The organism is Arachnia propionica (assembly GCF_003932785.1).
Classification (GTDB): Bacteria; Actinomycetota; Actinomycetes; order Propionibacteriales; family Propionibacteriaceae; genus Arachnia; species Arachnia propionica_B.
Genome location: NZ_RQYT01000017.1, coordinates 1 through 52,249, shown reverse-complemented (window position 1 = coordinate 52,249; position 52,249 = coordinate 1). Strand labels below are relative to the sequence as shown.

Sequence of the window (52,249 nt, the reverse complement as noted above, 5' to 3'; positions counted from 1 at the left end):
GGGATCTTGCCTTCCACACGGGCAAGCTTCGCGCTCAAACTAGCTGAGGCACCGACCCCACCCACGCGCTCAAACTAGCTGAGGCACGTCGGGGTCTTGACGCGAGGTCGGCCCTGGCGGCTACCATGGGGGCATAAACACCGGCCCCTCTCTCGGCAACCGGCCTTGCGCCACCTGTCGTGCATGGGTCGGTTTTCCTTTGGCACCATAGTGTGATGCGCTACACCAAGCCCCACCGGCCTTACGACCAGCAGGTTCGTCTCCTGGCCTCTCGGGGGCTGGACGTTGGTCGTGAAGGCGATGCGGTACGGGCGCTGAAGCGGATCGGCTACTACCGCCTCTCGGCCTACACCTACCCGATGAGGGCCTTCACCACCGACGATGCTGGCAACGTGCACCGCTCGGACGACTTCGTGGCGGGCGCGTGCCTGTCGGATGCCGTGGCGCTCCACGATTTCGACCACCGGCTTCGACGCACCTTGTTGCCTGCCATTCAGTCACTGGAGGTCGCCCTTCGCACAAAGGTGGGCTACCACTTGGGGAAGCACGGACCCCTTGCCCACCTGGACTGCAGCGGCCTTGACCCCCAGCGATGCAATGCAGTGTGGCACGGACTCGACCACGCACGGTCGAAGTACGACACCTGGCGCAGCGAGTACGACTCCTTGCAGCGTAAAGCAGACCGCGAGGATTACGTGGTCCACTTCGTCACCAAGTACGACGGTGATGTGCCGGTGTGGGCCGCAACCGAGTTCATGACGATGGGCTGCCTGATAGGGCTCTACCGGATGATGCAACCCAAGGATGCGCGGCGCATCGCGGAGGAGGTTGGGGTCAAGAATCAGCAGGTGTTGTTCGGCTGGCTGAAGGCCCTGAACGTACTCCGCAACCACTGCGCTCACAACGCGCGCATCTGGAACAGGAGCACCGTTTACCCACCGGACAAGATCAACAGGCGCATGGTGGGACAGGAACTGCACCACCTCGTGTCTGCCGACACCAACAAGGTCTACTTCCTGACGGCAGTCTTGGCCTACTTGCTGCGGCATGTCCATCCCGACTCGCGCTTCGCCAGTGATCTGCGGACGACCATGGGCAAGTTCCCCTCGGTGCTCGGATGGACACCTGAGAGCACCATGGGCTTCGTAGAGGGTTGGTTGACCGAGGAGTTGTGGAGCATCCACTGACCCCCTCCACAACTCCACTTGCGCTCGACCGTCGTCCATACGCCGTCTTCGCTCTGTCCAAGACCGGTGCAGACGGGCGGCATCAGCACACACCGTCGACCCCGACGCCGTGACGGCTACCGGGCAGGAAGAACCGAAACGCAAGGGCGTCTTCTGCGGGTGGGACCTGCACCTCTCGGTGAATGTTCCCGAGATCGGCGGGCAGGCCCGACCGGGACTGATCCGGGGCACATCCCTCTTCCCTGCTGGCACCTTCACAGCAGAGGGTGGGCTGGCACTCATCGCTGCATCGCTGCCGACCGCGGGCCCACCACGGTCCTGGTCGACCGTGATACGCCTACCTCGACACCGAAACCATCGACGATGGCAAGGGTTTGGTTGTGGAGCATAGGGGACTCGAACCCCTAACTTCCACCTTGCAAAGGTGGCACTCTACCAATTGAGTTAATGCCCCGAGTACCTCGACAGCATAGCCGCTGTCGAGCGGGAGCGCGAAGTTGGGGACATCCGTCCGGGCCCACCCCGTCCCGCTGCGCCCGCGCCCTGGTCCGGTCACGAATCGCCGGTTCACTTTGCTTGAAACGTTTCAATCTTGGTCTCGCGGAAGCAGAACGGCGGTTCGTGCCTGCCGGGGGGCGAGGACGACGGGGGAGCGAGGTCGACGGGAGGGCGGGGTCTCAGGACGGGTGGTTCAGGACGGGTGGGTCAGCAGTTTCGCGATCTGCTTGGCCGCGCGGATCGCCTTCGACGACGAGCTGCGCTCGGCCAGGGCCGTGATCGCCGGCAGGGGCGGCATCCGGGGAACCTCCGGGAGGTAACGGAGCACGGCCTCCAGCGTCGTGTGGGCCTCCTTCGGCAGTGGATCCATCGCGGCGATCTCCTCCGCCACCTCGGTCAGCAGCGGCCAGGCCAGCTGCAGCCCGCCCAGCTCGGCCGCCTTGACGAGCACCCGTGCTGTTGGCAACGGGTTCCGTTGACCGCGCCACCACCACTCCTGCCACCAGGGTGAGTGCCATGCCTGGACGAGATCGTCGGCCGTGACCCGGCCCTCGTCCCAGAGGGTGACCAGGGCCGTCGCCATCTCCTCTTCCTGCTCCCGCTGTCCGGTCGCCGTCAGGACCATCGCTGCGAAGGAGCCCAGTGCTCCGAGCCGGGGCACCGATCCGCCGATCGCCATCAACCAGGACGCGGCGGACCACTGCCTTCGGGACCGCAACAGATGTCCCCACGCCTGGCCGGGATGGCGGGGCAGCAGCCGGACACCCCACCCGAAGTCGGTCAGCCCTGGTCTCCACCACGGCGAACGATTCCACGGCACTCCCAGATCCAGAACATCCAGCAGAGGCGACTCATCGCCCACCACCTTGAATCCGTGACGCTGCCCCTTCAGCATGCGCTTGAGCAATGACTGTTCCGCCACCATCAGGCTCGGCTCTCCGGGTGGGGAGGCCCGCCACGCTGAGATCGTCTCCTCGGCGACGGGGACGGGCGAGCCGTCGTCGTCGAAGACCCGGCCCAACGCGACGTGGAGGTCCGAGGCGACTGGCTCCACCCCGGCCTCCCGGTACCGTTCGAGCCGCGCCACCAGCACCGGCCAGGCGAGATGGCCATCCGTGTGTGTCGGAGTGGACAGCAGGCACGGGATGTCGCCGACCGCGCGCAGAGCGTCACGGAACCTGGCCGCGGCCCAACGGTCCAGGCCGTCCCGCCATCCGGGCAGAGGGAACCTGCCGTTGCCGTGCTCCGCCTCGACCCAGATGTTCAGCAGGGTCCTCGGTAGCGACTGATTCACGTTGGCCGTCAGAGCGTCCTCCACCAGGACAGTGGTGGCCGCCCGGCCGTGCTCATGCCCATGAGCCACGAGTGCGGCCAACACCTGCTCCATCCAGAGGAGCTCCTCTCCACCCACCGCGAGGTCATCCTGCTCCACGGCTCGGCCCAACAGCCCGGACAGATCCGAGGCCCTCACCTCGTCGAGCTCCACCACCTCCGGCAGCGACGGCTCCTGCCACAGCCCGAGCCCCACCGTCGCGGTGCCGCCCCAGGCCTCGGTGAGTCCCGCCGCCAGCCTCACGATCTCCGCGTCCGGGTCCGCGGTCGCCGTCGCGACGAGCTCCACCAGCTCCGGCGACGGCGCGTCGATCCGCTTCAGCGCCCGCAGGACCTGCCGCCGCATCAGCTTCTCCTTGCGGCTCAGCACCTCCGGGGCGAGGGCCGCCAGCCGCTCGGGTGTGGCGTCGGGCAGCAGCTGCGCCAGCAGCTCCTTCACGACGGTGGAGTCGAGGAGGGAGATGAGGGTGACCAGCAAGTCGGCCTTCTCGTGGAGGCGGGGCAGCAGCCCCAGGTCCTCCAGCCACATCATGAGGTGACGCTGGTTCGCGGGCCGCTCCAGGCGGGCGACGGCGCGCACCAGGGCGTCGAGGAGGGCGTCGTCGTCGATGGGTTCGACGGTGCGCAGCTCGTCGATCCTCACCCGCCGCCGGTGCTCGTCGCGGGTGAGGAAGGAGCCCTGGAACGCCTCCGGGGCGGCGCAGGCGGCGAGGAAGTACTCCTGCCAGCGCACGCCCGGGCGGGGGAACGGGTCACCCGCCACCCAGCCCCGCCAGTAGCGGGGATCGGCGGGCAGCGGCAGGTCGAACAGGACCGGGAACCGGTGCGCCAGTGTGCTGGAACGAACGGCGTTGTCAGCGGAGGAGTACGAGCGTTCGCAGTACTCCGTCAGCCACTGCTCGCCGCGTCGCGCGAAGAGTTCCAGCACCGCGTCGCGGGTGGCGGGATCGTCGAGGAGCGGCAGCAGATCCCGCTTGTCCGAGTGCTTGAGGAACTGCAGCGGGGTCAACGGCAGGGCGGCCGCGACGACGTGGAGGCGCGACTGGGACCGGTCCCTGGCGCCATGCGACGGCGCCCGCTGGCCGGGCTCGGTCTCCTGCCAGATCCGCTTGCCCAGGTCGCTGAGCCGCTTCGCGGCCGAACCGGACGGCGCCGGGAGGTCCCGGAGCAGCGGGACGATCTCCTGCATCGAACGTTCGGTCAGGACGAGGTCCTCGATTCGGTCCCACGCTGTGTCCATGGCCGAATCCTAGGGCCCGCCCCCGTCAGGGGATCTCGGAGTCGTCCCCGCACCCTTGCGGCCCCGCGGGGCAACGCTTAGGCTGCTGTCAACGACAAGGGATCAACGTCGATACCCGATGGGAGGTGGGGGTCGTGAGAATCCACGCACTGGTCGCCCTAGGGGCCGTGCTCGCCCTGAGCGCCTGTCAGAGCGACGCCGCCGCCCTGCTCGACGTGCTGCGTCGCGAGTCCATCTCCAAGACCGACTGGGAGGGACTCGCAGTCGTCTCCACCGAGGAATCCCGGCCCGACAAGGACAAACCCGGCCAGCCCCATGTCACGAGGTGCTTCTCCCTGGAGGTCGACGGGGACACCGCCGTCTCCCAGGTGCTGGCGACCGCCCGTTCCGAGGGATGGACGGAGCAGGCCGACCTCAGCACCCCGAACACCGTCGTCGCCCACAAGTCGCACGGCTCCGACACGCTCGTGCTCCTCGTCGACGCCCACGCCGACGAGTGCCCCGGGCCGGGGCTGAGGGTGACCCTGACCTACCAGTGAACCGAGGAGAACCATGACCGCAGCCCGCCGCCTGACCACGTTCCTCGCCTGTCTCATCGCGGCGGTGCTGATGCTCGGCACCGTGCCGTCCCACGCCGACCCCCGCGCGGGGCAGCAGCTCAGCGTCGTCGTCCTCGGTGACTCCTACTCCGCAGGGAACGGGGCCGGGTCGTACTACGGGCCGCAGGGCTCCTTCCGCAGCCGCGCCAACTGGGGCCACCGCTACGTCGACTGGCTCAACGGGCAGGGCGTCCACGCGAACCTGACGGTGCTCGCCTGGTCCGGGAACACCATCGACGACGTCATCCGCAACCAGATCCCTCAGGTGCCGCGTCAGGCCGACCTCGTCATGCTCACCATCGGCGGCAACGACGCGGGCTTCGCCAGCATCCTCTCCGAGTGCTTCGTCGTCGGGATGCGCGACGCCACCGACTGCCGCGACGCCGTCGACCGGGCGCGCACCTTCGTGCGGGGGGACCTGAAGGACCGGATGCTCCGGCTGCTCCGCGCCCTCGACGAACGGCTGACCGGCGACCACGCGCGGATCGTGCTCATCGGCTACCCCCACCTCAGCCTCGACCGTCCCGGCTACGTCCTCAGCGAATGCCTCCGACGCAGCTGGGGTCGGTGCAAGGAGCGGCTGAACTACCCGGCCGCGACGGAGGTGCGCTCCGTCGGCGCCGAGGCCGCGCAGGCCCAGGCCGCCACCGTCGCCGAGTGGAACGCCGGGTCCCGGCAGCGGGTGAGCTACATCGACTCGGTGCAGTCGGCGTTCGCGGGTCACGAACCCGACCCCAGCTCCGGCTCCCGCAACGACTATCGCTGGCTCAACGAGTTCCTGGAGACCGAGGGGCGGCTTGGGGAGTCCGGGCGCACCGAGTCGCGGTTCTCGTGGGAGTACCAGGAGTGGTACCACCCGAACCTCATCGGTCACGACCAGCTGGCCGCCCAGCTGCGCAACCGGGTCGGGGTGCCGGACAGCACCCGTCCGGTGACCCTCGGCCACGTCGCCACCCTCGACGACGACGCCCGTCCGGCCGCGGCCGAGCAGCCCTTCGCCTGGATCCAGGGGCCGTATGTCCTTGCCACGGGGGAGTCGGTGACGTTGGACGGCCGGGCCTCCTTCACCCCGTCCGGGACCCTCGACCGCTTCGAGTGGGATCTCGACGGCGACGGCGTCTTCGAGGTGGAGGGCGGCCCCACCCTCGACCACAGCTGGCCGGACGAGTTCGTCGGGGAGGTCGCGCTGCGGGTGACCGACTCGCAGGGCCGCACCGCCGTCGGTACCGCTGAGGTCGATGTCAGCAGCGACGGCGACGGCATCCCCGCCGCCCAGGACAACTGCCCGGATGCCGCGAACCACGGGCAGGAGGACCACGACGGCGATGGCGTCGGGGACGTGTGCGACGCGGACCCCGGTATCCCCACCACCGACAAGGAGGGGATCACCGAGGCCGTGGAGGACGTCCCGAGCCCGGCACCCAGCCCGACCCCGACCCCGGGAACCCCAGCACCGGCCCCGTCGGCCACCGCGCCGGGGAAGGCCCCGGAGCGGCAGCCGTCCGAGCCGACGCGCAGGTCGCGCCCGGGGCTGCCCGCTACGGGCAGCTGACCCGCCAGCCGAGCAGCGGGGTGACCGGCTCGCCCGCCATGGCGCGCTGCAGGTCGTCGCGGAGGTGGGCGCAGTCGTCGGCGAACAGGTCCTTCCACCAGGGGCCCTCGAGGACCGCGTCGAGACCCGCCATCGACAGGTGGAACACCCCCTGCCGCCACGCCCGCGCCGCCCGACGCGGCTCCGGGTCGTGTCGCAGGTGCCACAGGGCGTACTCGATCGCCCTGTTCCCGGCCTGCTCCCAGCCGTCGACGGGTTCGACCCCGAGGGCGACCGCCGTCGCGAGGTTGTGGGTGGTGGCGATCTGCTGCCGCTCGATGATCGCCCCGTGCACCGCGACCGACCATTCGCCGGGCCGCCAGGTCGGAGGGGCCGCCGTGAGGCACCAGCGGGTGAACGCGGCGGCGTCGACGCGGCTCAGGAGGTCGGTGTCGAGGCCGTAGTAGCGCTCGTACAGGGTGCCGCGCAGCAGCGGGGCGGCCTCGCGGGCGGCGCGGGCGAAGGTGGGGCTGAAGGCGCACTCGAAGATGTCGGCCGCCAGTTCGCGGGTCCACGGGAGGTCGTCGCCCGCCTGCCGGGTGAGGTGGTCGAGCTCCTGGATCAGCTGGTTGGGGAAGGGGGTGAAGGGGTAGGAGGCGAGGGCGCGGGCCGCGAGGTCGCAAGCGGCCCGGCGGAGCGCGTCGGGGTCGTGGTCGGCGCCGGGGAGGTCGCGGATCCACGGTAGCTCGTCGAGTCCCACCTGGTGGCGCAGGTCGGTGAGCAGCAGGCTGCGTCGACGACTGAAGGCCAGGTGGGTGGCCCCGAGGAGCCGACCCACCCGGACGTCACGTCCCTCCCGCAGCCGCCAGGCCGTCACCTGGGGCGCGACCTCGGCCAGCACCTCGCACGACGGGATGATGCCCCGGGAGTGGGCGAGCAGGCGGAGGGGGCGCGCGACGGCCCGTTCGAGACTGAGTCCGAGACGTTCGGGCACCTCGGTGCCCGCTGGGACGCGGGCGGTGGCCTCGTCGACGGTGATGGGCGCGGTGAGGTCGTCGAGGAGGTCGTCGGGGATGCCCTCGTCGTCGCGGAGCTCGGAGAGACGGTCGGCGAGGATCGCCCCGATCTCCGCGTGCAACGGCCGGGATGCCTGGGCGTCCTGCTCGGCGCGGAGTCGACGGGCGCGGTCGCTGTGGGGGAGGCCCCGTTTGCGTTCGATGTCGTCGAGGACGCGGCGTGCCCGCCGCGAGGGCCACGGCGCGGAGCCCAGCTGCTCCAGCTCCTCGATGAGCAGGGGCAGGTTCTCGCCCCGCCGCCGGTACTTGCGGCAATGGGGGTGGGTGCGGAGCGCGTCGCGGTACATGGCGACGAGGCGGGCCGCGCGTTCGAGGTCGGCGGGGCGGGGCTCGTCCCGGGTGAGGAGTTCGGCGAGGAAGGTGACCACCTCGTCGCGCAGCGGGATCCAGACGGTGAGAGCCTCCTGCTGCGCCAGCACCTTCCAGGGTGTTCGGAAGCCTGCCAGGTCGGCGCGGGCGCGGGCCACGGTGTGGCGGTGGACGGTGCCGGGTGTGGCGGTCGATGGGGTGGTGGCGTGCGGCACGAACCGCAGTCGGTCGCGGAACGGTGCGAGTTCCGCGATGAGGCGGGCCGCCCGCTCCTCGTCGCCGCGGTCGTGGAGCAGCGCCACGGCCATGAGGGCGGTGTGCTCGGAGAGGTGGGCGGAGAAGGCGTCGTCGTCGAGGAGGGAGAGGAGGACGGCCCGGCCCTCGGGGCTGATCCACCAGTCGAACAGGGCGCGGCGGGTCCGGGGCAGGCCGAGCTCGTCGGCGAGTTCCGCCTCGTCGGGGTCGAGGGGGTTGGCTGCGAGGGCACGCCCGGTGACGAAGCCGCCGCGCACCACCTCGGGGGTCACCCACACGGGGAGGTCCTCGACGGGGGTGCGGCTGCCGATCCGGAGCCTGCCGGACAGCATCCCCGCGAGCACCTCACGCCACCTCGAGCCGCGTTCCACGGCGCAGCGCCGGGTGTCGGCGTCGGGGTCGTTCTCGGCGCGGCGCGCCTTCTCGGCCATCCCGACCACGTGGTCGATGAAGCCCATGTCGTCTCCTCGGGGAATCACGTCGGCAGTGCTGAATCTACAGCGGTCCCGTCGCTGGAGGTCGTCCAGGCCGGTCCCCCACCTGGCCGCCTGTCCTGCGTGGAGCTCCTGGATCAGCTGGTTGGGGAAGGGGGTCACGAATCGCCGTTCTGCTTCGCTTGAAACGTTTCAAACGGGGCCTCGTGGACGCAGGGCGGCGGTTCGTGCCGGTGGTCGGGGTGGGTCGACGGGTGGCGCGTCGGTGCCCGTCGACCGCCTTGTCGGGAGGCTGCCGTGCCGATCCTCGTGACGATCCCCTCTCCGCGCACCCTCTGAACTTTGCTCTGGCTGAACGGATGGCAGGCCAACCTTGGTGTACCGCGGGGTGAGCCATCTTGAAATGAACCTTTAGGCTGGAGACATGTCTGAGCAGAAGAAGCCGAAGGCCCGGCGCGGCAAGCCCCGCGCCCGCAGGATCCTCGGGCGGATCGCCCTGGGGTTCCTGGCGCTGTTCGTCCTCATCGGGCTCACGGGAGTGGGCACCTTCTTCTACCTCTACGCCACCACGAAGCTGCCCGACCCGAACAGCGATTTCACCACCAACACCACCTTCATCTACTACCGCGACGGTGAGTCGCAGCTCGGGTCGCTGGCCGTGCAGAACCGCGTCACCCTCGACTACGCCGAGATGCCGCAGGTCATGAAGGACGCGGTGGTCGCGGCGGAGAACTCCTCCTTCTTCACCGACCCCGGCTTCTCCATCTCCGGCATGGCCCGGGGCATGTGGAACATCCTGCGCGGCGGCGAGGTCCAGGGCGGCTCGACGATCACCCAGCAGTACATCAAGATCCTCTACCTCACCTCCGAACGCAGCGCCCAACGCAAGGTCCGGGAACTCATCCTCGCCATCAAGATGGGCCGCGAGGTGCCGAAGGAGAAGATTCTCGAGGGCTACCTCAACACCATCTATTTCGGACGCGGCGCCTACGGCATCGAGGCCGCCGCACGCTCCTTCTTCCTCAAGTCCGCCGCCGAACTCAGCCTCTCCGAGGCCGCCGCCCTCGCCGCCATCCTCAACAACCCGGCCGGGTTCAACCCCTCCGGCGGTGAGAAGCACCGCGAACGCCTCCTCGGCCGCTACCAGTACGTGCTCGGGCAGATGCTCGCCGAGGGCTACATCACCCAGGCCGACCACGACGCCGTCCACGGGGCCCTCCCCGAGTTCCCCGAGGTCCCCAAGTCCGACCGCTACGGCGGACCCAAGGGCTTCCTCGTCTCCCAGATCGAGGCGGAACTCGAATCGCTCGGCTTCGCCGAGGAGCAGGTCCAGGGCGGCGGCCTGAAGATCGTCACCACCCTCGACAAGACGATGCAGGACCACGCCGTCGCCACCGCCCAGCAGTACACCGAGCAGGCGGCCGCCGACGCCAAGACCCCGCAGGACCCCGCGCAACTGCACGTCGCCCTCGCCTCCGTCGACACCGCGACGGGCGGGGTGCTCGCGATGTACGGCGGCCCCGACTACGTCGAGAACTCCCGCAACTGGGCGACGACCCCCCGCCCCGCCGCGTCGACCTTCAAGACCTTCGCCGCCATCGCCGGGCTGCGCAACGGCTACACCCTCGACAGCATCCTCAAGGGCGACACCTTCACCCCGCGCGGCGACCCGGTGCCCATCCGCAACGAGTTCAGCCACCAGTACGGCGACGTCACCCTCCGTCGCTCCATCGCGGAGTCCATCAACACCGCCTTCGTCGACATGACCCAGGAGATGGACAACGGCCCCCAGGAGGTCGTCAAGGCCGCCAACGACGCGGGCGCCCCGGAGGGCCCCGGCTGGGACCTCAACAACCGGATCGCCCTCGGTGCCGCCGAGGTCAGCCCGCTGAACATGGCCAACGCGTACGCCACCCTCGCCGACTCCGGCCGGTACAAGCCCACCCACTTCGTGACCAAGGTCACCGACCGGCACGGCAACGTCCTCTACGAGGCGAAACACGAACCCGCCCAGAACATCGACGCCAACGTCGCGGCGCACGTCACCGACGCCCTGACCTCCGTCGTCTCCGAGGGCACGGGCAAGAAGGCCTCCGCGCTCGACCGGCCGGTGGCGGGCAAGACCGGGACCAACGGCGTCGACGACACCATCACCTCGGCGTGGTTCGTCGGCTACACCAAGCAGATCTCCACGGCCGTCATGTACGTGGCGGGCGACTCCGGCAACGAGGACCTCGAACCGTACAAGCGGCCGCAGGACCAGACCTTCTTCGGCTCCTCCTACCCCCTCATGACGTGGGTGGACTACATGACGACCGCATCCGAGGGGATGGAGAAGCTCGACTTCGACACCCCCGAACGGCTGAAGGGACAGTCCGCCTCCCCGACGGCGACCGCCGAGCCCAGCATCGTCGAGACCACCGAGGAGCCGTCCGAGACGGAGACCGAGGCACCAGTCGCCTCCGCCGAGCAGACGGAGCCGCAACCCGCGCCACCCACCACCGCCCAGGCCACGGCGTCGGCGCCCCCGCCGGATGAACCCCGCCCCTCACCCACGTCCAAACCCACGAGGTCGGCGGCCCCGACGGCGGAGCCCAGTTCACCCGTGGAACCGAGGCCGACCCCGACGCCCAGCCAGGAACAGCCCGAACCCCCCGATGAGGAGCAGGACGGAGGTGACGATCCCGCGCCCGGGAACCGGTAGGTTCTGACGCATGAGGAATGCGCTGCTCGCCGGACTCGGCGGTCCCATGGGCAGGTTCGCCCGCCCCGCCGGGCGTTGGTTCAACCCGCTCCTGTGGAGCATCCTCGTCGCGACGCTGCTGTTCCTCGTGCTGACGGTGCGGCAGCTGCCGTGCATCCAGACCTCGTCCCGCGACAACGTCGACGCGTTCATCCGGCTGTGCTACTCCGACATCTCCGTCGCCTGGACGAGCCAGCACTTCGGCGAGGGCGCCCTGCCGCTCGGCTCCGACCCGATGCTGCACCCGCCGCTGCTGGGCCTGGTCCTGCTCGTCGTGGTCCTGCTCACGAAGTGGCTGCGACCGGGCGGTGTCCCGACACCCGGGTCCGCGGGCAGCGCCCTCGACGTGCAGCTGGATCAGGCCCAGGTCTACTTCGGGCTCGTCGTGGTGATCCTGTTCGTGAGTTTCCTCGTGCTCGTGGTGTGCGTGAGCTTCCTCGGCCGCGACGCCCTGGAGGCCCGACGCCCGACGTGGGACGGGCTGCTCATCGCGGCTTCCCCCGTGGTGTTGGCGTCGGGGCTGATCTCCTACGACCTGCTGGGCATCGCCCTGTGCGCGCTCGGACTGCTCCAGTTCGCGAGGTCGCGCCCGGCCGTCGCCGGTCTCGTGCTGGGACTGGCGGCGGGGGTGTCACTGACCGCCGTGGCGGTGATCCTCGCCGTCGCCCTGACGATGGCGTTGCGGACGCAGGTCCGGGAGGTGTTCCGGTTCCTCGGTCCCGCCGCCGCGGCCCTCGCCGTCGTTCACCTGCCGTTGCTGCTGAGCAAACCCCAACTGGTGCTCGCCTTCTACCGCGGGGAGCTCAGCCGGGAGGCCGGGTACGGGTCGTTGCTGTTCGCGATGCGGTTCCTCGGCTGGGAGGTGCGCGCCGCCGGGTCCCTCGGTTTCATGCTGACCTGCTTGGCGTTGGTCCTCATCGTGACGTGGCTGTACCTGCGTCGGCTGCGTCCCCGCCTCGGGACGGTCGTCGCCCTGTTCCTGTTCCCGACGCTGCTCCTCGGCGCGTCCTTCGGCCCCCAGGCCGGGCTGTGGCTGCTGTTCGCGCTGGTCCTGGCGGCCCCCAGGCGTCCGCAGCTCATCGCGTTCACCGTCACCCAGGTGCTGTACTGGCTGGCGGTGTGGGGGTATCTGTCGAAGCATCTCACGCTGCAGCGCAGCGGCAACCCGAACCTCTACCTGCTGGCCCTGCTGCTGCGGGTCGGGGTGGAGCTGTGGATCCTCGTCGACTGCCTCCGCGACGCGGCCAAGCCGGGACGCGACATCCTCCGCACCCCGGACGTCCCGGACCCGATCGGCGGCATCCTCAACGACGGTGAGCGGCTCGCCGGTATCGACGAGCCGACGCTGGCGACGGAGGCCGAGGCCGCCGGAATCCCGGGCCGCCACCGGCCTTGATCCCTGGCCGAGGGTGGGTAGGGTTGCCGGGTATGGGATCAACAACTGTGTTGGGGCCACTCGGTCGGGCCCTCGGGGCCGGATCGGTCCGTAGCGCGCATCTCGGGGTCGTGGCTGCCCCCGTCGAGAGCGTCTGGGAGGCCCTCGTCACGTTGCGCTGGACCGACCTGCCGGTCGGCAGCGTCCTCATGCGGCTTCGAGGGCTCGGCCGGGTCGCCGACGATGTCACCTGCCTGGAACTGTTCGCCCCGTACGCGGCTATGCTGCAGGAACCGCCCCGCACCTGCGTCGTCGCGATGATCGGGAAGCCGTGGTCGCCCGTCCCGCGTACCCGCCCCGTCGGTTCCTTCGACGACTTCGTCGCCTTCAACGAGCCGGGGTGGCTCAAGTACGGCATGGAGTGGCGCCTCACCCCCACCGACGACTCCCGCACCCTCGTCGAGACCCGCACGCTGTGCCAGCCGACGAACCGTTCCGCTGCGGTCCTCTTCCGCGCCTACTGGACCTTCATCCGGGCCGGGAGTGCGCTCATCCGGAGGGAGATGATCGCCGGGATCCGCAGCCGTGCCGAGCAGAACGGGTCGTGAACGTCTGGTTCCTCGTCGCCGGTTTCCTGCTGCTCGCGGCCTGCGCCGTCCACGCCGTCGCCGGGGACAGGGAGCAGCGCCAGCTCCGTCCCGCCACCGGCGACGATCACGTCGGCTATTGGCTCACCGGACGTTGTGTCTTCCACATGGCCAGCATCGACCTGTTGGTGCAGGGGGTGGTCATCCTGCTGCTCGGTTTCCAGGTGATCCCCATCTCCTGGGCGCTAGTCGCACTCCTGCTGGCCCTCCAGGTGGGCTACCTCATCGCCTGGCTGGTCACTCTGGTGGCATCCGGGGCAAAGCGGAAGGACTACGGTCGACAAGCCCAGTGGGCCTTGTTCCTCATGGTCGTGGTACTGCTGTCGGTGGGATGGGCGATCCACTGACTGACCGTGAATGTCTGACGAATGTAGTACATTTGGTCTCATGCGTACGGTCACCAAACGCGAGCTGAACCAGAACACGGCCGCCACCCTTCAGCAGGTTGACGACGACAACGACGTCATCGTGACCGAACGAGGCAGGCCACGCTGGCGGATCAGCACGGTCAACGACTTCGAGGCGACGCTGTTGAGGTTGGAGCGTGAGGGCCGTTACACGCCGCCCTCGCCCAACCCTCCACCATGGCCGGATCATCCGGGCGGTCCTGCCTACACGGACGCCGAGGTCGAGGAACTGCTCCGTGAGATGCGCGGGGATCATTGAGTCATGCAGGGAGCCCTCGTCTACCTCGACTCCTCTGTGGCGCTCCGCGCGATCCTGAATGTTCCGCAGCGACCTCGGCTTCTGAGGTGGCTTGAGAGCCCGGACCGCTTCCTCGTCTCCTCACGACTGCTACGGACAGAGATCATTCGAACACTACGACGGGACGGTCGCCCTCTGGTGGAAGCCCAGCCTCTTCTCGCGCGTGTCGGGTTGTGGGACATCAGCCGCGAGACCCATGTGCTGGCTGAAGCCATCGGCCGCCACGTCAAGACCCTTGATGCGCTGCATCTCGCAACGGCTGTCCTGGTGGGTCAACCCATCACGATCGCCACACATGACGCCAGGATGGCCGCAGCGGCGGAGTACTTGGGGCTCCCCACCATTGATCCGGTGCTGGGCTGAGGATCAGTTCCAGCGCAGCTCGTCGACGGTCGTCGTCGTGAGGCGGCAGGTCACCGGGATCTCGTCGCCGACCTCGACCCCCGGCTCGGCCCCGCCGACGAACAGCATCGAGCCGTGCATGTGGGGTGGTTCCGCGAACGGGCGCTTCCGCCCGGCGATCGTGAACGGCGACAGCGACATGCCCACTGCATCCAGCATCCCCTTCGCCACCGTCACCGTCCGTGACCGGAGGCTCTTCTGCGACGGCGGGGCCGACAGTGCGATCCCGTGCGACGTACCACCCGAGACGACGACGATCCAGCCGTCGCGCGGCGCCCGCGCCTGGTGGTAGCCGTGCCGCTTCCCCCGCGTGACCCGGTGCACGTCGAGCACCGTCGCGGTCGTCGTCAACGACTCCTCCGCCCCCAGCCACAGCTGCGTGCCCATCCGCATCCGGGTCCGCACCCCGAGATGGGTCCGCAGCTTCCGGTAGTCGAGGACCCCCAGGTGCGACACCCACACCGCCCCACGCTGATGAGCCACGGCCGCCGAGGCCAGCCGCTGCGCCTCCGCCAGCACCCCCGTCGGCGGGAAGTGCAACGACCATCCCTCGAAGGTCACCGACGAGACGTCCACCGAGGCGATCTCCTCCGCCGTGATGCCGTGCCGGTTCATCGATGTCCTGATCTCCACCAGCACCCGGGTCCTCGGATGCGACCGCGACACCTGGTCGAGATCCTCCAGCCTGGAGACGGTGGTGATGACCCCGGGGTCGTCCAGCAGCGCAGTCGCGACGGGGTCGAAGGGGCGCCACGGGTTGAGCACGACGATGTCGCGGCTCCAGCCCGCCGCCCGCACGACCTCCACCTCCCGAGCGATGCCGACGGCGATGCAGTCATCGTTCATCCGGGCCGCCTCGCGGGCCAGCACGTCCAGGCCGAAGCCGTAGCCGTTGCCCTTCGCGACGGGCACCAGCCCGGGGAACTCGTCGTGGAGGGACCTGACGTTGGCCCGCCAGGCGCGGGTGTCGATGTTGAGGCTGAGAGTCATGTCACCGTCGCTTCAGGTACTGCTGGAAGGCGAAGTGGAGCAGCGGGTTGATGGGTCGATCCCATTCCCCGACGTGGGCGACGGCCTCGCCGCCCGTGCCCACCTTGAACTGGATGAGGCCGATCTCCGGGTCATCCGCGGCCAGCCCCTCGGTGATGCCCCTGAGGTCGTAGACCGTCGCGCCCGCGTCCCGGGCGTCGCGCATCATCTGCCACTGGATCGCGTTCGACCCGCGGACCTCCCGCTTCGCGGTGGTGGAGGCACCGTAGGAGTACCAGGCGTGCCGCCCCACCCGGATCCAGGTGGTCGCGGCGACGAGGTCGCCCTCGTGCTCGGCGAGATAGACGCGCATCCGATCCGGGGTCTCCTGGTTGAGGGCGTCCCACATCGTCTCGAAGTAGTCCAGCCCGCGCCCGACGAACCCGTCGCGGGCTGCGGTCTCCAGGTAGATCTCGTGGAACCGGGCCAGGTCGGCGCGCTCGCCGCGGGTCACGGTGACGCCGAGCTTCTCGGCCTTCTTGATGTTGCGACGCCACAGCTGGTTCATGCCCTTGAGCAGGGCGTCGTCGCTGAGGGCCGCGCCGTCGACATCCGTGAGCCGCACCTGGTAGTTGAACTTCGGCTGCCCGGCGGCGAAGCCGTGTCCCTCGCCCTGGGGTTGCCAGCCGAGATGCTCCAGCATCCGCATCACCCGGGTCCCGACGAGGGTGGTCTCATCCGGGGCGGCCTCGGAGAGCACCGAGATCTGCTCGTCGGCGATGGCGGCCTTCACGGTGGGGGCGAGCCAGCGTCGGTGCACCACCGTCGGGCCGATCCGCACGGCGAACGCCTTCCGGCGACGGGCATGGGCGACGAGCGCGTCGAGATGGGCCTCGACGTCGGTGCGTTCCCAGTCGAGGACCGGCCCCTCCGGCAGGTAGGCGAGGTACCGCTTGAGCTTCGGCAGCTGGCGGTACAGCACCAGCCCCACCCCGGTGAGGGTGTCACCGTCGAAGAAACCGATGGACTCGCTGCGCCATTCGGGCTTGGCCTGACCCCAGGAGGGGAGCTGCAGAAAACTGGCCTCGCCCAGCGCCTCGATGAACTCGAGATGCTGGGCGGGGGGGATGGTGTCGACGCGGATGCTCACAGCCCCAAACCTACCGGTTCACCGGGGGCGACGAGCGGGGGATCAGGTCATCGTGGAGTCAGCTGGCTGCGGATGTCCTCGGAGCCGCGCACCACCGCGAACGCGACCTCCAGCACCACCCGGATCGCGATGGCCCCGGCGACGAAGGTGACGGCACCGATGAGGAGCTGCACCAGGCCGTGCCCCGCATCCCGGGTGAAGGCGGTGATGACGTCGATGAGGACCAGCAGGCCGAACGCAGCCGTCAGCACCAGATAGGTGGCCTTGATGGCCCTGAGGGTGAGGAAGGAGGAGAAGTTGAGGTCGAGCAGCGAGCTGATGAACCCCGATGACGGCCGCGGCGGGGCGGGAGCCGGGGCTGGGGCCGCAGGGGGCTCGGGGGCCTGCGGCGGCTGGGTTCCCCAGGCCTCCATCGACTGCTGATCCCAGACCTGGCCGGTGGGCTGCGACTGCTCCCAGGCGTTGCCCTGGACGTTGGGGTCGTACGGCTGCTGTGGCGTGCTCATGGGGCAATCCTTCCAAGAAACGGGTGGAACGGGAACCGGCGGCGATGCCTCGCCGCCGGAACCAGTCACCACTGACCAATGGGATGTCAGACCTGGATGTCTCTCAGGTCCTCGCCGATCCGCATCCCGTAGAAGGACCGGTACACGAAGTAGCCGGAGATCAGCAGGAAGACCACCGCCAGCACATGCGCGACGGTCGATGCGCCCTGCGCGCCGATCGCGACCGCCAGCTCGACGGCGAGCAGCCCGAACAGCGTCGAGAACTTGATGACCGGGTTGAGGGCCACCGAGGAGGTGTCCTTGTAGGGGTCACCGACGGTGTCACCGACGACGGTGGCGTCGTGCAGGCCCGTCCCCTTCGCGGCCAGATCCACCTCGACGAGCTTCTTTGCGTTGTCCCAGGCGCCGCCCGCGTTCGCCATGAAGATGGCCTGGTACAGCCCGAACAGTGCCATGGCGACGAGGAATCCGATGAACAGGAACGGCTCGGCGAAGGCGAAGGCGAGGGTGGCGAAGAACACACCGAGGAAGATGTTGAACATGCCCTTCTGCGCGTACTGGGTGCAGATGGCCACCACCTTGTTGGAGTCCTCCGCGGAGGCCTTCGTCTCGCCGTCGAGGTGCATGTTGTTGCGGATGAACTCCACCGCCCGGTATGCGCCGGTGGTGACGGCCTGCATCGAGGCCCCCGTGAACCAGTAGATGACGGCGCCGCCGAGCAGCAGGCCCAGCAGGAAGGGGGCGTGGAGCAGGGACAGGTTCTCCAGCCCCGTGGTGAGCTTGTTCGTCAGCCCCATCATGATGGAGAAGATCATCGTGGTGGCGCCGACGACGGCGGTGCCGATGAGGACCGGCTTCGCGGTGGCCTTGAAGGTGTTGCCCGCCCCGTCGTTGGCCTCCAGGAAGTGCTTGGCCCGCTCGAAGTCGGCAGTGATCCCGTAGTCGCGCTGCAGGTCGTCGTGGATGCCCGGCAGTTCCTCGATGGTGGACAGCTCGAAGACGGACTGGGCGTTGTCGGTGACCGGGCCGTAGGAGTCGACGGCGATCGTCACCGGCCCCATCCCGAGGAAACCGAAGGCCACCAGGCCGAAGGCGAACACCGCCGGGGCGAGCATGATCTGACCCAGCCCGAGGGTGGAGATGAGGTAGGCCAGCCCCATGAGGCCCGTGATGGCCAGGCCGATCCAGTAGGCGGAGAAGTTGCCGGCCACCAGACCCGACAGGATGTTGAGCGACGCGCCCCCCTGGTTGGAGGAGACGACGACCTCGCGGGTGTGGCGGGCGTTGGTGGAGGTGAACACCTTGACCAGCTCGGGGATGAGGGCCCCGGCGAGGGTGCCGCAGCTGACGATGAGGGACAGCTTCCACCACAGCCCGTCGCCGAGCCCGCCGATGAGGGCGGCGGAGGTGGCGAAGGTGAGGGCGATGCACAGGATGGAGGTGATCCACACGAGGTTCGTCAGCGGCGCCTCGAAGTCCATCTCGTCGGCCTGCGCGTACCTGGCGCGGGTCATCGCCGCGTTGACGTAGTAGGAGATGCCCGAGGCCACCACCATGACCGCGCGGATGACGAAGATCCACACCAGCAGCTGCACCTGGATCAGCGGGTCGGAGATGCCGAGCAGGATGAAGGTGATGAGGGCGACGCCCGTGACGCCGTAGGTCTCGAAGCCGTCCGCGGAGGGGCCGACGGAGTCGCCTGCGTTGTCCCCGGTGCAGTCGGCGATCACGCCCGGGTTGCGGGCGTCGTCCTCCTTGATGTGGAAGACGATCTTCATGAGGTCGGCGCCGATGTCCGCGATCTTGGTGAAGATGCCGCCCGCGATGCGCAGGGCGGAGGCGCCGAGGGACTCACCGATGGCGAATCCGAGGAAGCACGCACCGGCGATCTCGCCGGGCAGGAACACCATGATGACGAGCATCATCGCCAGCTCGACGGAGATCAGCACCATGCCGATGCTCATCCCGGAACGCAGGGGGATGTCGTGGCACGGGTACGGCTTGCCCGCCATCGCGGCGTGCGCGGTGCGGGAATTGGCCAAGGTGTTGACGCGGATGCCGTACCAGGCGACCGCGTAGGAACCACCCATGCCGATGAGGGAGAAGAGGATCACCACGGCCGTCTTGCCCACCCCGAAGTTCGCGAGGAAGAGGTAGTAGACGACGATGATCGCGGCGATGAACGCCCACAGCAGCATGAGGAAACGGCCCTGCTGCTTCAGGTAGGTTCGGCAGGTGTCATAGATGAGTTCCGAGACCTCGCGCATCGCCTCGTGGGCGGGCATCCGCTTCAGCTGCGCGTAGGTGAGGATGCCGAAGGCCAACCCCAGCGCGCAGATGATGAGACCCAGGCCGAGCAGGGTGCCACCCGGCAGCCCCAGCATCGTCACCGCGTTGAGGTCGGGAAGCTGGAGGTTCGCCTCGCCGCCGACGTGGCCACCCCCCGTGCCAGCGCCGGACGAGCATCCTGCGAGCCCGATTGCGCCGATCGCGGCCCCGGGAAGCGCCCAGCGCCGTCGTGGATTGCCGTGAGTGTCCGCCCTCCTGGGCTCCTCGGTCATCGTTGCTCCCTTGCAGTGGTCTGGTGCCAGGCCCCGTCGCCGGACACCGTGGTCAGGACTTTACGCCGCTGGTGTGACACGTGTGTCGGCGGGGTGGGGTTGGGCAGATCCATTGCGCGGCAGGACAGGAGGGGGCCGGGTTTGGCATCATGCGGGGACACAGGAGGTGTTCGATGACAAGGGTGTGTTTCGAGTTGCGGGTCAAACCCGAACTGCTGGATGAGTACGTCGCCCGGCACTCCCCGGTGTGGCCGGAGATGCTCGCGGAGATCGAGGCGGCGGGCCGTCGCAACTACTCGCTGTTCCTCGCCGAGGGGGGCCGTCTGATCGGTTACTACGAGACCGATGACGACGAGGCCGCGCAGGCCTACCTGGCCGCCTCGCCCGTCGCTGCGCGCTGGGAGGCCGCGATGTCGCGGTTCTTCGTCGGGTTGGACGGCAGGGCCGACCAGGCGGCGACGCCGCTTCGGGAGGTCTTCAATCTCGCCGACCAGCTGGCGGCGGCTTCGCAGCAGTGACCCGTTGAGCGGATGCGCGGGCAGGGGGACGCCTGCCCGCGCATCCTCGTGCTCCGGTCCGGGTCAGGAACCCGAGACGATCCGATCCAGGACGTCGCCCCACTTGGATTCGAGGGCCGCGACGTCCGCGTCGGCGGGCAGGTGGTCGTGGCTGAGCCTCACCTCGGTGCCGTCGTCGACGGTGTGAAGCTGGAGGTCGACGAGGGTGGCGGGTGCGCCCTCGTGCGCGTGCCAGGAGAAGCGGATCTGCTCCAGGGGATGGAAGCTGCGGGTGATGCCGTACGTGCCGTCCGTGGCCCGCCAGTCCTCACCCTTGTTCCCGAGAACCCCACCCTCACCCAGCAGGGCGGCGACACCCTCGGGTTTCATGATGAAGTCCCACACCTCCTTGAGCGGGGTCCGGGTCACCCGGCTCACGACGACTTTGGTTTCGCTGACTGCCTCCGTGGTCTCCATGATGTACCTTTCGTCCACTCCGGACGTCGACCTTGGCGTCCGGTTCACCCAGCCTAGTCGGTCTCCCCGTCAGGCCAACAGTGGTAGAACGTTAGAGGGCGAGCGGCCACGGTTCACGTCGCACCGCAGTCCGAGCACGAACCGCCGTCCTGGTTCGTCGAGACCGCGGTTGAAACGTTTCAGCCGAAGCGGCCCGGCGGTTCGTGACCACCCCATCCGTCGGTCACCCCCTTCCCGCTCCCTCCCGTCGGCCTCCTCAGCACGCTGATTCGCCGGACTCAAGACAGGCGAAACCACCTGAAGGCAGGTGAACCCGGGGCAAGACAGGCGAACCCGAGACCTGCTCAGTTCTCCTGCGGCGTGCGTCCCTCGAGGACCCAGGTGAGGAACTCCTTGAGATCGCCGGTCTCGCCGTCGCGGCCGCCCCGTCCCACCTGCAGGGATGGGCGGGTCGCCTGGAGTTTCACACCGCGGAACCGGGCCATGAACCCGCCCGGCACGATGAGGACCTGGTAGCCGCCGTCGGTGTCGATGGCGATGGAACGGTTCTGCCTGAGGTACCAGCCCTGTTTGTCGGTGCGGACGACGTGCCCGTCGAGGGTGGTGGCGCGCAGCGGCACCGGGGCGATCCCGGCGGCCCGGGCGTCGCGGATGAACTGGTCGATGAGGACCTGGGCGCGGGAGGCCTCCAGATCGGCCGCCTGTTCCGCCAGTTCCAGGCGCCGCAGCGCGTCGGCCTTGCGTTGCTCCCTTTCATCCATGGCGGTCAGCCTACTCAGGGTGGAGGGGTCCCCGTCGGTGCCCCCGATGGCCTGTGCAAGGATGAGAACACCCTGTGACCCAAAAGGAGAGTTCAATGCCTGAATTCCGCTATGTCGACATGCTGCCCCTGGGTGAGGACGAGACCCCCTACCGGCTTCTGACGAAGGACGGGGTCGAGGTCGTCGAGGGGCCGAACGGGCGGAGCTTCCTCAAGGTGGCACCCGAGGCGTTGACCCTGCTGGCCGAGACCGCCATGCACGACATCGCCCACTACCTGAGGCCCGGGCACCTGCAGCAGCTGCGCACCATCCTCGACGACCCGGAGGCGTCGGCCAACGACAAGTTCGTGGCGCTGGACCTCATGAAGAATGCGAACATCGCGGCGGGTGGCACGCTGCCGATGTGCCAGGACACGGGAACCGCGATCATCATGGGCAAGCGCGGTCAGCACGTCCTGACGGAGGGCACCGACGAGGAGCCGCTGAGCCTCGGGGTGTACAACGCCTACACGAAGCTCAACCTGCGGTACTCGCAGAACGCCCCCATCACCACCTGGGAGGAGAGGAACACCGGCAACAACCTCCCCGCGCAGATCGAGCTGTACGCCGACACCGCCGAGGGGCACGAGAACACCTACAAGTTCCTGTTCATGGCCAAGGGCGGCGGCTCCGCGAACAAGAGCTACCTGTTCCAGGAGACGAAGGCGATCCTCAACCCCGACGCCATGATGTCCTTCCTCGACGCGAAGATCCGCAGCCTCGGCACCGCCGCCTGCCCGCCGTACCACCTCGCCGTCGTCATCGGCGGTACCTCCGCCGAGTTCTGCCTCAAGACCGCGAAGTACGCCTCCGCCCGCTACCTCGACTCGCTGCCGGAGCGCGGCGACCTCGCGGGCCACGGCATCCGTGACCGGGAGCTGGAGCAGCAGATCCTGGAGATGACCCGCAACTTCGGGATCGGCGCGCAGTTCGGCGGCAAGTACTTCTGCCACGACGTGCGGGTCATCCGCCTGCCCCGGCACGGCGCGTCGCTGCCGGTGGCGATCGCGGTGTCCTGTTCCGCGGACCGGCAGTGCCTGGCCAAGATCACACCCGAGGGGGTGTTCATCGAGCAGCTGGAGACCGACCCGTCGCGGTTCATGCCCGAGATCGTCGACGCCGACCTCGACGCGGAGACCGACGGTGTCTCCGGCACCGGCAAGGGCGCGGTGGTGCGGATCGACCTCAACCAGCCGATGGCCGACATCCTCGCCGAGCTGACGAAGCACCCCGTCAAGACCCGGGTGTCGCTGAGCGGCACCATCATCGTCGGCCGGGACATCGCCCACGCCAAGATCAAGGAACGCCTCGACGCCGGCGAGGAGATGCCGCAGTACCTCAAGGATCACCCCATCTACTACGCGGGCCCGGCGAAGACCCCCGAGGGGATGGCGTCGGGGTCGTTCGGCCCGACGACGGCGGGTCGGATGGACTCCTACGTCGACCAGTTCCAGGCGGCGGGCGGCTCCATGGTCATGCTGGCGAAGGGCAACCGGTCGCAGCAGGTGACCGACGCGTGCGCCAGGCACGGCGGCTTCTACCTCGGCTCGATCGGCGGCCCGGCGGCGCGTCTGGCGCAGGACTGCATCAAGAAGGTCGAGGTGGTGGAGTACCCGGAGCTCGGCATGGAGGCGATCTGGCGCATCGAGGTGGAGGACTTCCCGGCGTTCATCGTCGTCGACGACAAGGGCAACGACTTCTTCGCGGAGGTGTCGAAGCCGACGGTGCTGAACATCGGCAAGCGCGAGGGCTGCTGACGGCTGACGGGGCGGGGGCTCAGACGTCGCGGAGGCCGTCGCCCAGGGCGTCCAGCGCCGCCTCGACGTCCAGGGCCCGTGTCCCTGCGACCTCCTCCAGCAGGTGGCGGTAGGCCTCGAAGATGGTGTCGCGTTCCTCCGTCTCGATCCATGCGGAGCGGTTCCAGGCGTTGAACTGGGCCGCGATGCCGCGCATCTCCGTCGCGATCCGCTCCTGCCAGGCCGCCGCCGGTGCCTCCTCGGCCGCGTCGAGGAGGCGGCGACGGTGCTCCTTCCAGGCCGTGAAGGCGCGCTTGGCGAACCGGGAGGAGCGATGCGGGGATTCCTCCCACTCCCGGAACGGGTTGTGCCAGTTCTCCGCCACCCACTCCGGGGTGCGCAGCTGCCGGATCTCGGTGTCGACGCCCTTGTAGCTGCGACGCGCGGCCCGCCCCGCCGCGTCGGGGATGCTGCGGAGGTGGCAGTGCTCCAGCTGGGGCAGGTGGGGGAGCGCGTCGAAGCCGAAGCAGTCGGACATGGTGAGGCGACGCAGCTCGGGCCACGACGTGAGCGCCTCGATGTTCGCGACCATCGCCGGGGCGCCGTCGAGATGAAGGGCGTGCAGCCTCGGGTAGCTGCTGGCGAGTTCGGCCAGATCGAAGTGGTCGCCCGTCAGGTGCAGTTCCGTCGCGCCCGGGAGGGGGACGACGGCGGGAGTGGTCAGCTCCAGCCAGGGGCCGTCCCATTCGACGGGGACGGGGAACCGTAGGGTCAGCTCGTCGATCTGCGGCGGGAGGCGCAGTTCCGGCAGGGCCGCCTCGACGTGGACCTCGTGGAGCAGGGGCAGGGCCGTGATGAGTTCGACGAGGTGCGGGTAGGGGCGTTCCAGGGTGATCCCGGTGGCCAGGCGGAGCTGTTTCAGCTCCTCGAGTGGGGCGTCGAGCACCTCGTCGTTGATCCAGCTCCTCGGCACCCGTTGCCTGACGCCGCCCAGGGTGAGCCACGCCGGGCGGTCGCCGAGCTCGGCCTTGATCGCCGGTCCGCCCCGCTGCTGCCACCACCACTCGTACCCGGCCTCGCTCGCCCGGAAGAAGCCGTAACACTCCTGCCACTGCGTCACCAACGGCGGCAACCACCCCAGCTCCCGGAAGTAGCGGGGGATGTGGGCGTCGGAGGTGATGACGGTGATCTCCCCCTCGTAGCCGTACCGATGGGCGTGCAGCGGGCCGAGGCCGTCGAGGGTGGTGGGGAGGTCGGGCTCGAAGTGGTCGAGGCTCAGCCAGGACCGGGTCCGCGGCCCCACCCCGACGAGCTGCGCCAGGCCCCAGCGCTGGTGCCGGTGGTCGAAGATGCCGTAGACCGTGCCGATCCGGGGAGAGCTCACGTGGACAGTGTAGAAGTGGTAGGCGGGCTGGCCTCGACGCGCCGGAACGGTGACCCGCGACCGCCAATAGCACGCCGTGCTAGGTTGGCTGCATGGCAACGAGGCAGGAACAGATCGTGGCGGCGGCCTGCCGGCTCGCGCGAAGCTCCGGGCTGAACGCGGTGACCGTCAGGGCTGTCGCCGGGGCCGTCGGGATCGGGATGGGGACGCTTCGGCACTACTTCCCCAGCCAGGATGCCCTCCACGTCGCGGTCCTCGACCGCCTGGTGTGTGACACCGTCGACGACTCCTCGCTCCGGGATCACGACCTCGCCCCCGCCGAGCGCCTGTCGACCTGCCTGCGACAGCTCCTCCCCGACGAACGCCGGGACCACGAGATGTGGTTCGCCAGGCACCACGCCGGGATCGGCGCCGAGGCCACCGAGACCAGCCGGCAACACCTCGCCGCCACCACCCGCCGCACCCGGGAGCAGGTCACCGCCTGGCTGGAGCAGCTCGTCGCCGACGGGGCCCGGCTGCGACCGCGGGAGCGGATCAGCAGGTTCCGCACTGCGCGGGAGCCACTCAGCATCGAGGAGGCCGCGCTGATGCTCACCGCCCTCATCTCCGGCCTGCGGCTGGAGATCCTCACCCCCGACTCCGGCACGACGGTGGCCGAGGCCCGCGACCTGCTCGCCCACGTCGTCGACGACCTCGTCTCGTGAGGAGCAACCGCATCATCCGTCGGTGCGGGGTGCGGTTCATCGAGCGCCCCCTCGCGGACGGTCGCGCCGAGATCGCCTACACCCGCACCGGGCCGCCGGGAGGGCAGGTGGTCCTGGTGCTTCCCGGCGGCCCGGGCGTCGCCTCCGTGTGGCCGTACCGGGGGCTGCGGCACCGTGCGGCGCGGCTGGGGCTGGACCTGGTGATGGTCGAGCACCGGGGCGTGGGGCTGTCCCGGGCGGGATTCGGCCGGGGTGACATGGGCGTCGAGGCGGTCCTCGACGACATCGCCGCCGTCCTCGACGCGGAGGGCATCGACCGGGTCCTCATCCATGGCACCTCCTATGGGAGCTACCTGGCGCAGGGCCTGGGGGTGCTCCATCCGGAGCGGGTCGCCGGGATGATCCTCGACTCCGCGATGCTCTCCGCGGGGGACATGACGGTCGTCCTCGACGAGCTGAACCGGCTCTACTGGCACGGCACCGAGGCCACCCACCGGCAGGCGGGGATCGTGCGCGGCCTCGTCGCTGAGGGCGTCGTCACGGGGGCCGAGCTCGGATTCCCTCTCCAACTCCTCCACGAGTTCGGCGGGACCGAGCTCGTCGACCGGGCCCTCACCCTGCTCAGGCAGGGCCGAGGGCGGCGGACCTGGCGGTGGCTGCGTCACCTGGGCGATCTCGAGGTGTTGACACCACACCCCAACGTCATGGAGTTCGACCTGGCCGGGGAGATCGCGTTCCGGGAACTGGCCTACGACGGACCCGTCGGGGAATGGGTGCTCGACGTGCGTGCCCCGTTCCGCGCCATCGCCGACCAGTTCTCCCCCTTCGCCTGGGAGCCGTTCCGGTTCGAGAGGGAACTGGGGCGCTTCGACTGGCCGACGGTGGTGCTGAGCGGTGACCGCGACCTGCGCGCTCCGCGTCCGGTCGCCGAGCGGATCGTCGACCTGACACCGGGGGCGGCCCTGGTGCCGGTGGCCCGGCACGGGCACAGCGCCCTCGACACCCAACCCGGCCTGGCCCTGGCGGTGATGCAGGCCATGGTCGACGGCCTCACCCCGGCGACGCTCGCGCAGCGGTCGTGGTGCGGCCGTCCCGGGGCCCTCACCCGGATGCTGGAGGCACGACTGGCGTTGGCATCCCTGGGGGCGGGACGTCCCGGCAGCGGGTGAGTTTCGACGGGTTGCGCATCAGGTACAGCCGGGCGATGCGACCCTCCTCGACCCCCACCCAGACCACCTGGTCGACAACCCCGTCCAGCAGCACCAGCTGGGCATCGGCCCGGTTCAGCCGAGTCGGGATGAAGGTGAACCGTCCGGCGAACTGCCCGGCCAACCCGGCGAGGAACCGGGCCACCGGCTCGGCCCCGACCACGGGTCGCCGCGCCGCCGTCACCTTGCCGCCACCGTCGGCGACGAGGGCGACATCGGCGGTCAACAGGTCCACCAGATCCGCGACCTGGCCGTGGTGGATCGCGGCGAAGAACCGGGAGACCAGGTCGCGGGTGGCGGAGTCGTCGTGGGTGAATCGGGGGCGACGCCGCGCCGCGTGGCTGCGGGCCCGGGAGGCGGCCTGCCGCACCGCGGCCGGGGAACGATCGAGCATGCGGGCGACCTCGTCGAAGCTGAAGGCGAAGACGTCGTGCAGCAGCAGGCAGGCGCGCTCGATGGGGGAGAGGGACTCCAGGGCGACGAGGAGGGCAACCTCGACCTCCTGGGCGTGCTCGACCGCCGCGTCGGCTCCGTCGCTGGTCAGGACCGGTTCGGGTAGGTAGGGGCCGACGTAGTCGACGCGACGGGTGCGGAGCCGGTCGATGGCGAGGTTGGTGGCGACGCGGGCGAGGAGGGCGCGTGGGTCGCGGACGTCCCGGGTTGCCCACACCCGCGTCACCGCCTCCTGTGCGATCTCCTCCGCATCCGCCCAGCAGCCGGTGATGTCGTAGGCGAGCCGCACGGCGAGATCGCGGTGCTCCGCTGCCGGGATCATGCCGGCCCCCTGGACCACAGGGCGGGGCCATAGCCGGTCGCGAAGCGGGAGGGGACCAGCCAGGCCGCCCGGGAGATGATCTCCTTCGCCAGTGCGCCCAGCCTTCCGATGAGAACCCGACCGGTCGGCGTGCCGTCCGGGTGCAGGAACTCGCAGCTGCCGACGCCCCGCCCCAAGGAGAGAAGACGCTTGTCGTAGCCGAAATCGAGGGGCTTCGGTTCGCGCCCGGCGAGGCTGGCGAGCACCGCGTCGGCGACGGTGGCCCCCATCGGCATCGCGGAGGCGCAGCCGGTGCGCATCCAGTCGCGGCCCGCCACCCGGACCGCGTCGCCTGCGCCCCACAGCCCGGGCTGCGGGACGCCGTCGTGGAGGATACGCAGGTGGCGGTCGACGGTGAGGGAGCCGCCGGTGAGGGGTTCCGGGGCCGGGCCGGTGGTGTCGATGGTGAGGTCGCCGCCCTGCGGTTCGGGGGCGAGGTCGATGCCGAGCTGTTCGAACCGGGTGAGGAGCTGGCGGCGGGCGGTGCGGGCCAGGGCGGTGCCGACGGGGGCGTCGTGGATCAGCCGGAGGGTGAGATCCGGCCGCGCGGCAGCGATCTCGGCGACCGTCTCGATTCCCGTCAGTCCGGCCCCGATCACCTCCACGGTTCCCGAGCGTAGCCTGGCCAGCTCGTCGCGGAGGGAGAGGGCGGTCTCGAGGGAGTCGAGGGAGCCCGGTCGCGCCACACCCCTGCCGCAGGCCACCACGATGTGCGAGGCCGTGAGGGTGCGCCCGTCGGCCAGGCTCACCTGACCCGGGACCACGTCGACGACCTCGGCTCGGAGCAGGTCGGCGCGACGGTGGAGTCGATCCCTCAAGGGACATGCCACTTTGTCGACATCTCGGGTTCCCGCGACGAGCTGGTGCAGCCGAATCCGGTCGACGGCGCGGTCCCGACGGTCGATGAGCAGCACCCGTGCGCGGCGGGCCATCCGGTTGGCGGCCAGGAGACCGGCGTAACCGGCTCCGATCACGATGACATCCATACCCATGCGACGATCCGGGCGGTCGTTTCGTGACATGCCCACTCCAGCGCCCACGCTCGCCCCTACCCCTCAGTCTCGCCTGCCCTGAGTCCGGCTCGCCTGCCTTTTCGGCGGCTCGCCTGTCTCGTTGGACAGGCGAAGTGAAACGAGGCAGGCGTTTCCGACTCAAGGCAGGCGAATCAGTGGTTCGAGAGGGCGGGAGGGCGCCGCGCACCCTCTAACCTGTTGCGATGTTCTCGACCAACCCTGCCCCTGTTCAGGAGGTCGCCCATGCGTGACCGGAACGCCCTGGCCCGGGTCCTCGACCAGATCGACGGGCGCGGGTACCCCGCCTATCGGCAGTTGCGGGGACGGTATCGGCTCGGCCCCGTTGACCTCGCCGTGGATCACGTCGCCGCCGATCCCTACGCGCCCCCGTCCCGGGTGCGGCTCATCCTCGACCGTGAGGTCGCCGGGATCCCCGAGGATCTGACGCGCGATGCCGTCGGTCGGATGGCGGTGGGTGACTTCCTCACCCGCGCGTTCGTCCGGGCCGCCCACAGGCTCGTGCCGAGTCCCACCGGGACCGGCAACAGCGGGCTGGTGAGCATCGGAACCCCGGGCCAGGAGGTGCTGGAGCGCACCGGCGTGCTCATCGCCGACGACCGGGTCGAGGCCCGCATCGTCGTCGGCCTGCCCGCGCACGGGCGTCGGATCGACGGCCGTGGCGCCGCCCGGCTGCTCATCGACGTGCTCCCGCGGATCGCCGAGGAGGCCCTCCGATTCCGGAACCTTGATGGGGCGGCCCTGCGCGACCACGTCACCCTCTGCCGGGACCAGGAGCACCTGCGTCACCTCCTCACCGAGCGGGGTCTCGTCGCCTTCGTCGGCGACGGCGCCATCCTGCCCCGCCGCTCCGGCGACTCCGACCTGCCGCTCGGGGACGGGGCGGTGCCGTTCCGAACCCCGGACTCCCTACGGGTGCTCGTCGAGCTGCCGAGCGGCCGCTCCGTGACGGGCATGGGCATCCCGGAGGGGGTGACCGTGATCGTCGGCGGCGGGTATCACGGGAAGTCAACCCTGCTTCGGGCCATTGAACGGGGCATCCATCCCCACATCGCCGGGGACGGCCGCGAGTGGGTCATCACCAGGCGCGACGCGGTGACGATCCGCGCGGAGGACGAGCGGGCGGTGACCGGGGTGGACATCTCCCCGTTCATCACCAACCTGCCGACCGGAGCCGACACCCGATCCTTCTCGACGACCAGCGCATCGGGGTCGACGTCGCAGGCCGCGAACCTCGTCGAGGCCGTCGACGCGGGCGCGAGTGTGCTGCTCATCGACGAGGACACCTCGGCGACCAATTTCATGATCCGCGACGAGAGGATGCGGCGGCTGATCCCGGCAGCCGAGGAGCCGATCACGCCGTTCGTGGATCGGGTGCGGCCGCTGTTCACGGAGAAGGGGGTGTCGACGATCCTCGTCGCAGGCGGGTCGGGGGCCTTCTTCGACGTGGCCGACCACGTCGTCGCCTTCCACGCCTATCAGCCGCGGGACGTGACCGCGGAGGCGCGGGGGATCGCCAGGACTTCGACCCCCGCAGCCCCGGGGCCGGTGTTCGCGGCGAGGTCGGCGCCGCGGGTGCTGACGCGCGGGTCACTCACCTCATCGGGTGGGGGTAAACCGGCGCGGGCCAGGGGCAGGGCGGCCATCCAGGTCGGCGACGGGACCATCGACCTCCAGGCGGTGGCTCAGCTCGTCGACGCTGCGCAGACGGTGGCGGTGGCCCATGCGCTGGAACGCATCGCGGAGCTCGTCGCCGACCGGGACCTTCCGTTGCCGGAGGCCGTCGCGGAGGTCTGCCGTCGCATCGATGAGGAGGGCCTCGACTGGCTCTCGCCGTTCCGGGGACATCCCGGGCATCTCACCCGCCCCCGCCCACACGAGATCCACGCGGCGGTCAACCGGTATCGGGGCCTGAGGCTGGGGTGAGCAATGAGCCCGCGCTCACCTCGTCGTGTGTCGCAGCCGGGCGGTCTCGATCTGTTCGTAATTGGTCTCCGCCCACCGTTTCAAGGGCTGGATCACCTCGAGCAGGGAACGCCCCAGCTCGGTCAGCTCGTAGGTCACCGTGACCGGTACCGTCGCGATGACGGTGCGGTGTACCAGGCCGTCGGCCTCCAGGTTCCTGAGCGTCTCGGTGAGCATCTTCTGTGACGCCCCGGCCAGCTGCCGGTGGAGTTCGGCGGAACGAAGTCCGGTTCCGCTGTCCCCGAGACGACACAGGATCAGCATCGTCCACTTGGTGCTGATTCGGGCGAACAATTTCTGACTCGGGCAGTTGGCGAGGTAGACGTCGAATGCTCGTCGCTCCGATTCACGACGTTGGGCAGCGGTTCTGGTCGGCATCGGACCTCCGGGGTGGGTAGGGCACTTTGAAGTGCCCTCTTCTGTGGGACAAGAGCTGGGGCCATGGTAGGTGGGGATCACGAAAGGAACACCGATCATGAAGGCAGTCATCAGCAGAACCCCCGGAGAACTCGGTCTGGAGGAGGTTCAGGCGCCGCGTCCCGACACTGGTGAGGTGGTGGTGCATGTTCATGCCGCCGCACTCAACCCCGTTGATGCGCAGACTCTCGACGGTCTGTACCACGACCTCGGGATGATCACCCAGCCCGACGGTGTGGGCCTTGGCTGGGATGCGGCCGGTGTGGTGCTGGAGGTGGGGGCAGGGGTGTCGGAGGTCACACCGGGGGACCGGGTCGCGCTGCTCAGCCATGGGGTGGACAAGGCGCTCGGGGCCCTGGCGCAGCAGGTCGTGGTCCCGGTCGGGGCCGTGGCGATCCTGCCGGAAGGGCTCCCCTTCGACATGGCGGCCACGGTGCCGTTGAACGGGCTCACGGCGTGGCAGGCCGTCGACCGGCTGGGGGAGCCGGACGGGAGGGTTCTGGTCACGGGGGCCGCAGGGGCGGTCGGGGCGCTGGCTTGCGTGTTCGCCAAGGAGCGGGGCTGGGAGGTGGTGGGCCTGGCCCGCCCCGGTGATGAGGAGTTCGTCCGTTCCCTCGGGGTCGACTTCGCCCCGCAGTTGGGTGACGGGCCGGTGGATGCCGCCCTCGATGCGGCGGTGCTGCCGGAGCGCGTTCTGGAGGTCGTGCGTGACGGGGGTCGTTACGTCGGTGTCATTCCACCGGCGGTTCCGGAGCCTCGACGCGGCATCACCCCGACGGCGGTCTTCGTGCAGCCGGATCAGATCGTGCTGCAGCGGTTGCTCGATCGGGCGGCCGCCGGAGAACTCCCCCTCCGAATCGCTGCACGGTTTCCATTCGATGACATCGTGGCGGCGATGCGGATGGCGCGGGTCAGTGGTCTTCGGGGCCGGGTCGTGCTGTCCGTGGACTGAGGGGCTGCTCGCTACGATGGACCCACCTGCGACCTTGAGGAGCTGCGATGACCAGTTGGCGCGAGTTCGACCCGGCCCTGACCGAGGTGCTGACCAAACTCCCCGACGGGGCCCGTCTGGTCATCAGCGGCGACGGCGGGATCGTCCAGTTCGCCCGCAGCGGCGAGGAGCTGACGGTGGAGGTCGGCAATGAGTCCAGTGACGACCAGCCGCGGCTGAGTCAGCGTGGCTGGACCCTCGTCGACTCCTGGTCGGGGCTGTGGCGGCGTAGCTTCCCGCAGCCCGCGAACAGCGAGGCCGCGAGCACCGTCGTCGCGGAGACCACGCACGCCCTGCGCGGGGTGTTCGGGTGGATCGGGCTCGACGGGTACAGCTACTCGTCGTGGCGTGAGGTGAGCAAGCGGTTCCTCGGCCTCTTCCCGAAGACCGAGGAGAAGCCGCTGACCTGGCCGACCCTGGGTCTGGCCCAGGCTCGGGAGGACGGCCCCATCGACCACTGATGGCGGTCCGGTTGGGTGTCGTCGAATCCGTGCGCCTCCACGCATCACAGGTCACCGCCGGATGCCACCCCCTCCCTGACTGAATCTGCTGGAGCCCCTGGAGGCCAGACCGGTGGAATCCGAGGCCTGGGAATGGGTCCGATACTCCCTGTGCTGAACCTCGCCTTCCTTTCCGCTGGTCGAGTTCAGGGCGCTGTGCGCCCGATGGTCGAGACCTGGTGAGGGTATGCAGGGAATCTTGCGGAGGTCTCGACCAGCGGATGAGTGGCGAGCATTCCCGCCCGCTGGTCGAGCCGGGGCCCAGAACGTAGTGGAGGGGCCCGTGTCGAGACCCCGTGAGAAGTCCGCAGGACCTGTTGCGTAGGTCTCGACACGAGGCTCATGGCCTCGGCTCGACCAACGGAGAAACGTCGAGGACTGCGTCTCCTCGCTGGGCGAGTTGAGGGTGCTGTGCACTCGATGGTCCAGACCGGTCACGAGGACCATCACGCTGGCCTTCTGGCGGACGACGAAGAGCGCACCGGCCCGGTGTGAGTCGAAACGAGCAACCGCCTAAGAGGGTGCGCGGATAGGCGCATCTACTGCGGCCGCCCCGGTGGCCCCCTGGCTGTGTTGTCCTCCTCGAACGCACGATCCGGTGCGCTCCTCGTCGTCCGCCTTGCCATGAGGCCACCGTGACGATCCTCGTCACGATCCCCCTATCCGCGCACCCTCTAAGCCCTGTGAACGAGGCCTTCAGTGTCCTGTTCTCGGGAGACCGACAACCGGGCGGGTTCGGGGCCGCGGTCAACCATCCCGGGAGCTGCTGTCCAGGGTGCGGCAGCTGCGTCTGTTGGTTGGTTGTGGCTCCGCGTGGTGAGTCAGGCGAACCCCGCGTCCTTGGGGCCGCAGCCGAGTAGGAAATGTGGGGCTCAGAGGCTGACGTATGCCGTGGTGACGTGACAGCGTCGAACCTCCGCGAGTCCTGAACCGCCTGCACCGAAACGGGGTGCCCCTCCACTGGTGGGAAGGGCACCCCGTTCTGTGTGTCCTGCGTCAGCGCTTCTCGATCGGCACGTAGTCGCGCTTGGCCGGGCCGACGTAGATCTGGCGCGGACGTCCGATCTTCCGCTTCGGATCCTTCTTCTCCTCACGCCACTGGGCGAGCCACCCGGGCAGGCGACCCAGCGCGAACAGGGCCGTGAAGTAGGAGGCCGGGAAGCCCATCGCCTCGTAGATCAGCCCCGTGTAGAAGTCGACGTTCGGGTACAGCTTGCGCTCGATGAAGTAGTCGTCATTGAGGGCCGTCTCCTCCAGTTCCATCGCCATGTCGAGCATCTGATTGCTGCGACCCGAGGCGCGGAGGATCTCGTCGGCGTGGCTCTTGATGATCCTCGCGCGCGGATCGTAGTTCTTGTAGACGCGGTGACCGAAGCCCATGAGCCGCACCCCGGAGGTCTTGTCCTTGACCTGCGAGACGAAGGTCTTGACGTCGAGCCCCTCCTCCTTCAGGTAGGACAGCATCTCCAGCACCGCCTGGTTCGCGCCACCGTGCAGCGGACCCGACAGTGCGTTGACGCCCGATGCCACCGAGGCGTAGATGTTCGCATCCGACGAGCCCACCATGCGCACCGTCGACGTCGAGCAGTTCTGCTCGTGGTCGGCGTGGAGGATGAACAGGGTCTCGAAGGCGCGGACGACGGCCGGGTCGAGCTCGTACTCCTCCTGCGGGGTGCCGAACGACAGCCGCAGGTAGTTCTCCACGTAGTTGAGCTTCGTCAGCGGGTAGAGGAACGGCTCACCCACCGACGACTTGTAGGCGTACCCGATGAGGGTGGGCATCATGCCCAGCAGCTTCAGGGTCGAGACCTCGACGTGTTCGGGGTCGTGGGGGTCCAGGTGGTGACGGTTGAACGCCCCGGCACCCATGATGGCGGCACTGAGCACCATCATCGGGTGGGCGCCGCGTGGGAAGGAGCGGAAGAGCTCGCGCATCCGTTCGTCGAGCATCATGCGACGCATGACGTTGTCGCGGAACTGGTCCAGCTCGGCCTGGGTCGGGAGCTCACCGTAGATGAGCAGGTATGCGACCTCCAGGAAGGACGACTGCTCGGCCAGCTGCTCGATGGGGTAGCCGCGGTAGCGGAGGATGCCCTTGTCGCCGTCGATGAAGGTGATCTCCGACGTGCACGACGCCGTGTTGACGAAACCGACGTCCAGGGTGGAGTTCCCGGTGCTCGCGAGAAGTTTGCCGATGTCGTACCCGTTGTTGCCCTCCGTGGCCTTGACAACCCCGAATTGCAGCTCGGCGTCGCCGTGCGTGAAGGTGGCGTTCTCAGTCATGTCTTCCGGTGAGCCTTCCTGCCTCAGTGGCGACCACATCGTTGTCGCCGGTCCTGCACACGCCGTCCTGGCGCGTGCGCCCTACCATACAGCCCCGTCGGCGATCCGCGATTCCTGCGCATGAGGCGTCCCCAACTTCGTGGTCCTTCTCCCCGCCGGGCTTCGGGGTGGGTACGGTGTCCGCGTGAGCACAGCAGACCCCACCCAAGGCATGGCCCTGACGGAGAGGAAGGTCCGACGACGGCAGGTCCTCAGCTGGTGCATGTGGGACTGGGGTACCCAGCCCTTTGCGACGGTCATCACCACCTTCGTCTTCGGGGCCTACATCGCCTCCGGCTCGAACTTCGGTGCGGGGGAGCACGACGACACTCCCGCAGCCCTGCTCGGTGTGGCGATGGCGGTGGCGGGGGTGGTCATCGCCCTGCTGGCGCCCGTGCTGGGGCAGGGGTCTGACCGCTCCGGCAAGCGGATGCTGCACCTGAAGTGGCAGACCTGGCTGCTCGCGGGCATTTCGGCGGCCCTGTGGTTCGTCGCCCCGGAGCAGCGGTTCCTGTGGTTGGGGCTGGTGCTGCTCGGCGTCGGCAATGTCATCGCGGAGATCGCCAATGTCAACTACTACGCCGCCATCGAACAGGTGGCCACCCCCGCGACGGTGGGGAGGGTCTCCGGGCTCGGTTGGGGGATGGGCTATCTCGGCGGCATCGTCATCCTCCTGCTCATCGTCGCGCTCTCCGGTGGGGAGGTCGACGCGACGGATGTCCGCAACGGCATGCTGCTGTGTGGTGTGTGGACGCTGGTGTTCACCATCCCGACCTTCCTCGCCATCAAGGATCGGCCCGTCGAGTCCCCGCCCCCGAGACAGGGGATCGTCGCCGCCTACCGGGAGCTGTTCGCGTCGATCCGTCGCATCCATCGGAGTTCGCCCAACACCATCTGGTTCCTGCTGTCGTCGGCGCTGTTCCGCGACGGATTGGCGGGGGTGTTCACCTTCGGGGCGGTGCTGGCGGTCAGGGTGTTCGGCTTCTCGCCGTCGGGGGTGATCGTTTTCGGGGTCATCGCGAACGTGGTCGCGGGGGTGGCGACGATCGCGTTCGGTCATCTCGACGACCGTATCGGGCCGAAGCGGGTGATCCTCATCTCGTTGGCCTGCCTGGTCGTCTTCGGGGTGATGGTGTTCGTGCTGCACGATCGGGGCAAGTGGGTGTTCTGGCTGTTCGCGCTGCTGATGACGGTGTTCGTCGGTCCAGCCCAGTCGGCGTCGCGGTCCTTCCTGGCCCGGATCATGCCGGAGGGTCATGCGGGGGAGGTGTTCGGCCTCTACGCCACGACGGGACGTGCGGTGTCGTTCCTGTCCTCCTCGATGTGGGTGTTCATGTTGTGGGTCGGGTCGTTGCTGCTGCCGGAGGGTGAGTCGGCGGTGCATTTCGGGGTGCTCGGGGTGGTCGCGGTGCTTGCGGCGGGCCTGGTGGCCCTGCTTCCGGTGCGGGAGGACTGTGCCGGAACACGCAGGGCTTGAAAATGGTTGAAGGATCAATTATCATGGTGTCATCCACTGAGCCAAGGAGATTCACATGACCGTCCTCACCGACCTCAACGCCGACTACAACCTCGACCCGACCCACACCAACATCGGTTTCGAGGTGCGCCACGCCATGATCACCAAGGTCCGCGGCCACTTCGAGGCCTCCGGTTCCGCCCACCTCGTCGGGTCCGACCCGGCCGCCAGCAACGTCACCATCAGCCTCGACGTCGCCTCCGTCGACACCGGCAACAAGGACCGCGACGCCCACCTGACCAGCCCCGACTTCTTCGACGCGGCCCAGTTCCCCACCATCGACTTCCGTTCCACCGGCGTCTCCCTCAGCAACCCCACCGAGGTGGAGGTCACGGGTGACCTCACCATCCACGGCACCACCCGTCAGGTCACCATCCCGATGGAGCTCACCGGCGTGGCCGTGGATCCGTTCGGCAACGAGCGGGTCGGCTTCGAGGGTGGCCTGACCATCAAGCGCTCCGACTTCGGTCTCACCTGGAACGCGGCCCTGGAGGCCGGTGGCGTTCTCGTCTCCGACAAGGTCAACCTCGTCTTCGACGTCTCGCTCATCAAGGCCTGACCCCTGATCGGTGCCCCTGGTGAAGGGTGGCCCATCTCGGAGGATGTCATCACGTCCGCTGAGGTGGGCCACCCTCTTTCCGAGAGGGGATGTGACGGTGCCGACGAGGCCGTACCTTGCCCCCAACGGATAGGCTGGAGACATGTCCGAGTGGTTTGCCATCGACGAGGAGCTGTGGCGGGAGAACGGTGCGCCGCTGCTCCCCGTCTTCACCTTCTTCGACGGCTACCTCGACGCCGGGCGCGTCGGGGCCACCGTCATCGAGGCCCTGCTCGAACACTGCTCGCCGATCCTGCTCGGCAGCTTCGACTGGGACCTCGTCCACGACTATCGGGCGCGCCGCCCGTCGATGGTCTTCGACACCGATCACTGGGTCTCCGTCGAGGATCCCGCTGCCCGGCTCCACGTCGCGCGGGACGCCAATGGGGAGTCCTTCCTCATCCTGCGTGCCCCCGAGCCGGACCAGCGGTGGAAGCTCGTCGTCGCCGAGCTGGAGCGGCTGTTCCACCGGCTCGACGTCGGCCTGGTCATCAGCGCCCATGGATTCCCCATGACCCTGCCACACACCCGCCCCACCCCGCTGGCGATCTACTCCAGCGACGTCAACCTGCGGGTGCCGAATCCGCGCTGGCTGGACCGGCTCACCATCCCCGCGTCCTTCTCCGGCTACCTCGACCTCCATCTCGGTCGCAACGGCTACCGGACCCTCGGCGTCGGCGCGCACGTGCCGCACTACCTCGCGGGCGGGTCCTTCGCCCAGGCGGCGGCCGCCGTCATGCACCATCTCGCCGATGTCACCGGGCTGAAGCTGCCCACCGACGAGCTGGACCTCGCCGCCGAGGCCAACCTCATGTCCATCGAGGCCGACACCAGTGGCGACGAGACGGCTGCTGAGCTGCTGGCCCAGCTCGAGGAGCAGTACGACCGCTACGCGGAGGCGGCCAGCGAGGCCCTCCCGACCGCGGACGAACTGGCGGCCGCGGTCGAGAACTTCCTCGCCCAGCGTGACGACCCACAGCAGAGCTGACGAAAAACTCGCGACCTGCCGGAAAGGCAATGTTTCGCGACGCCCAGTCGGGACTAGGCTGGAGCCGCCAGTCCACCGTACGAGGAGCACTTGTTGAAGGGCATCGTCGTTTTCTCCGGATCCGCTCACCCCAGCCTGGCTGACGAGATCTGCGCTCATCTCGACCTCCCCAGGTCCCACGTCCGCATCTCCCGTTTCAGCAACGACTGCCTCCAGGCGCAGCTGCTGGCGAACTGCCGTCAGCGCGACGTCTACATCGTGCAGCCCTTGGTGCCGCCAACCCAGGAGCACCTCATGGAGCTGCTGCTCATGGTCAACGCGGCGCGCGGTGCATCGGCGGGGCAGATCACGGCGGTGATGCCGCACTACGCCTACGCCCGATCCGACAAGAAGGATGCCTCCCGGATCTCCATCGGCGGGCGGCTCGTCGCGGACCTGCTCGTCACGGCGGGGGTGGATCGGGTCCTCACGATGGCCCTCCACGCCCCCCAGGTCCACGGGTTCTTCTCCGTCCCCGTCGACCACCTCACCGCGCTCGGGGTCATCGCCGAGCACTACCGCCAGCGTGACCTCAGCAACCACGTCGTCGTCTCCCCCGACCTCGGCAACGCCAAGCAGGCGACGCTCCTGGCCCGGCTGCTCGGCCTGCCCGTGGCGGCGGGGAACAAGCAGCGTCTCGCCGACGACCGGGTCGTCATCTCCTCCATCGTCGGTGATGTGGTCGGCAAGAAGGCCATCGTCCTCGATGACGAGATCGCCACGGGGGGTTCGATCGTGGAGATCGTCGCGAAGTTGGTGGAGGAGGGGTGCGTCGAGGCGTCGGTGGCCTGCACCCACGGTCTGTTCACCGGCAGTGCGGTGGAGCGACTCACGACCGCCCAGCACATCGCGGAGGTCGTGACGACCAACACCGTGCCCGCCCCGGCGGACTTCCCGGGACTGCAGGTGCTCAGTGTCGCCTCACTGTTCGCCGAGGCCATCGCCCGCATCCACGGGGGCCGATCGGTGTCGACGCTGTTCAACGGTGTGGACCCGGCCTACGCGCCCCCGCCGGAGCCGGAGGGGCTCTTCTGACCCGGCCCGGTCCCCTCGGATCGCCCACCCACCCCCTGATTCGCCTGCCTTGACCGTGAATCGCCTGCCATTCTCGCGGCTCGCCTGTCTTGTTGGGCAGGCGGATTGAAAGAAGGCAGGCTTTTCCGATCCAAGGCAGGCGAAACCGGTCCGTCGCGACGTCGGTGCGGCCTCAGCGGGAGTGCCGGAGCCGCTCGACGACCTCGCGCCACGTCGGCACCACGACGCCGTGCGCCCGCATCTTCGTGCGGAGCTGATGGCGGGTGAGGTAGATGCCAACCACGCCGACGATGAAGAACGGGAACTGCAACGCCATGGCGAGGTCCAGTTGGGCCGCAGCGTAGTCACCATCGGGGGCGAGCCAGCCGAGCACCAGCCCGATCAGCAGCAGACACAGCGTCGCCCCGGTGAAGGAACCGGCGATGACCAGTCCGTTCGCTGCCCCCAGCCGGTGCTCCGGCAGCAGGGTGCGGGGGTAGTCGAAGCCGATACCGGTGCCGGGGCCGCCCGCCGCCATTGCGAGCACCAGCCCGGTGAGCACCCACCAGGGGGCCTGCCCCGGCCACAGCAGTGCCACCGCCCAGGCGCCGAGGTTCGCCAGGATGACGGTGAGTGCCAGGTTGCTGCGACGCAGGGGGTGCCGGGCCGTCAGCCACCCGATGATCGGGGCGAACACCATCGATCCGAACACGGTGAGGCTGAACAGCACCCCTGCCTCCGCCTCGGTTCGACCCTGCGAGTTGACCAGCCAGGGAATGCCCCAGATCATCGCGAACACGTTGACGCTGAACCCGCTGGTGAGGTGGACGAAGAAGCCCAGCCTCGTCGCGGGGTGACGCCAGGCGTCGACGATGCCGCGGGGGAGGTCGCGGATGCGTCGCTCCGCCGGGACGGGGCGCTCGACGCCCGCCGGGAAGTCGCGCACCAGGAACGCGCAGCCTGCCGCACAGGCAAGCGAGCAGGCGGCAGCGACGAGGAACGTCGTCGCCCAGCCGTGGAGGGCGTGGAGGGGGAGCAGCAGCGCGACGGCCGCGATCTGTCCCAGCTGCCCGAGCAGACCGGACAACTGGCTCAGCACCGGCACCCTGGACGCGGGGAACCAGGCCGGGATGAGCCGCAGCACGGCACCGAACATGCAGGCGTCCCCCAGGCCCAGCAACACGCGGGCACCCAGGGCAAGGGAGAAGGTGGAGGTGAAGGCCATGCCCGTCTGCGCCAGGGTCATGATGAGGGAACCGGCGACGAGCACCCTGCGGGCGCCGTATCGGTCGATGAGGACACCGATGGGGGCCTGGCTGAGGGAGTAGACGGCGAGCTGCACCATGACGAAGGTGGAGACGATGCCGACGCTGGTGCCGAAGTGGGTGGCGGTCTGCAGGCCGAGGGCGCCCAGGCTGGTGCGGTGCATGATGGCGGTGGCGTAGGCCAGGATGCTGAGGGTCCACACGACCCATGCCATGCGTTCGTTTCGCACCCCACTCCCTCCGGTCATTCGGGAAGAGTGTAGATGCTGCGGGTGAGGATCACGCAGTCGCGGGTCACTCCCCGCTCAGGGCCTCGATCCAGGCGGGTTGCGTGGGGGGTTCGGAGGCGGGGGTGGCGGCGGCGATGTCCTCGGCGGTGACGTCGCACCGCGCCTTCGTCCCGGGCTCGGGACCGAACTCGCGCCCGTCGAAGACGTTCTTCTTCACCCACTGGTAGTAGGCGAAGTGTTTGCCGGAGTCGTAGGGATTGTCCGAGGCGCAGCGGGCGACGTAGTAGCCGACGACCTCGGCGATGATCTCGGTGTCCCTCGAGCCGGCGTAGTCGGAGAAGTGGCCTTCCTTCTTCGTCAGTGAGGTGAAGTCTTGCCAGTAGCGGGGGTTGCCGAAGCGATCGGAGTTCCAGGCGTGGGTGAACTCGTGGATGATGAGGCGGGAGAGGCGGCCGGGGTCGTCACCGTCGATGACCTCCTGCCACTTCCGGAAGTCGAAGGTGACGTGGCCATCCTTGGTCAGCGACCAGTCGCCCCAGGCGTAGCCGCGGATCGGGCCCGCGTTGACGCCGATCTGGCCGTTCTTCTCGGCGATGGTGGGGAGGAAGGTGGTGCAGTTGAGGGCGTCGAGCGACTCCCACAGGATCCGGAACTGCTCCCGGTACTCCTCGGTCAGGTAGGGGCCGGTGAGCTTGAGGCCGAAGGTCTCGGTGAAGCGGTCCTTCAGCTCGGAGATGGGCACGTCCTTGCCGGGCCACGGGGTGCCGACGGGGCAGGGGGCGTGGATGCCGACGATGGAAGGGCCGGTGGGGAGGGGGGCCTCGTCGGCGGTCGCCTGTGAGGCGACGACCGCGGACACCGCTGCGACAACCGCTGCGAGTCCGAGCGCGAGTCTGCGCATCACCCTCCCTTTCGTCAACCCGACGCCCCAGACTCTCTCAGGATTCTCAGGATTGTCAAGCCGGATTCCATGCGGGCTGACCGAAAGGACCTCATCGATCGTTGACCTTCTTAGAGGGTGCGCGGATAGGGGGATCGTGACGAGGATCGTCACGGTGGCCTTCTGGCAAGGCGGACGACGAAGGGCGCACTGGATCGTGCGTTCGAGGAGGACAACGCTGCCAGGGGGTCACCGGGGCGACCGCAGTAGATGCACCTATCCGCGCACCCTCTTACTGCAGGATGACGTCGGCGGCCGACTGGTCGTCGACGAGTTGGCCCGGATTGGCCGACAGCAGCCGATCGAAGACGAGGGACGCCGCGCCGACGCTCTCCGAGGCGTGCGGGGAGTGGGCGGGGGTGAGGTCCACGTGGCGCACCGTGCGCAGGATCGCCCGCGAGTTGGCGGTCTCCCGCAGGGCTGTGAACGTCACCTCGGGCAGCAGCGGCCAGTAGGGGCCGCCCAGCACGATCTCGCGGAGGTCCAGCAGGTCGCTGAACACGGCACAGGCCGAGCCCAGGTGCTCGCCCAGCCGCTGGAACACCCCCCTCACCTGCGGCTCCTCGGCGCGGGAGCACAGCCTGCGGAACTGTTCGTTGACCGCGCCCGGGTGGCTCGGCTCGGGGTCGGTGCTCAGTCCGAGCTGTCTGGCCTCCCGCATGATCCCCGCCGGCAGGGTCAGCTGCCCCAGCGTGCCCGGGGTGCCGCAACACGGACAGGGGGAGCCGGACGAGGCCACCCGCAGGTGACCGATCTCGCCGATGTTCCCCGTCGCCCCGAGCTGCACCTCGCCCTTCGCGACGAGCCCGAAACCGACACCAGTGCCGAAGTAGAGGTAGCCGAAGTCGCCCTCCGAGCCGCGGAGCCACTTCTCGCCCGTCGCCGACGAGATGACGTCCTTCTCCACGAACACCGGCCAGTCGAACCGCTCCCTCAGTGCCGCCCGGAGGTCGAAGCTGTGCCACTCCGGCAGGTTCGGGGGCGCGACGACGACGCTCTCCACCAGTGGTCCCGGCACCGCGAACCCCATCCCGGCCACCCGGGGGTGGACCATGCCGGCGTCGTCGAGGAGTTCCCGGACCGACCGCTCGATCTCCGCGACGGCCACCTCCGGGCCGAAGTCCGGGGGCGTGGGGATCTCCCGGTGTGCGATCGGTTGGCAGGCCAGATCCACCACGACGGTGTGCACCATGACCGGGTCGACGTGGACGCCCACCGCCAGCATCGCCAGCGGCTCCGTCCTCAGGATGGTGCGGGGTTTGCCCATCCCGAGGTTGCGGGTCCCGGCCTCGCGCACCAGCCCGTCGTTGATGAGGCGACGGGTCACGTTGGAGATCGTCTGCGCCGACAACCCCGTCGACTCGCTGATCTCGACGCGGCTCAGTCCTTCCGGGCAGCGCCGGATGCAGTCGAGGACGACACGCAGGTTGTAGCCCCCGAGTCGCGGCAGGTTGACCCCGTGGTGCATGACCTCATTCTCCCATGCGGTCCTCCAGCAGAGACGCCCGGTCGGCGGGACCGGGGCCCGATCCGCTGCGGGGTGGACTAGTCTGCCGACCATGTCCACCTTTGACCTGCGCCTGACCGATCACCCGACCTCCGACGCGGACCGCGACGCCGTCGTCGCCGACCCGGTGTTCGGCAAGTTCTTCACCGACCACATGGCCGTGGCCGACTACACGGAGGGGCGCGGCTGGCACGATCACAGGATCGTCGCCACCGAGGACTTCCGGCTCCACCCGGCAGCCGCCGTCCTCCACTACGGTCAGGAGATCTTCGAAGGGCTCAAGGCGTACCGGCACGCCGACGACTCCGTGTGGCTGTTCCGGCCCGAACGCAACGCGGCTCGCTTCGTGTCCTCGGCGCAGCGGCTGGAGATGGCCCCGTTCCCCGAGGAGGCCTTCCTCGCGTCGCTGCAGGAACTGGTCACCCTGGAACAGGCGTGGGTGCCGCAGCCCGACGGCGAGAAGTCGCTGTATCTCAGGCCCTTCCAGATCGCCAACGAGCCCTACCTCGGGGTTCGGGAGGCGAAGAACTACATCTACGGTCTGCTCGCGACCCCCGTCGGGGCGTACTACCCGGCGCCGGTGAAGTTGTGGGTGACGCCGAACTACACCCGCGCCGCTCCCGGCGGCACCGGCGCTGCGAAGTGTGGTGGCAACTATGCGGCGTCGTTGGCGGCGGCGAACGAGGCCGCCGCGCACGGCTGCGGCCAGGTGCTCTACCTCGACGGGGCGGAGCACCGCTGGCTGGAGGAGTGCGGCACCATGAACTTCATGATGCTCACCGCCGACGGTGAGATGGTCACCCCGGCGCTCGGGTCGATCCTCCCGGGGGTGACCCGGGACTCGCTGCTGCGGCTCGCCGCCGAGCACGGTCTCACCCCCGTCGAGCGGCAGATCTCCATCGACGAGTTGCGCGAGGGCGTGACCTCCGGGCAGATCACCGAGACCTTCGCCTGCGGGACGGCCGCCGTCATCACGCCCATCGTCGGCTTCAACTCGCCGGAGCACGGGGAGCAGGTCGTCGGCGACGGTGAGCCCGGCGCCAGGACGAAGGAACTGCGGGCCCATCTGCTCGACATCCAGTATGGCCGGGCCGAGGATCGTCACGGCTGGATGCGGAAGGTCTGCTGAGATGATGCGCGCGATCATCGGCGCGCTCGGCTACGTCCGGCGCGGCGACTCGGTGCTCATGGTGCAGCGGACCCGCGACGGCGACGACCACCAGGGCAAGTGGATCGGCCTCGGGGGGAAGCTCGAGCCCGGGGAGGACGCTCTCGCCTGCCTGCGTCGGGAGCTCAGGGAGGAGGCCGGGATCGAGGTGACCGGCGCGCGGCTGCGCGGCACCGTCGCCTGGCCGGGGTTCGGCTCCGACGGGTCGGACTGGTTCGGGCTGGTGTTCCTGGTCGAGGGGTTCGACGGGGAGCCGCCGGAGCGCAACGACGACGGCCCGCTGGCGTGGATCCCCGTCGAGGAGCTGTTGGAGGTCCCGATCTGGGAGGGGGACCGCCACTTCCTGCCGTTGGTCGTCGATGATGATCCGCGACTGTTCCACGCGGTCATCCCGTACCGGGATGGGGAGGTCGTCAGCGAGGCGGTGGCGGTGAGTCGATGAGATGCGGGGCGGCGCGACCTGCCAGCGCGCCGCCCCGGGTCCGTGGGGTTGGGGTGGGATGGGTCAGCCCTGGCGGGCCTTGAAGCGGGGGTTCTTCTTGTTGATGACGTACAGATGACCGCGTCGTCGGACGATCTGGGAGCCTGGCTGCATCTTGAGCGCGCGGATCGAGGCACGAACCTTCATCACTCACCTCCTTTTGAGAAGCGTTATCATTTGCAACAAGGATAGGGGAGATTCCACGCGGGGTCGAACCGGGAGGGAGACGTGGTGGATCAGGTTGATGTGGTGGCGGTCGTCGGGGCCTGCCTGTCGGAGCGGCGACGCTACGCGCGGCACCTCGCCGAGCTCGTGGACGTGCCGCTGCTCACCTCGACGGACCTCCTCCAGCGCCGCGACCCGCTCGCCACCGCCAACCGCGAGGCCGAGTTCGGACCCGTCGTCATCGAGTTCCCCGACGGCACGCCGCTCCAGCAGGTCATCGGTGTCCTCGCCGATCCCGACGGTCGCACCCGGCTGATCGAGATCGTCTGCGTCGTCGACGCCGCCCACCTCGTCGCCGACCTCCAGGGCATGGAGACCGTCGCCGAACCCGTCGGGGACGGACCCGTCGAGGTCCGCTTCACCACCAGGGCCCGGGCTGTGTGTGCGCAGCTGGAGTTCGCATCCACCGTCGTCGTGGTGAACTGGGAGGCCTGTGAGGACATCGGGGCGGGTGTCGCCCTCATCGGCCACCTCGCGCCGCGGGCGAGGATCGAACTCGACGCCGGGATCGTCGTGCCCCTCGACCCGGATCGCCCCTACGGTCTCGACCAGGACCGGCCCGGCTGGGTCGCGCTCCTCAACGACGACCTCGCCCCGGCCCACACGCACCCACGCGTCCAGGCCTTCCGCTATGAACAGCACCGGCCGCTGCATCCGGGACGGCTGCTGACCACCCTCGACGCGATGTCGGGCAACCGGTTCGGCCTCGTGCTGCGGTCCAGCGGTTTCGCCCGGCTGGCGACCCGGCAGGGACTGATCGCGCAGTGGGATCACGTCGGCACGGTCATCTCGCTGGACCCCGTCGGGAAGGACCGGCCGGGGGAGGAACCGCTGTCGATCGGGCAGGATCTCGGGATCATCGGGCTCGATCTTGACGTGCCCGCCCTCGTCGAGGCCCTCGATGCGGCCGCCCTGACCGACGACGAGTTCCTCGCTGGGCCGACCCTGTGGGCCGGGCTGCCCGACCCCCTGCCCGCCTGGCCCCACCCCAGCCACCGTCGGAGGTAGGCGTTCGCCGTCGATGTGGCTCCGGGGGCGGATCAGGGTTGGATCAGGGGCTTTCCCGTTGGGAACGACCCGGTTCCGGGGGACACTTGAGAGAGCGGACAACACCCCAGGAGGAACCGATGAACCATCACGAAGACGCCCACGTCGACCACCACGCCGAGCAGGTCTTCGGTGAGGCGGCCCAGGAGGCGACGGAAACCCTCGAGGGTGAGGTCGTCTCGGGCACCACGACGGAGGAGTCGAGGAAGCAGTTCGGCGAGGACGCGACGAAGTTCGTCGTCGACGCCGGGTACGCGATCGCGGGCCTGGCGGGCCTCGTCGGCGAGAAGGCCAAGGCCTTCTACGACGAGCAGAAGTCGGAGTACGCCAAGACCCATCCGGACACCGATGCCCCCGGTGCGCGCCAGTTCTTCGAGCAGCTCGGGGCGCACCTCAACAAGTTCGTCGACGAGATCAACCGCGGCTTCCGCGAACTCAGCGAGAAGGGACGCGAGGTCGTGAAGAAGAAGGCGGAGGAGGCCTCCGACGCGGCCGAGAAGGTCGCGGAGGTCGTCGAGGAGGAGCAGCCCTCAGGCGAGTGAGAGTGATGAGGATCGGGCCCGGTGTCGCGGACATCGGGCCCTTCTTCATGCCCGGCGCTCGCCCTGTCAGTCGACCATGTCCGACGGCACCAGCCAGGTGTTGCAGCCCTGCAGGGTGGTGACGTGGAAACCGCGTCCTCCCCAGTAGGTGAGGGATTCGTTGGAGCCGTGGACCTCCTCCCCGACCTGCTTCAGCGCGCTCATCAGCCGGCGGTAGTCCCTCCCGCTGAAACCGATGTCGAGGGTGAGTGACTGTCGTGACTCGGAACAGATGGTCTGCAACTCCACGCGACGGCTGATCTCCAGCTCGTCGATGGGGAGCGTGTAAGCGAGCTCAAGGATTCCGCTGTTGTACTGGATGTGGTGGAACACCTCGTGGATGGTGGTCATCGCCGCATAGGTCGGGTCATGGAGGTCTTCCTCGAAGCTCTCCCGTCCCAGGTAGATGGTCTCGTTCGCTGGGCAGTACATCGCGGAGAAGCGAGCATCGTGATCCCCGCACGGGGTGCTGATGTGGGTCTCGAATGAGACCACCTGGACCGGGTTGAGGGGGCGCCCGAGTGTTGTGAAGTGGGGTGTCCAGGCCGTGAGGATGCACTCCGCGAGGTCCGCCGAGTAGCGGCGGTACTCCTCCTGGTCCTTGAAAGGATGGGGGTCGGGGCAGTCCGCCACCGGGTACTCGGCGAGGAAGAGGGGATGCCGCGTCAACGAGTCCGGGAAGGAGGTCTCGGGGAGGAGGTCCTCGACGGTCTGTTCCGGCAGCCAGGCGGGACGTCTGGGCTGAGGGTAGGTGGTGAAGCCGCCCGGCGACTCGGTGGCCTTCGGCAGCGGGGGTGGCTTGGGTTCCTGGCGTTCCCGGTCGGTGGCCAATGTGGGCATGTTGAGTATGAAGGAGGCCAGTAACACCAAGTACGCCAGTCCAGTGATTGTCCTCGCAAGGGCACGGTCACGTGGGTCGGGCTCGCCAGGGGAAAGTGCTCGGTTGGGTGAGGGGAGCGATCTCCACGCGTTCTGTCCCGACCGCGCAACCACGGGTGGCCGCACCGCGGAGGGAGCCCACTGTGGCCGAGGGGACGGGCCGGAGAGGCGAGGGCTTCGAAGGTGTCCTCCCTGCTGCGCCATGCGTCACAGCTTCTCAGATCCCGGTTCCACAGGACCAGCCGACGGGAGAATCGTGCTTCATCCTTGCGCGTCCGACGGGCGGTTCCCGGACCTGCCCATGCGCGGAGCTCGATGGCCGTCCGCGTTCCCAAAGCCTGCGCGCCGCGCATCTGCAGGGGTTTGGTGCCCTGACGGGTGACCTCACCCGGCCTGACGGAACTCCTGCACGGCCTCTCGGATCTCCCGGGTGATGCGCACCTCGACGCCGTAGATCTCCTTGATCGCCCGCATCAGGGCTTCGTCATCCGAGGCGCCCTTCCTCTGCAACCGGTCGTAGGCCGACACCAGCATCGTGGCCAACGCGTGGTCAGTGGTGGGCGGCTCGGCGAGGGCGCTGGTGTCCGAGAGCGCCTCCGCAGGGCCGTTGCTGTGGCTGGGGAGGGTCAGGTGGTCGTGGACCCAGGTCGCGCCCAGGACCTCCTTGGCCACCTGGAGCACCTTCCGGATGTCGGCGAGCACCTGCGCCTCGTCGATGGGGTCCTTGTGGTTTTTCAGGTACTCCTGCGTCAGGCCGCTGACCGGCCAGTGTCCGGCGACGTGGTTCGCCCCGAAGGGCCAGGACCGCAGGATGCGGAAGATCTGGACGAGCCACTCGCCGCGCTCCCCCTCGGTGGTACGCAGCACGGCATTCACCCGGCCGGGAGCCCCGTCATCCCGGTTCGTCTTCGCGGGGAAGCCGCGCTTGACGCGCTCCTTGCGACGCATGTCGGACATGTGCGTGGTCACCATGGTCCGGATGTAGCCGCCGACCTTGGCGACACCCTCGAGGTTTCTCTGCACGGACTCCTTCGTCAGGGAGGTCTCGACGTGCATCAGCAGCTCGTGCACGAGATCCAGGCATCCCTTGCGCCTGCATTCCTCGGCCATCATGACGGCACCCGGGTCGCCGTGGCCGTAAGGGGCTCGTTTGGTGGGGCAGTACGTGCCGTCATGGCAGGTGGTGGCACGCCACGCAGCCGTGGTGTGCCACACGATCTCTGCGATCTCGGGGAGGCTGATCGTCGTCATCCGCAGTCCCTTCTGACAATCACCGGCCGCCGTGGTCGATGTATCTCCTAGCCTGAAGGTCGACACCCCCGAAAGTGAAGGGTTCGGCTCGGATTGTCAGGGATCTGTCAGCAACTGGCCCCGCGGTCAGTCATCCATGAACCAGCGGACGCCGACGGCGTACCCGAGTTTGATGTCGGGGAACATGAACCGTTGTAGTCCGTGATCCGGTCTCATGCGGTTGGTCACATGGGCGCCAGGGACACCTCCGGGAGGGCCGGTCGTCTCGAAACTTTCGATTCGGGAGGGAAGCCGTTTGCCAAACTGGATGCTGATCTGGGCGTTCAAGGTGGTGTTGTGGGGGCGGAATCCGATCTCGGGGTGGAGGGAAGCGTGGTTGGGGAGCTTCAGGGAAGTGGAGAACGTGTGTGTGCTTCCCGAGTGGAGCTGTTCCGGAAAACGGTGGGTCACGCCCCACATGCCATGACCTAACGACACGACCTTGTCGACAGTGCAGCCGAGTACCTCCCTCCAGGCTGGTTGTCCGACCCGGAGGTACGGGATCGTCACCTCCTCGAAGAATGTGGGCATGGCAGGGGCAAGTACTCGGATGGTACGTTCCAAGATGATGACTGGGCTCGGCAGGGAGAGGTCGAGGCGTGCATGCAAACGGGTTATCGCGAAACTGGCGCGTTGGACCACGGTGTCGGTATCGGTGAGCAGCTTCGCGGCGATCTGGCGAGGTGCGATCTCCTCGCTCCACCGTCGGGCAGTTCTGGTTGATATGTTGGCCGCCAAGGCCGCGGCTACCAGACGTTTCTCCCGTCCCAGTGGAGCCCCCGGCCATGCGCCGGATGACTCATAGAAGACAAGTCGATGATCAGGGGGAAGATCGTTGGCAGCCTCAAGGACGCCGGCCCGGATCATCGGGGCGGCGATCAGGTCAGAAACGTTCTCCTCGATTCGCAGTATGCGGCGAAGTGCCGGGCACGGGGGAAGTTCTGGATGCATCAGGCCCCTGCGACACACACCCACGATCTCGGCTACCAGGGTGTCTTGGTCCGGCACCACTACGTCGATCCCCATCCAGATTCCTCCCCATCCGTCATCCTTTTGGATCTTAACTCTTGTCGCCCTCGTCGACGCAGCCAAGGTGGCTGTGGGGCCAAAATGAGCGGACGCGCTGTCCGTCAGATGCGTATGTACGACGCAGGAGGTGAAGTCCATGGCTCCGAGACTCTTCCGGGTGTGCTGTCAGTGGTTGGAGCAGCAGCAGGACTGGCGCATGCTCGCGCCCCGGGGCGGAGGGCTCAGCGCCTCCCTCGCTACGAGGCATTGGCTGCTTCGTGTCTACCGACGGGCCTTCCCCGAGTCGCTGAGTCGGGAGGACGAGGACCGTCGTCTGGAACTGTGGCTGGCGGAGTACGAGACCCAGATCCTGTCTGATCTGGCGGTGGTGCGACGCCTCACGGACTGCTCCATGGACGAGGCCAGGCGGCGGCGGGCCGCCGTGACCGCGGGACAGACCGCGGAGTGTCTGGTGCGTGCCGTGGCCAAGGGATGGCTCACTGATGAGCCGCTCGGGGAGATGGAGCTCGAGGCCGTGGCGAGTACCCATCTGGCCAATGCCCCGTCGTTGGAGCGGTTGCTGAGCCGGGAAGAGTTCCGGCGTTTCGAGGAGATGTACGAGCAGCTGTGGGACAGTGAGGGCGCAGCCCATCTTGCCGAGCACCCCTACAGCCGCGTCATGCTGGGGGACGACGAGCGTCCGCCGCTCATCCGTACTCGACGGGAGAACACATGGGATGCCCTGGGGCGTTCCGTGTACTCGAGATTCCACATGGCTGCGCAGGACCTCTCCGTCCCCGGCGTGGCTGATGACATCGCCCAGGCCGAGGTGATCCGGGCGTGCAGTCGGCTCGGGTTGAGTCACGAATCCGCGCTCGTCCTGCTCTACAGCCTCCTTCGAGGTCTGCTGCAGGGTCGGGCCTCCGTCTCGGATGGTCCCTGTGCAGACCCGGACGAGGATCGTTCCTGGGTGCAGGAGCCCGGGCCGATCACAGCTGATGTCGTTGCCGATGGGGCATCCGAGGTGCTGCTCAACGGGCAACTGATGGCCTTGGCGGAGGCGGTGATCCGTACCTTCTGCAGCAAGCAGGAGCAGGGCAGATATCTGCTTCGGACGGAGCAGATGGATCGCGCCCATCAACATGCGATGCGCCGCGCCTGGATGGACTGTTTCAAACGGGACCGTCGTCAACAGGCCATAGACGCGGCGGAGGCGCGGAGAATTGTCACCCGTGCAGTCTTCAAGGGGGTTCCCTCGGGGGAGGCCCACCTGAAGAGGGCGCGTACCTTGGGGATCGTGGAACTCACTCGCCCCGCCGAAGAAGCTGAACAGTCGTCACTGGCCGATGACATCGTCAATCGAGCCTGCGCGTGGTTCGCTGAACACCCCGAGGTGGCCCTGGGGCTTCGTACCCGGGACCCGGAACGGATGGAGGAGTACCGTCGTGCGGCCGAGGAGTTCGGGTTCCCTGACCTTGATTTCATGATGAAGCTTGTTGCAAAGGAAAGTTCATGACGTTCGACCAGCCCCGTGAGGTGTTGATCCAACACATTGGATTCGGCGCCGTCATGATAGGCGAGGAACCGGTGGCGCCGGCGGGGGCAGTGACCTTGGACATCCTCGGCGCAACCCTTGACTTCGATCCTTCCCGCCCGGACCGGCTGCCCTCCTGCCTGGTGGCCGAGCCCGACATCGCCGTCCCCGTCCTGGAGCAGATCTTCGGGAACACCCTTGCCGCCGGGGTGCTGGATCGCGCGCTCCAACGCAACGACGACGTGGTGTCGCGCCCAGTCGTCGGGCAGCCGGCGTTGGTGCTCCTGACGCGACTGGCGGAGGTGCGGTGGTGCCAACGCCACGCTGCTCTGTCCCTCGACCCGGGGCTGCTGCTGCTGGAGGAGCTGACCCTTGTCGCGATGCTCCGGGGCATTCTCGACGTCGACGAGAGTTGGGCTGCCGAACTCTTCCAGCTCCTGGAGGCTCTCATGGCCCGTCCCACGGCGGTGCACGCGGCGGTGGCACAGCCCGCCGTCAAGGCCCTGCTCATCGAGGCCCTGGACATTCTCGTGGCGGAGCTGTCGCCTCTCAGCACCGACCATGGCAAGGCCGTCGCCTGGGCCCACACCTTCGAGGAACCCGTCCCTCCGGCCGCAGGCCCGGTCACGGTCCCTGAGCTGTTGAAGCAGCTGCGTCCTGACCTGGCCCTCGCGGCCGGAGCCTCGCCCACGTCAGGCACGTCGACGGTGGACTGGCGGGACGTTCCGTTGGGGCTGCTGTCGCGTCGCGAGGGAAACGTGCGTTGGCGGGTGGAGCAGAGTGAGGGCGGGGGACGGGTCACGGCGACCGCGGAAGGGGCGGGCGACGTCTTCCGGCTCCTGGGGGAGGTGCCCACCCTCACGGGCGGGATGTTCTTCGACGTCCTCAGCGCTGAGTGGCCGCTGCCCATCGCATCGGGAAGGCTCAGCCCCGAGCCGGACGGCCATGACTGGAGTGGCGCAGTGGAGCTCTCCGCAGCACAGGCTGCCCTGCTGCGCAGGCTGACCGAGGAGGCGCCCTGCCTTGAGGTGAGGGTGCGGGGGGCCAACCCGGAGCCGCAGGGGAACGCACGAGTGGCGGAAGCCGAGCGATGGTGCGCACGGGCAGTGAGCGCCCTTCGGCTGCGCAACATCCTCGCCGCCGAGGAGTTGCTCGGCAGCGCTGAGGGCGCGCTGGAACATGCGGCGATGCTCTGGGAATCGGCCGGACGAGCCGCGGAGCGGGCGGCCACCCTGAAGCTTCTGGAACGTTCCCGCGACGATGCCGTCACGTGGGCGGAGACCCTCACCGTGGCCGAGACCATACTCGTTGCAGAACAGGGATCCTGAATCGCATCGCCGGAAGAGTGAGGGACGACTTCACCAGGCGATCCACATGGTGGCTCCTCCCCTCTGGTGCGGACGCGGTTCCTCCGGCGCCGCCGCCCAGAACTCCCGGGATCAAGGCGTTATTCACGGGGCTGATGGTGGGTGTAGAGGCGTTGTTCACGGGGCCTGGGCGGCTGCTTGTTTCCGTGGCAGAGCCGCCTTCTTCACCGTTGGTCGAGCCGGGCCCGGAGCCTGCGGAGGGCCCGT

At 68.7% G+C, this 52,249-nt stretch carries 46 protein-coding genes and 1 tRNA gene; 26 read left to right on the top strand and 21 right to left on the bottom strand.

Annotated elements, in window-relative coordinates; genetic code table 11:
* The first annotated feature begins 215 nt into the window (after window positions 1-215).
* On the top strand, window positions 216-1,187 hold the full coding sequence (locus EII35_RS08645) for an Abi family protein (protein WP_125228066.1): 972 nt from the start codon (window positions 216-218) through the stop codon (window positions 1,185-1,187).
* 381 nt (window positions 1,188-1,568) lie between these two features.
* On the opposite strand, the gene EII35_RS08640 is transcribed toward EII35_RS08645, so the two are convergent.
* A tRNA-Ala gene (locus EII35_RS08640) sits at window positions 1,569-1,641 on the bottom strand.
* 237 nt (window positions 1,642-1,878) lie between these two features.
* Window positions 1,879-4,257 (bottom strand): DUF7824 domain-containing protein, encoded by a 2,379-nt coding sequence (locus EII35_RS08635; RefSeq protein ID WP_125228065.1) that lies wholly within the window; start codon window positions 4,255-4,257, stop codon window positions 1,879-1,881.
* A gap of 134 nt (window positions 4,258-4,391) precedes the next feature.
* On the opposite strand from EII35_RS08635, the gene EII35_RS08630 reads away from it, so the two are divergent.
* Together EII35_RS08630 and EII35_RS08625 are read left to right on the top strand one after the other, a co-directional pair.
* Window positions 4,392-4,796 (top strand): hypothetical protein, encoded by a 405-nt coding sequence (locus EII35_RS08630; RefSeq protein WP_125228064.1) that lies wholly within the window; start codon window positions 4,392-4,394, stop codon window positions 4,794-4,796.
* A gap of 13 nt (window positions 4,797-4,809) precedes the next feature.
* The gene (locus tag EII35_RS08625; RefSeq protein WP_125228063.1) at window positions 4,810-6,408 is read left to right on the top strand and encodes a GDSL-type esterase/lipase family protein; all 1,599 of its coding nucleotides are present in this window, start codon (window positions 4,810-4,812) and stop codon (window positions 6,406-6,408) included.
* Here the strand turns inward: EII35_RS08625 and EII35_RS08620 are convergent.
* Window positions 6,395-8,623 (bottom strand): hypothetical protein, encoded by a 2,229-nt coding sequence (locus tag EII35_RS08620; RefSeq protein WP_125228062.1) that lies wholly within the window; start codon window positions 8,621-8,623, stop codon window positions 6,395-6,397. The two genes, EII35_RS08625 and EII35_RS08620, sit on opposite strands and share 14 nt — an antisense overlap.
* Window positions 8,624-8,885: 262 nt before the next feature.
* On the opposite strand from EII35_RS08620, the gene EII35_RS08615 reads away from it, so the two are divergent.
* From EII35_RS08615 to EII35_RS08590, 6 genes are read left to right on the top strand one after another with little or no spacing between them, the layout of a single operon-like run.
* On the top strand, window positions 8,886-11,165 hold the full coding sequence (locus EII35_RS08615) for a transglycosylase domain-containing protein (RefSeq protein WP_125228061.1): 2,280 nt from the start codon (window positions 8,886-8,888) through the stop codon (window positions 11,163-11,165).
* A gap of 10 nt (window positions 11,166-11,175) precedes the next feature.
* Window positions 11,176-12,600: a glycosyltransferase 87 family protein gene (locus EII35_RS08610; protein ID WP_125228060.1), complete on the top strand. Its 1,425-nt coding sequence runs from the start codon at window positions 11,176-11,178 to the stop codon at window positions 12,598-12,600.
* Between the two features lie 32 nt (window positions 12,601-12,632).
* Complete coding sequence (locus tag EII35_RS08605) at window positions 12,633-13,187, top strand: hypothetical protein (protein ID WP_125228059.1); 555 nt, start codon at window positions 12,633-12,635, stop codon at window positions 13,185-13,187.
* Window positions 13,184-13,573 (top strand): hypothetical protein, encoded by a 390-nt coding sequence (locus EII35_RS08600; protein WP_125228058.1) that lies wholly within the window; start codon window positions 13,184-13,186, stop codon window positions 13,571-13,573. The genes EII35_RS08605 and EII35_RS08600 overlap by 4 nt, the downstream gene beginning before the upstream one ends.
* A gap of 40 nt (window positions 13,574-13,613) precedes the next feature.
* Window positions 13,614-13,892 (top strand): type II toxin-antitoxin system Phd/YefM family antitoxin, encoded by a 279-nt coding sequence (locus EII35_RS08595; protein ID WP_125228057.1) that lies wholly within the window; start codon window positions 13,614-13,616, stop codon window positions 13,890-13,892.
* A gap of 3 nt (window positions 13,893-13,895) precedes the next feature.
* Window positions 13,896-14,294 (top strand): type II toxin-antitoxin system VapC family toxin, encoded by a 399-nt coding sequence (locus EII35_RS08590; RefSeq protein ID WP_125228056.1) that lies wholly within the window; start codon window positions 13,896-13,898, stop codon window positions 14,292-14,294.
* Window positions 14,295-14,297: 3 nt separating this feature from the next.
* On the opposite strand, the gene EII35_RS08585 is transcribed toward EII35_RS08590, so the two are convergent.
* The 4 genes from EII35_RS08585 to EII35_RS08570 form a co-directional block, all read right to left on the bottom strand.
* Window positions 14,298-15,323 (bottom strand): alanine racemase, encoded by a 1,026-nt coding sequence (locus EII35_RS08585; protein ID WP_125228055.1) that lies wholly within the window; start codon window positions 15,321-15,323, stop codon window positions 14,298-14,300.
* Window position 15,324: 1 nt separating this feature from the next.
* Window positions 15,325-16,452, bottom strand: a complete 1,128-nt coding sequence (locus tag EII35_RS08580) for a lipid II:glycine glycyltransferase FemX (RefSeq protein ID WP_125228054.1) — start codon at window positions 16,450-16,452, stop codon at window positions 15,325-15,327.
* A gap of 47 nt (window positions 16,453-16,499) precedes the next feature.
* Window positions 16,500-16,958, bottom strand: a complete 459-nt coding sequence (locus EII35_RS08575) for a DUF4282 domain-containing protein (protein ID WP_125228053.1) — start codon at window positions 16,956-16,958, stop codon at window positions 16,500-16,502.
* An 86-nt stretch (window positions 16,959-17,044) separates the two neighbouring features.
* Complete coding sequence (locus tag EII35_RS08570; protein WP_125228052.1) at window positions 17,045-19,519, bottom strand: sodium-translocating pyrophosphatase; 2,475 nt, start codon at window positions 19,517-19,519, stop codon at window positions 17,045-17,047.
* Window positions 19,520-19,692: 173 nt separating this feature from the next.
* On the opposite strand from EII35_RS08570, the gene EII35_RS08565 reads away from it, so the two are divergent.
* Window positions 19,693-20,037 carry an L-rhamnose mutarotase gene (locus EII35_RS08565; protein ID WP_125228051.1) on the top strand — a complete coding sequence of 115 codons (345 nt, stop codon included), beginning with the start codon at window positions 19,693-19,695 and terminating at the stop codon, window positions 20,035-20,037.
* 63 nt (window positions 20,038-20,100) lie between these two features.
* Here EII35_RS08565 and EII35_RS08560 read toward each other — a convergent pair whose 3' ends face one another.
* Window positions 20,101-20,493 (bottom strand): SRPBCC family protein, encoded by a 393-nt coding sequence (locus tag EII35_RS08560; RefSeq protein WP_125228050.1) that lies wholly within the window; start codon window positions 20,491-20,493, stop codon window positions 20,101-20,103.
* Between the two features lie 344 nt (window positions 20,494-20,837).
* The gene (locus tag EII35_RS08555) at window positions 20,838-21,254 is read right to left on the bottom strand and encodes a hypothetical protein (RefSeq protein ID WP_125228049.1); all 417 of its coding nucleotides are present in this window, start codon (window positions 21,252-21,254) and stop codon (window positions 20,838-20,840) included.
* Between the two features lie 95 nt (window positions 21,255-21,349).
* On the opposite strand from EII35_RS08555, the gene EII35_RS08550 reads away from it, so the two are divergent.
* A complete protein-coding gene (locus tag EII35_RS08550) occupies window positions 21,350-23,050 on the top strand; it encodes a fumarate hydratase (protein WP_125228048.1) in 1,701 nt (566 codons plus the stop codon).
* A gap of 19 nt (window positions 23,051-23,069) precedes the next feature.
* On the opposite strand, the gene EII35_RS08545 is transcribed toward EII35_RS08550, so the two are convergent.
* Window positions 23,070-24,413 (bottom strand): hypothetical protein, encoded by a 1,344-nt coding sequence (locus EII35_RS08545; protein WP_125228047.1) that lies wholly within the window; start codon window positions 24,411-24,413, stop codon window positions 23,070-23,072.
* A 92-nt stretch (window positions 24,414-24,505) separates the two neighbouring features.
* Between EII35_RS08545 and EII35_RS08540 the strand changes: the two genes are divergently transcribed.
* Both EII35_RS08540 and EII35_RS08535 read left to right on the top strand, forming a co-directional pair.
* Window positions 24,506-25,117 carry a TetR/AcrR family transcriptional regulator gene (locus tag EII35_RS08540; RefSeq protein WP_125228046.1) on the top strand — a complete coding sequence of 204 codons (612 nt, stop codon included), beginning with the start codon at window positions 24,506-24,508 and terminating at the stop codon, window positions 25,115-25,117.
* A complete protein-coding gene (locus tag EII35_RS08535; RefSeq protein WP_125228045.1) occupies window positions 25,114-26,286 on the top strand; it encodes an alpha/beta fold hydrolase in 1,173 nt (390 codons plus the stop codon). The genes EII35_RS08540 and EII35_RS08535 overlap by 4 nt, the downstream gene beginning before the upstream one ends.
* On the opposite strand, the gene EII35_RS08530 is transcribed toward EII35_RS08535, so the two are convergent.
* Together EII35_RS08530 and EII35_RS08525 are read right to left on the bottom strand one after the other, a co-directional pair.
* On the bottom strand, window positions 26,219-27,100 hold the full coding sequence (locus tag EII35_RS08530) for a sigma-70 family RNA polymerase sigma factor (protein ID WP_125228044.1): 882 nt from the start codon (window positions 27,098-27,100) through the stop codon (window positions 26,219-26,221). The two genes, EII35_RS08535 and EII35_RS08530, sit on opposite strands and share 68 nt — an antisense overlap.
* Window positions 27,097-28,161, bottom strand: a complete 1,065-nt coding sequence (locus EII35_RS08525; RefSeq protein ID WP_125228043.1) for an FAD-dependent oxidoreductase — start codon at window positions 28,159-28,161, stop codon at window positions 27,097-27,099. The genes EII35_RS08530 and EII35_RS08525 overlap by 4 nt, the downstream gene beginning before the upstream one ends.
* A gap of 234 nt (window positions 28,162-28,395) precedes the next feature.
* Between EII35_RS08525 and EII35_RS08520 the strand changes: the two genes are divergently transcribed.
* Entirely contained in the window at window positions 28,396-30,096 is a 1,701-nt protein-coding gene (locus EII35_RS08520; protein ID WP_125228042.1) for an ABC-ATPase domain-containing protein, read from the top strand.
* Window positions 30,097-30,111: 15 nt separating this feature from the next.
* Here the strand turns inward: EII35_RS08520 and EII35_RS08515 are convergent, their stop codons facing one another.
* Window positions 30,112-30,513, bottom strand: coding sequence for a winged helix-turn-helix transcriptional regulator (locus EII35_RS08515; protein ID WP_125228041.1), 402 nt, complete (start codon window positions 30,511-30,513; stop codon window positions 30,112-30,114).
* 97 nt (window positions 30,514-30,610) lie between these two features.
* Here EII35_RS08515 and EII35_RS08510 point away from each other — a divergent pair, with 97 nt between their 5' ends.
* Window positions 30,611-31,504 carry an NADP-dependent oxidoreductase gene (locus tag EII35_RS08510; protein WP_125228040.1) on the top strand — a complete coding sequence of 298 codons (894 nt, stop codon included), beginning with the start codon at window positions 30,611-30,613 and terminating at the stop codon, window positions 31,502-31,504.
* 47 nt (window positions 31,505-31,551) lie between these two features.
* Window positions 31,552-32,004: a TY-Chap domain-containing protein gene (locus EII35_RS08505; protein WP_125228039.1), complete on the top strand. Its 453-nt coding sequence runs from the start codon at window positions 31,552-31,554 to the stop codon at window positions 32,002-32,004.
* 1,035 nt (window positions 32,005-33,039) lie between these two features.
* On the opposite strand, the gene EII35_RS08500 is transcribed toward EII35_RS08505, so the two are convergent.
* On the bottom strand, window positions 33,040-34,326 hold the full coding sequence (locus EII35_RS08500) for a citrate synthase (protein WP_125228038.1): 1,287 nt from the start codon (window positions 34,324-34,326) through the stop codon (window positions 33,040-33,042).
* A gap of 211 nt (window positions 34,327-34,537) precedes the next feature.
* Between EII35_RS08500 and EII35_RS08495 the strand changes: the two genes are divergently transcribed.
* From EII35_RS08495 to EII35_RS08480, 4 genes are all read left to right on the top strand, one after another.
* Window positions 34,538-35,842, top strand: a complete 1,305-nt coding sequence (locus EII35_RS08495) for an MFS transporter (RefSeq protein WP_125228067.1) — start codon at window positions 34,538-34,540, stop codon at window positions 35,840-35,842.
* Window positions 35,843-35,897: 55 nt separating this feature from the next.
* A complete protein-coding gene (locus tag EII35_RS08490; protein WP_125228037.1) occupies window positions 35,898-36,440 on the top strand; it encodes a YceI family protein in 543 nt (180 codons plus the stop codon).
* A gap of 142 nt (window positions 36,441-36,582) precedes the next feature.
* Window positions 36,583-37,467: a PAC2 family protein gene (locus EII35_RS08485; RefSeq protein WP_125228036.1), complete on the top strand. Its 885-nt coding sequence runs from the start codon at window positions 36,583-36,585 to the stop codon at window positions 37,465-37,467.
* A gap of 93 nt (window positions 37,468-37,560) precedes the next feature.
* Complete coding sequence (locus EII35_RS08480; RefSeq protein WP_125228035.1) at window positions 37,561-38,541, top strand: ribose-phosphate diphosphokinase; 981 nt, start codon at window positions 37,561-37,563, stop codon at window positions 38,539-38,541.
* 172 nt (window positions 38,542-38,713) lie between these two features.
* Here the strand turns inward: EII35_RS08480 and EII35_RS08475 are convergent, their stop codons facing one another.
* The 3 genes from EII35_RS08475 to EII35_RS08465 form a co-directional block, all read right to left on the bottom strand.
* Window positions 38,714-40,000, bottom strand: coding sequence for an MFS transporter (locus EII35_RS08475; protein ID WP_221739716.1), 1,287 nt, complete (start codon window positions 39,998-40,000; stop codon window positions 38,714-38,716).
* A gap of 79 nt (window positions 40,001-40,079) precedes the next feature.
* On the bottom strand, window positions 40,080-40,916 hold the full coding sequence (locus EII35_RS08470; protein ID WP_125228033.1) for a hypothetical protein: 837 nt from the start codon (window positions 40,914-40,916) through the stop codon (window positions 40,080-40,082).
* 271 nt (window positions 40,917-41,187) lie between these two features.
* Window positions 41,188-42,423, bottom strand: a complete 1,236-nt coding sequence (locus EII35_RS08465) for an ROK family transcriptional regulator (RefSeq protein ID WP_185744241.1) — start codon at window positions 42,421-42,423, stop codon at window positions 41,188-41,190.
* A 91-nt stretch (window positions 42,424-42,514) separates the two neighbouring features.
* Between EII35_RS08465 and EII35_RS08460 the strand changes: the two genes are divergently transcribed.
* On the top strand, window positions 42,515-43,591 hold the full coding sequence (locus EII35_RS08460) for a branched-chain amino acid aminotransferase (RefSeq protein ID WP_125228031.1): 1,077 nt from the start codon (window positions 42,515-42,517) through the stop codon (window positions 43,589-43,591).
* Window position 43,592: 1 nt separating this feature from the next.
* Window positions 43,593-44,072, top strand: coding sequence for an NUDIX hydrolase (locus EII35_RS08455; protein ID WP_125228030.1), 480 nt, complete (start codon window positions 43,593-43,595; stop codon window positions 44,070-44,072).
* Between the two features lie 63 nt (window positions 44,073-44,135).
* Here the strand turns inward: EII35_RS08455 and ykgO are convergent, their stop codons facing one another.
* The gene (ykgO, locus tag EII35_RS08450) at window positions 44,136-44,258 is read right to left on the bottom strand and encodes a type B 50S ribosomal protein L36 (protein ID WP_124845139.1); all 123 of its coding nucleotides are present in this window, start codon (window positions 44,256-44,258) and stop codon (window positions 44,136-44,138) included.
* A gap of 84 nt (window positions 44,259-44,342) precedes the next feature.
* On the opposite strand from ykgO, the gene EII35_RS08445 reads away from it, so the two are divergent.
* Window positions 44,343-45,344, top strand: a complete 1,002-nt coding sequence (locus tag EII35_RS08445) for a GTP-binding protein (protein ID WP_125228029.1) — start codon at window positions 44,343-44,345, stop codon at window positions 45,342-45,344.
* Between the two features lie 119 nt (window positions 45,345-45,463).
* Complete coding sequence (locus EII35_RS08440) at window positions 45,464-45,925, top strand: hypothetical protein (RefSeq protein WP_125228028.1); 462 nt, start codon at window positions 45,464-45,466, stop codon at window positions 45,923-45,925.
* A 66-nt stretch (window positions 45,926-45,991) separates the two neighbouring features.
* Here the strand turns inward: EII35_RS08440 and EII35_RS08435 are convergent, their stop codons facing one another.
* The 3 genes from EII35_RS08435 to EII35_RS08425 all read right to left on the bottom strand — a co-directional run bounded on the left by EII35_RS08435 (window position 45,992) and on the right by EII35_RS08425 (window position 49,159).
* Complete coding sequence (locus tag EII35_RS08435; RefSeq protein WP_125228027.1) at window positions 45,992-46,804, bottom strand: neutral zinc metallopeptidase; 813 nt, start codon at window positions 46,802-46,804, stop codon at window positions 45,992-45,994.
* A 423-nt stretch (window positions 46,805-47,227) separates the two neighbouring features.
* Window positions 47,228-48,094 (bottom strand): hypothetical protein, encoded by an 867-nt coding sequence (locus EII35_RS08430; protein ID WP_125228026.1) that lies wholly within the window; start codon window positions 48,092-48,094, stop codon window positions 47,228-47,230.
* 126 nt (window positions 48,095-48,220) lie between these two features.
* Window positions 48,221-49,159: a hypothetical protein gene (locus EII35_RS08425; protein WP_125228025.1), complete on the bottom strand. Its 939-nt coding sequence runs from the start codon at window positions 49,157-49,159 to the stop codon at window positions 48,221-48,223.
* Between the two features lie 139 nt (window positions 49,160-49,298).
* Here EII35_RS08425 and EII35_RS08420 point away from each other — a divergent pair, with 139 nt between their 5' ends.
* Both EII35_RS08420 and EII35_RS08415 read left to right on the top strand, forming a co-directional pair.
* Window positions 49,299-50,657: a hypothetical protein gene (locus EII35_RS08420; protein ID WP_125228024.1), complete on the top strand. Its 1,359-nt coding sequence runs from the start codon at window positions 49,299-49,301 to the stop codon at window positions 50,655-50,657.
* On the top strand, window positions 50,654-52,003 hold the full coding sequence (locus EII35_RS08415) for a hypothetical protein (protein WP_125228023.1): 1,350 nt from the start codon (window positions 50,654-50,656) through the stop codon (window positions 52,001-52,003). The genes EII35_RS08420 and EII35_RS08415 overlap by 4 nt, the downstream gene beginning before the upstream one ends.
* Window positions 52,004-52,249 lie beyond the last annotated feature (246 nt).

What these genes read in the sequence shown, in the direction of transcription:
- EII35_RS08645 (WP_125228066.1), top strand. Translation starts at nt 216, where the DNA reads ATGCGCTACACCAAGCCCCACCGGCCTTACGACCAGCAGGTTCGTCTC.
- EII35_RS08635 (WP_125228065.1), bottom strand. Translation starts at nt 4,257, where the DNA reads ATGGACACAGCGTGGGACCGAATCGAGGACCTCGTCCTGACCGAACGT.
- EII35_RS08625 (WP_125228063.1), top strand. Translation starts at nt 4,810, where the DNA reads ATGACCGCAGCCCGCCGCCTGACCACGTTCCTCGCCTGTCTCATCGCG.
- EII35_RS08615 (WP_125228061.1), top strand. Translation starts at nt 8,886, where the DNA reads ATGTCTGAGCAGAAGAAGCCGAAGGCCCGGCGCGGCAAGCCCCGCGCC.
- EII35_RS08610 (WP_125228060.1), top strand. Translation starts at nt 11,176, where the DNA reads ATGAGGAATGCGCTGCTCGCCGGACTCGGCGGTCCCATGGGCAGGTTC.
- EII35_RS08605 (WP_125228059.1), top strand. Translation starts at nt 12,633, where the DNA reads ATGGGATCAACAACTGTGTTGGGGCCACTCGGTCGGGCCCTCGGGGCC.
- EII35_RS08595 (WP_125228057.1), top strand. Translation starts at nt 13,614, where the DNA reads ATGCGTACGGTCACCAAACGCGAGCTGAACCAGAACACGGCCGCCACC.
- EII35_RS08590 (WP_125228056.1), top strand. Translation starts at nt 13,896, where the DNA reads ATGCAGGGAGCCCTCGTCTACCTCGACTCCTCTGTGGCGCTCCGCGCG.
- EII35_RS08585 (WP_125228055.1), bottom strand. Translation starts at nt 15,323, where the DNA reads ATGACTCTCAGCCTCAACATCGACACCCGCGCCTGGCGGGCCAACGTC.
- EII35_RS08575 (WP_125228053.1), bottom strand. Translation starts at nt 16,958, where the DNA reads ATGAGCACGCCACAGCAGCCGTACGACCCCAACGTCCAGGGCAACGCC.
- EII35_RS08570 (WP_125228052.1), bottom strand. Translation starts at nt 19,519, where the DNA reads ATGACCGAGGAGCCCAGGAGGGCGGACACTCACGGCAATCCACGACGG.
- EII35_RS08565 (WP_125228051.1), top strand. Translation starts at nt 19,693, where the DNA reads ATGACAAGGGTGTGTTTCGAGTTGCGGGTCAAACCCGAACTGCTGGAT.
- EII35_RS08560 (WP_125228050.1), bottom strand. Translation starts at nt 20,493, where the DNA reads ATGGAGACCACGGAGGCAGTCAGCGAAACCAAAGTCGTCGTGAGCCGG.
- EII35_RS08555 (WP_125228049.1), bottom strand. Translation starts at nt 21,254, where the DNA reads ATGGATGAAAGGGAGCAACGCAAGGCCGACGCGCTGCGGCGCCTGGAA.
- EII35_RS08550 (WP_125228048.1), top strand. Translation starts at nt 21,350, where the DNA reads ATGCCTGAATTCCGCTATGTCGACATGCTGCCCCTGGGTGAGGACGAG.
- EII35_RS08540 (WP_125228046.1), top strand. Translation starts at nt 24,506, where the DNA reads ATGGCAACGAGGCAGGAACAGATCGTGGCGGCGGCCTGCCGGCTCGCG.
- EII35_RS08530 (WP_125228044.1), bottom strand. Translation starts at nt 27,100, where the DNA reads ATGATCCCGGCAGCGGAGCACCGCGATCTCGCCGTGCGGCTCGCCTAC.
- EII35_RS08525 (WP_125228043.1), bottom strand. Translation starts at nt 28,161, where the DNA reads ATGTCACGAAACGACCGCCCGGATCGTCGCATGGGTATGGATGTCATC.
- EII35_RS08520 (WP_125228042.1), top strand. Translation starts at nt 28,396, where the DNA reads ATGCGTGACCGGAACGCCCTGGCCCGGGTCCTCGACCAGATCGACGGG.
- EII35_RS08515 (WP_125228041.1), bottom strand. Translation starts at nt 30,513, where the DNA reads ATGCCGACCAGAACCGCTGCCCAACGTCGTGAATCGGAGCGACGAGCA.
- EII35_RS08510 (WP_125228040.1), top strand. Translation starts at nt 30,611, where the DNA reads ATGAAGGCAGTCATCAGCAGAACCCCCGGAGAACTCGGTCTGGAGGAG.
- EII35_RS08505 (WP_125228039.1), top strand. Translation starts at nt 31,552, where the DNA reads ATGACCAGTTGGCGCGAGTTCGACCCGGCCCTGACCGAGGTGCTGACC.
- EII35_RS08500 (WP_125228038.1), bottom strand. Translation starts at nt 34,326, where the DNA reads ATGACTGAGAACGCCACCTTCACGCACGGCGACGCCGAGCTGCAATTC.
- EII35_RS08495 (WP_125228067.1), top strand. Translation starts at nt 34,538, where the DNA reads ATGGCCCTGACGGAGAGGAAGGTCCGACGACGGCAGGTCCTCAGCTGG.
- EII35_RS08490 (WP_125228037.1), top strand. Translation starts at nt 35,898, where the DNA reads ATGACCGTCCTCACCGACCTCAACGCCGACTACAACCTCGACCCGACC.
- EII35_RS08485 (WP_125228036.1), top strand. Translation starts at nt 36,583, where the DNA reads ATGTCCGAGTGGTTTGCCATCGACGAGGAGCTGTGGCGGGAGAACGGT.
- EII35_RS08475 (WP_221739716.1), bottom strand. Translation starts at nt 40,000, where the DNA reads ATGGCATGGGTCGTGTGGACCCTCAGCATCCTGGCCTACGCCACCGCC.
- EII35_RS08470 (WP_125228033.1), bottom strand. Translation starts at nt 40,916, where the DNA reads ATGCGCAGACTCGCGCTCGGACTCGCAGCGGTTGTCGCAGCGGTGTCC.
- EII35_RS08465 (WP_185744241.1), bottom strand. Translation starts at nt 42,423, where the DNA reads ATGCACCACGGGGTCAACCTGCCGCGACTCGGGGGCTACAACCTGCGT.
- EII35_RS08460 (WP_125228031.1), top strand. Translation starts at nt 42,515, where the DNA reads ATGTCCACCTTTGACCTGCGCCTGACCGATCACCCGACCTCCGACGCG.
- EII35_RS08455 (WP_125228030.1), top strand. Translation starts at nt 43,593, where the DNA reads ATGATGCGCGCGATCATCGGCGCGCTCGGCTACGTCCGGCGCGGCGAC.
- ykgO (WP_124845139.1), bottom strand. Translation starts at nt 44,258, where the DNA reads ATGAAGGTTCGTGCCTCGATCCGCGCGCTCAAGATGCAGCCAGGCTCC.
- EII35_RS08440 (WP_125228028.1), top strand. Translation starts at nt 45,464, where the DNA reads ATGAACCATCACGAAGACGCCCACGTCGACCACCACGCCGAGCAGGTC.
- EII35_RS08435 (WP_125228027.1), bottom strand. Translation starts at nt 46,804, where the DNA reads ATGCCCACATTGGCCACCGACCGGGAACGCCAGGAACCCAAGCCACCC.
- EII35_RS08430 (WP_125228026.1), bottom strand. Translation starts at nt 48,094, where the DNA reads ATGACGACGATCAGCCTCCCCGAGATCGCAGAGATCGTGTGGCACACC.
- EII35_RS08425 (WP_125228025.1), bottom strand. Translation starts at nt 49,159, where the DNA reads ATGGGGATCGACGTAGTGGTGCCGGACCAAGACACCCTGGTAGCCGAG.
- EII35_RS08420 (WP_125228024.1), top strand. Translation starts at nt 49,299, where the DNA reads ATGGCTCCGAGACTCTTCCGGGTGTGCTGTCAGTGGTTGGAGCAGCAG.
- EII35_RS08415 (WP_125228023.1), top strand. Translation starts at nt 50,654, where the DNA reads ATGACGTTCGACCAGCCCCGTGAGGTGTTGATCCAACACATTGGATTC.